The following is a 43,331-nucleotide window of genomic DNA, read 5'->3' as shown; positions in this document are numbered from 1 at the left end:
CTGGCACAAGGTCTTTTACCCTTTCCCATTGCTCGTTTGTCAACTCCATGAGAAACCAACATATTAACTCAAGCTGGGATTCCCATTTTTGAGATAGCCTCTAAATAAATAATTATGTTTTTTCTTTACATCGTTTAGTAACACACCTACACTTTCAAATAAAACCTTTAAATTCAGCCTGTACTTTTAGCCTTCCTGTCTCATGAAAAAGCTCTTCCTCCTGCCTATCCTTTTTTTCCTTTTGTTAACTTCTTGTAAAGAGGATGATGAACCAGTGCCGCTCAGTGAGCAGATAATAGGAACATGGAAGGAAACCATGACAGTAAGCCACTTCTACAATGAACAAAACAAGGAGCTTCACAAAGAATCACATGCTATATCAACAGAATACGGTTTCAGAACTGAGTCCTTTTACATGGATCTTAGCCCGGGGGTATCAAAAGAATATACCATCATAGAGGATGGAGGCAAGCATTATTTAGTTGTAAAGAATGGTCCGGTTGATCGCTATGAACTAAGCATATCTGGTGATAAAATGGCCTGGTCCTGGAAGAACCGCCCATCTTCTTATTATTACTACCCAACTGATGAGATGAGGCCCGCACATCGTCAGACTATCAAAATTGAGTTCAAAAAAGTAAAATAATACGTATGTCCGAAGAGCAGTTTATTAGCTACCCTTCACCAGAGAGGCTACTCGTGTTGAGTAGCCTCTCTGGTGAAGGGTAGCTTGCTTATACGCTGCCTTAAGATCTGCAATTAATAGTACCTCCCTACCTTTTCCACTATTTTTTTCTTCATTTCAGCAGGTACAATGGTGCCTTGTTTACGGTAAAGCACCTTTCCTCCCGGCTCAATCAGGAGGGTGTAAGGCAGCGCGCCCTGCCATTCCGGGTCAATGGCCTCTATCAGGGCATACTTGTCTTCTGAGTTGAAGAGGTAATTTGTGTTGGAAGCCTCCAGCTTTTTCAGAACAGCCAGGGCTTTGTCCTTTTTATCCGGTTTATCGGCGCTGATGGTAATGAACTCAAAGTCGCGGTTGCGGTACATGCGGTTGATGTCTACAAAATCAGGCAGCTCCTGCACGCAGGGGCCGCACCAGGTGGCCCACACGTTTACCAGGCGCACTTTGTCGGTGTCATTCTTCAACAGGGCTTTCAGCGCCGGCTCGTCAATAAGATTCAGCGACACTTCTTCCTTTGCCCACTGTGCCCTTGCCCGCTCCGCCATTTCTTTCTTGTCGGCCCATTTAATGGAGCAGCCGAACGTCTTTGTTTTGGCAACTGGCACCGGTTTCCCTGCCAGCAGGGCATCTATGGCAGCACGTGTATCCTCGGCGTTAGCAGAACCGGGCTTTTCAGAAGAATCAAGCCTGCCATTGTACTGCAGCTTACGCTGCTTGTCAAACACGAAGACATGCGGCGTAGCAGCAGGTCCGTATGCCATCGACATTTTCTGGTTTTCGCCGTCGTAGAGGTACGGGAAGTTGTAGCCTTTTTCCTTTGCCCGTGTTTTCATCTCTTCAAAGGTATCGCCCATGTCGCTGTAGCCTAACTCGTCCAGGCTTACGGCCTCCGGATCGTTAGGCGAAACAACTACCACAGCCACTCCTTTGTTTTTGTAGTCGGCCGCTAAAGCCTTCATACGGTCTTCGTAGGCCTGTGCTGTGGGGCAATGGTTACAGGAGAAAATAACCGCCAGTACTTTTGCGTCCGCAAAGCTTTTCAAAGTATAGGTCTTGCCATCGGTGCCTGGCAGGCTGAAGTCCGGAGCCGGTGCACCTATTTCCAGGGGTTTGGGATCGGCCGCAAAACTGTGGGTGGCCAGCAACAGCAGGCAAAACAGCAGGAGGCCCTTTTGCAGAATGAATTGTGTCATGATTTTTCCTGTTTAGCAGTCTTTGTAATGCAGGCAAATCTTTCATTGCCAACTGAATATATCAAAATTCTACCCTGTCACCAAAACTTTGCAGGTTTAAATCTTCTGCTCCAGAGTCTTGCCGGAACTGGAAGCACCTGCTTCATAAGCAAAACGCCCGTGCCAAATGATGGCGCGGGCGTTTTGCTTATGATAAGTTTGCTGTATTATGCCGCAGGCTTCAATGTAAAGGTGCGGGTTACGCTGTTAAACGGACCCGGAACCACATTTCCGTTATTGTCTACCAGTTCCAGTTTAATCGTGTTCTCTCCCATTGGCAGGCCTTCCATGATGTAAGGCAACCATCTGTCCAGCATGAACTCTGTTCCGTTGATGGTAGCACGAACCTTGTTGCCTGTGGCGGAGAGGTTGGTATTAACCAGATAGAAGTCCAGCATCACCTGCTCTGTATCCTTGCCTACATACTCTCCTTTCGGACGGCTATAGAACATGTGCGGGGCATTGGTATCAAAGTTCATTCGCTCTGCAGGCCGGCCTGCTGTCACCACGCGCAAATCGTAGGCCCCTTTGTGCTTCAGGCTCTCGTGGTAAGAGCGCGACAGGAACGACAGGATAACGTGGTCGCCTTCTTCCAGTTCTTTTGTGAACTCTGTTTCGTAGTGCGCTGTATAAGGCTCGTTGTCCACGATATTATGAATATGCTGCCCCTGCTGCGAGTTAGCCAAATGCTCGGCATTGGAGTGCGGCGTCATGCGGGTTAGCTGATAGTTCGAAAGGTCGTAATCAAACTGCACAGGCCCTGGCTCAACCACCCCTCCTGCCGGCGGCACGTTCAGGCGCAGCATTGATTCCGGGTAATTCTGAGAGTTGTCGAAAGCAAACACGCGCAAGCCGCCTTTGCTCATCACAGCCCCTACAGGCACCGGGCCTGCTCCTCTGCGTGGTGTTGTAGTAGCCTGCGTATCAGTGTCCTGTGTCTGGCGAGCAGTATCACAGGCTGTAAAGCCTATCATAAGGGCTGAAGCCAGCAGTAAGTACGTTTTTTTCATCGAATTGTGGTTTGGTTTAGCAATAGAGCTAATTTAGCGATTTTATTTTTTCGTATATTGCGCTCTACGTAGAAATCACAAAAAAGTATACAGTTTTTACTATATGAGCGAAATTTTGTTTGACGAGGTTCCCTCGCTGGATTTGGCAGATTTTACATCAGGCGATGCAGAAAGAAGGGCCAGGTTTGTAAACCAGCTAAGCGATGCGTACCAGAATATCGGCTTCATTGCGCTGCGCAACCACGGCCTGAGCGATGAGCTGACCCAAAGGCTGTATGCTGCCACGAGGGCATTTTTTGCCCTTCCTGACGAGGTAAAGCAGAAGTATGAGGTACCTGAGCTTGCTGGCCAGCGCGGCTATGTAGGCAAAGGAAAAGAGCATGCCAAAGGCCGCAACACCGGTGACCTGAAAGAGTTCTACCATGTTGGCCAGGAGGTAACAGACAACGACCCTATCAAAGAAGAGTATCCGGATAACATTTTCCCGGAAGAGGTACCGGAATTCAGAGAAGTAACGCTGGAGGCTTACCAAAAGCTGGAAGCAGCCGGCAAGCAGGTGCTGAAAGCCATCGCCATTAACCTGGGCCTTGAAGAGAACTACTTTGACAACAAGGTGCACAATGGCAACAGCATTCTGCGCCCTATCCACTACTTCCCGATCGAAGACCCGGACAGCGTACCGGCTGATGCCGTTCGCGCTGCCGAGCACGGCGACATTAACCTGATTACGCTCCTGATGGGCGCCAGCGCCGACGGCCTGCAGGTGCTGCGCCGCGATGGCAAATGGATCCCGATAACCGCCCTGCCGGAGCAGGTGGTGGTAAACGTGGGCGACATGCTGGCCCGCCTGACAAACAACAAGCTGAAGTCTACCATTCACCGTGTAGTGAACCCGCCGCGCGAACTGATGAACACTTCCCGCTATTCCATTCCGTTTTTCATGCACCCGCGCTCTGAGATGGACCTGACCTGCCTGGAGAGCTGCATTGACGAACAGAACCCGAAGGCATACCCTGATGCTACCGCTGGGGAATATCTGAACGAGCGCCTCATTGAGCTTGGCCTGAAGAAAGCATAGGCGCCTTTTTTAAGAGTAAAAAGCAACATTAAAAAGAGAGATAGTTAAAACCTGTCTCTCTTTTTTTACTTTTATGGCCACATGAGTTTGCGCTACTACATCTTTCTCAGAGACGTTCTGATTTTGGCCCTCACTGCTTTTGGAGGTCCGCAGGCGCATATTGCCATGATGTTTAAGCTGCTGGTAGACAAGCACCGTTATTTAACGGAGAAGGAACTGATAGAACTTAATGCGCTTTGCCAGATTCTGCCTGGCCCCACCTCCACCCAAACCATCACTGCCATCGGGTTCAGGATTGGCGGGCCCAAACTGGCCTACCTCACCCTGCTTGTCTGGATAGCACCTGCCGCTACTATTATGGCAATGGCAGCACTGGGCATCTCTTATCTGCAGGAACAGGGCGTCTCGCTCGATTTCCTTAGGATTATTTTACCCATGGCTGTGGGCTTTGTGGCCTATGCTGCTTACATGATAAGCACAAAAGTGGTGAACACAAAAACCGCTATTGTGCTGCTGGTAGTATCCGCCATACTCGTTTACTTTTTTTCCTCACCCTGGGTGTTTCCTGCTTTGCTGCTTGCGGGGGGTGCTGTTACCGCGCTACGGTTTAAACAACAGCCCATGGAAGAAAACAAGCACCTGCACATAGAGTGGGCTAACTTCTTCCTGTTTTTGGGTGTGCTGATAGCGGCGGCCGTGTTAGGCGCAACTACCTCTTCTTTACCCATCCGGCTTTTTGAAAACTTTTACCGGAACGGCACCCTCGTATTCGGGGGCGGGCAGGTGCTTATCCCCCTGCTTTACACGGAGTTTGTTGACTTTAAAGGCTACCTGACCGGCGAAGAATTCCTGTCCGGCTACGCGATTGTGCAGGCACTGCCTGGCCCCACATTCTCTTTTTGCTCCTTTGTGGGCAGCCTGGCCATGCGGCAGTATGGCGTGTATGGCCAGTTGCTGGGTTCATTTGTGGCTACTACCGGCATTTTTCTACCGGGCACTTTCCTCATCTTCTTTGTTATCCGGTTCTGGGACGAGCTGAAGAAGTACAGGGTAGTCCGGGCTTCGTTGGAGGGCATCAGCGCCGTCAGCTCCGGCATGGTGGTTGCTGCAGCCATACAACTGTATCACCCTATCGAAACCCCCCCCCTGAATTTCGGCATTGTGGTGGCCACTTTCTGCCTGCTCCTGTTCACAAAGATCCCTGCCCCCGTGCTTATCCTGACGGGCCTGCTGCTGGGGCTGGTTATTTATTAAACAAACGCGTCCGGCCAGGTTTCCCCAGCCGGACGCGTTTGTTACTTTTTATCTTTTCTTATCTACTTCAGGATATCCAGCAGGTACTCGCCGTAGCCGCTCTTTCGCAGCGGTTCCGCTACGCGCTGCAACTGCTCGGCATTGATAAAACCCATGCGGTAAGCCACCTCCTCAATGCTGCCTATCTTCAGCCCCTGGCGCTCCTCTATTACCTGCACAAAAGTAGCAGCCTGCATCAAAGAAACGATGGTACCTGTATCGAGCCAGGCAGTACCTCTGTCTAAGATGCCCACCTTTAGCTTGCCCTGGCGCAGATACTCCTTGTTCACGTCTGTGATTTCGTACTCGCCGCGGGCACTTGGCTGCAGGTTCTTTGCAATTTCCACTACATTGTTGTCATAGAAGTATAGGCCCGGCACGGCATAGTGTGACTTTGGCTGCTTCGGCTTCTCTTCAATAGAGATAGCAGTATTGTTCTCATCGAATTCTACCACACCGTAGCGCTCTGGGTCGTGCACGTGGTAAGCATACACCACACCACCGTCCGGGTCGTTGTTGGACTGCAGCAGCTTGCTCATACCGGAACCGTAGAAGATGTTATCGCCCAGTATCAATGCCGCCTTGTCGCCGCCAATAAACTCCTCCCCGATAACGAAAGCCTGCGCCAGCCCGTTTGGCACTTCCTGCACGGCATAGCTGAAGCTGCAGCCTATCTGGCTGCCGTCGCCCAGGAGGCGCTCGAACAGTGGCAGGTCGTGTGGTGTGGAGATGATGAGAATGTCCCGGATACCTGACAGCATCAGGGTAGACAGCGGATAGTAGATCATCGGCTTATCGTATACCGGCATCAGCTGCTTACTCACGGCAATGGTTAATGGGTGTAAACGTGTTCCGGAGCCCCCGGCAAGTATAATTCCTTTCATTGATTCGTTGGTCGTTATATCTTATGCGTTGTTCGCGCCCTTACCCCTTTTTTCCTCCAGGCGAACAGCTCATAATTCATCATTCTTCATTGCCGCTTTTTAGCGGCTCTCGTACTGCTGCTCGTAATAGCTTTGGTAGTTACCGGAGGTTACGTTCTCCAGCCACTCCGTATTTTGCAGGTACCAGTCCACTGTTTTGCTGAGGCCTTCCTCGAACGTAACAGACGGCTTCCAGCCCAGCTCGCTCATCAGTTTTGAAGAGTCGATGGCATAGCGCAGATCGTGGCCGGCACGGTCTTTCACGTACGTAATAAGCTTGCGCGAATGTCCCTGTTCCCGGCCCAGCTTTTCATCCATCTGGTCGCAGAGCAATTCTATCAGGTCAATGTTCTTCCATTCGTTTACGCCGCCGATGTTATAGGTCTCTCCCACCTTTCCTTTATGGAAAATCACATCGATGGCACGGGCGTGATCGATAACGTACAGCCAGTCACGCACATTCTCGCCTTTGCCGTACACCGGCACAGGTTTCTCGTTTCGGATGTTATTAATAGCCAGCGGAATCAACTTCTCCGGGAAATGGTTCGGACCGTAGTTGTTCGAGCAGTTCGATATTTTTACGGGTAAGCCATAGGTGTGGTAATAAGCACGCACGAAATGGTCAGAACTCGCTTTGGAGGCTGAATAAGGTGAACGTGGATCGTAAGCTGTCTCTTCTGTAAAAAGACCTTCTTCGCCTAATGAGCCATATACCTCATCAGTGGAGATATGATAGAACACATGGTCCTGCAGGTTGTCCGCCCACTGCTTACGCGCTGTGTTCAGCAGGTTAACAGTACCTATCACGTTGGTATACACAAAAGCCAGCGGATCGGTAATAGACCTGTCCACATGCGACTCCGCCGCCAGGTGAACGACTGCATCAAACCGGTACTCGCTGAAAATGTCCTCCACGTAGGCGGCATCCACGATATCACCCTTCAGGAAGGTATAGTTTTCCTTGTCCTCTATATCCGTCAGGTTTGCCAGGTTACCGGCATACGTCAGCTTATCGAGGTTAAAAATCTGGTAGTTTGGATACTTGTTAACAAACAAACGCACCACATGCGAGCCGATAAAACCGGCACCGCCCGTAATCAATATCTTCATGCTATTTTTCTGATTTATCTTGAAGGGAAAGCTGCCAGTCCCAGGCGCTCTTCATTGCTTCATCGAGGGTGCTGGTAGTTTTAAAGCCCAGCTCCTCGGTAGCCTTGGTTACATCGGCATATATCTTTGGCACATCACCGGCGCGGCGTGGGCCAATTTTATAGTTCAGCTTTTCACCGGTAGCGCGCTCAAAAGCTTTTATAGCCTCCAACACGGTGTTTCCACGGCCAGTACCCACATTAAAGAACTCTATAGACGCTACTTTGCCTGCTATCATTCTTTCTACTGCCACCACATGCGCCTTGGCCAAATCCACCACATGCACATAATCGCGAATGTTGGTACCATCCGGTGTGTCGTAATCGTTGCCAAACACAGTTAGCTGCTCCCGGATACCAGCGGCTGTCTGGGTAATAAATGGCACGAGGTTGCTCGGCACGCCCAGCGGCAACTCTCCTATTTTTGCAGACGGGTGTGCACCTATAGGATTGAAGTAACGCAGCGCAATGCTCTTAACGCTGCTGCCACTGTTGGCCAGGTCTGTCAGAATCTCTTCACAGATTTTCTTGGTGTTGCCGTAAGGTGAATTTGCTTTCTGTACCGGCGTCTGCTCTGTTACCGGCAGGCTTTCAGGTATGCCATATACAGTACAGGAGGAAGAGAAAACAAGGTTGTTGACGTTGAACTCGCCCATTACCTGCAGCAGCGCGATGAGGGAGCCTACGTTGTTGTGGTAATACTTCAGCGGCTGCTCCACCGACTCCCCTACCGCTTTGTAAGCTGCAAAGTGAATAACACCCGCAACATTCTGCTCCTGCTCAAACACGCCTCGCAGTGCGGAAACATCCGTGCAATCGATGCGGTGGCACGGTATACTACGGCCCACAATTGCCGCAATGCCTTCCAGTGCGCTTTCCTCTGAATTGGAGAAATTGTCAACTATCACAGGCTCGTAACCTGCCTCTACCAATTCTACCACCGTATGCGATCCAATATAACCCGCACCTCCGGTGACTAGTATTTTTTCTTTTGCCAAAGTACTATTCTTTAAATTAAAGCTTGATTCACTATTATCGCTATTGTTAATAAAGGCTCTTTTACCTTACAGACGGGCTAACTACGTAGGTTGTTCCTGCAAAGGTACATATTTGCACATTTTATGCAAATGGCTGCAATTCAAGGGGATTAAGCCCCCTATTATTTCACAGCCCGTACTATCCTGTCTTTGCCGAAAAGGTCCTGCACTACGGTTGCCGCTGCAAAACCAGCCTCCAGCAGCAGTTCCTGTACCTGCCTCCCGTAGCGTTCGTTTATTTCAAAGTACAATTTACCTTCTTCCTTTAGAAGTTCCTTTGCCACCGCTGTTATTCTTCTGTAATATTTCAGTGCATCTGTATCCGGCACGAACAGCGCGAGGTGCGGCTCATACTGTAGCACGTTGGGGCGCATTAACTGCTTTTCTTCTTCCAGCACATAAGGCGGGTTGCTTGTGATAATGTCTAAAGACCCGACGGCCATGCTTTGCACCGGCGCAAAAATATCCTGCTGCAACCACTCTACCGGCAGCTCATATTTTCCGGAATTGGCCTTTGCTACTTCCAGCGCTCCAGCCGAGACCTCAAGCCCATACGCTTTTGCCGCTGTGAGGTTCGCTGCCAGTGCCAGGGGAATACAACCGCTCCCGGTGCAGATATCCAGCACCTGCAGCCCCTGCTGCCCTTTGTGTTCTTTTAGCACCAGGTCTACCAGTTCCTCCGTTTCCGGCCTCGGAATCAGCACTCTTTCATCTACCTGCAGCTCCAATCCATAAAAGTGCGCCACGCCCAGCACATACTGCACCGGTTCCTGCTGTTGCAAGCGCTCAATCGCCTCCCGTACCTGTACCTCCTGCTGCTCGCTTACCGGTTCCTGCTGCTGCAGACGCAGCTGCACACGCGATTTCTGAAGCACATGCTCCAGCACCAGCTGCGCAATGGCTCCAGCCTCCGGTTCCGGGTAGGCATCACGTATCTTTTGGCAAATAAGTTGCTGAACTTCCTGGACAGTGGCCACAGCTGTGCTTTCTTTAGATTTTGATATCTTTGCAAAAGTAAGGTTTTTGAGTTAGAGAGCCATTTTTGAGGTAGAAAGTCTCTTAAGTTAGAGAGTTAGAGGGTTAAAAAGTTAGAAAGCTGTATTGAATTTTGGAGTTAATGAGGTAGCACTGAATGGTTCAGTCTAACATTTTGCTTTCTTGGGTATCTTGAATTAAAAATCTGAAGCAGCAAATCTTTCAACTTTTTAACTTTCTAACTCAGAAGTAAATTTTTAACTTAAACCATGTCCGACGAAAGATACATGCGCCGTGCACTGGAGCTGGCCCGATTGGGGAGTGGCTTCACGAGCCCTAACCCGATGGTTGGTTGTGTGGTGGTACACGAAGGGCAGATTATAGGCGAAGGCTGGCATAAGCAATATGGCGGGCCCCATGCGGAGGTTAATGCCATCGCTGCTGTGGAGGACAAAAGCCTGCTGCCAAAAAGCCGGGTATACGTGACGCTGGAGCCCTGCTCCCACTTCGGCAAAACGCCTCCCTGTGCCGACCTGCTCATCAGCAGCGGTGTGAAAGATGTGGTGATTTGCAATACCGATCCCAACCCACTGGTGGCTGGCCGCGGCATCAAGAAACTTTTTGAGGCGGGGGCACAGGTAAAAGTAGGTGTGCTGGAGGAAGAGGGCCTGGAGGTAAACAAGCGCTTCTTCACCTTTCTTGGCCAAAAACGGCCGTTCATCCTCCTGAAGTGGGCAGAGACCGCGGACGGTTTCATTGCCGCCGCCGATTATAAGCAGGAGCAGATAAGCGGCAGACTGGCGCAGCGGCTGGTGCACAAATGGCGCTCTGAGGAGAAGGCCATCATGATCGGCAGCCGGACAGCACTATATGACAACCCGCGCCTGAACACGCGCCTCTGGACCGGCAAAAATCCGCTTCGGATTGTTATTGATAAAAACCTGCTACTCCCAAAGCACCTGCACCTGTTTGATAAAAGCCAGCCCACAGTTGTATACAACCACCAAAAGCAGGAGGAGCAGGAGAATTTATATTTTGTAAAACTGCAGGAACAGGAGCTCATGCTCCCCCAGATCATGCAGGACCTGCACCACCGCAACGTACTGTCGGTGATGGTGGAGGGCGGCACGTTCTTACATGAAAGCCTGCTGCAGGCCAATCTCTGGGATGAGGCTATCATACTCAAGAGCACAAACAAGACCCTGCGCAGCGGCATCAAAGCACCAGCCATGGTATTTGGACAACTGCGAAGCGCGCAAACTTTAGGCCCTGACCAGTTGTTGCACTACAGAAACAATTCATTTATCATTTAACATGTATCAGAAGGTGTAATCACTCCACATTTCTGATTATTCTTCATTCAAAATTCAGTTATTCAAAATTCACTTATGGCAGAATCACTTTTAGTTGATGCAAACCTCAGCAAAGAGGAAAAATATAAAGCCCTTGTACCTCAAATCGAAGCACTGGTATCAGGCGAGACAGACCTGATTGCAAATATCTCCAACCTGGTGGCAGCCCTGCGGCAGGGCATGGGCTTCTTCTGGGTAGGCGTGTATTTCAACAAAGAGGGGGAACTGGTGCTGGGGCCGTTTCAGGGGCCGGTGGCCTGTACCCGCATTCCGTACAACAAGGGCGTTTGCGGGGCCTGCTACACCCGCCAGGAAACCATTCTGGTGCCTGATGTAGAAGTTTTCCCGGGCCACATTGCCTGCAGCAGCGACTCTAAATCGGAGATTGTGATTCCGGTTATCAAAGACGGTGAGGTGAAGCTGGTGCTGGACGTAGACAGCGACAAGCTGAACGACTTTGACGAAGTTGACCAGAAGTACCTGGAGCAACTGATGAAACTGGTGGAAAGCTGGTATTAGTCCCTGTGTATCACGTAGTACGACACACATAGCTCGATAATCATTGGGATGAGCAGGTTTAGCCTGTTTTTTTAGGATATATACAACAGAGAGGCCGCTGTAGTTTACCTACAGCGGCCTCTCTGTTGTATGCTATTCCTTTTGTCGTGACACGAGCACCGTGCTACGTGATACGCTACGGCTGCTTACCCAAACAAGGTTGGCGGTGCCGTTTTCAGCTGGGCTATAACCGTTTGGCCACCCTTGGTTTTCTGGCCAAGCTCCACTTTTATCTCAGTATCTAAAGGCACAAAAACGTCTACGCGCGAGCCGAATTTGATAAAGCCGAACTCTTCGCCCTGGCTTACCTCATCTCCCTCGTTTACGTACCACACAATACGGCGCGCCATGGCGCCGGCAATCTGACGGAAAAGCACCTCCGGACCGGCAGTAGACTCTACCACCACCGTAGTCCGCTCGTTCTGTGTGCTCGATTTCGGGTGCCAGGCTACAAAGTAGTTACCTGGATGGTATTTAAAATACTTCACGATGCCTGAAACCGGGTTGCGCGTAATGTGCACGTTAATCGGCGACATGAAAATGGAAATCTGCTTGCGCTTTCCTTTAAAATACTCCGGCTCTTCTACCTCCTCTATCACCACCACTTTTCCATCAGCAGGGGCCGTAATGAGGTCTTCGTGCAGCAGCAGGTTACGGTAAGGGCTTCTGAAAAACTGAAGAATCAACAGAAACAGTACGGCAGAAACACCTGAGAAAATCCTGTTAAAGGTAGCATTGGCAGCGTTGAAGTTGTAGAGCAACAGGTTCAGCACCAGCAGCACCAACAGTGTAAAAAATAAAATTCTCCGTCCTTCTTTATGAATCTTCATCTGTATTAGGGTTATCCACAGGTACTATCTATTTAACAATAGCCCATCCATTTTGGTGGATGGGCTATTATCCTGCTTCAAAAATAATAAACTTACGTTTATGGTTATAAAAATTTAATATTTAGAATCCTCCACGGTACTTATACGTCATCGCAACTTTATCGATAGCTACGATATAGGCCGCGATACGCATCGGTACGTTATATTTTTGTGAAGCCGCGTACACACGCTCGAAAGCCTCGTTCATGATACGCTCCGCACGCTCATTTACGCGCTGCAGTGTCCATTTAAAGCCCATGCGGTTTTGCACCCACTCAAAGTAAGAAACAGTTACACCGCCGGAGTTTGCCAGGATGTCCGGCACCACCATGATGCCTTTCTCGTTGATAATGCTGTCGGCTTTGTAGGAAGTAGGGCCGTTGGCACCTTCTACAATCAGGCGGGCCTGTATCTTATCCACATTATGGATGGTGATAACATCTTCCACGGCAGCGGGCACCAGCACATCTACCTTGGCTGTTAACAGTTCATCACTGTTGATTAGTTCTGCGCCTTTGTAACCTTCCAGGCGGCCATTATGCTCGTTCTTATACTCAATGGCCGCTTCAATATCAATTCCATTGTCATTCCAGTAAGCTCCGCTCACGTCGCTGATACCAAGAATCTTCACCCCGCGTTCCGCCATCAGTTTGGCAGCCCAGGCACCTACGTTACCGAAGCCCTGCACAACAGCTGTCGACTTATTCGGATCCATACCGAGCTTATCCATGGCAGCCATGGCAGACACCATTACCCCACGGCCTGTCGCCTCTACACGTCCCAGTGAGCCACCCAGCACGAGCGGTTTTCCTGTAACCACCGCATGCTCTGTAGAGCCTCTTGTTTTAGAGTATTCGTCCATCAGCCAGGCCATTTCGCGTGGGCCTGTCCCCATGTCCGGCGCAGGGATATCACGGTCCGGGCCGAAAATGTCTATCAGTGAATTGGTGTAGGCTCTTGTCAAACGCTCAATCTCACCGGCAGACATAGAATAAGGATCGCAGATAATACCGCCTTTGGCACCACCATAAGGGATGTCAACCACGGCACACTTCCACGTCATCCAGGCAGCAAGGGCTTTCACCTCGTCCAAGAACACATCCGGGGCATAGCGGATACCACCTTTAGAAGGCCCCAGGATGTTGGAATGCATGACACGGAAACCTTCGAACACACGCACTTTCCCATCATCCATCGTGACAGGAATGTTAACGATAACCTGGCGGGTAGGCGACTTAAGGACGTTATACACCTCCTCATCCAGCCCGAGTACCTCAGCTGCAACGTTAAAACGCGACATCATCGATTCAAATGGATTTTCTCTATCCTTGATCGGCGCAGGCTCTTTATATAGCATCATCTACTATTTTAGGTTTATAGTGAGTAGTCAATTATTCGGCAAAGTTGATAATATTACTTGCAACCTCCTAAAGGCCGCTGGCAATTTTTTCAGAAGATTTTGAGGAAAGCAACGATGAAAGGAATAGCCATCAGAAGGCTGTCGAAACGGTCCAGCAAGCCACCGTGCCCCGGCAGCAGAGTACCCGAATCTTTTACACCCAGGCTGCGCTTTAACATAGATTCCGTCAGGTCGCCCAGCACCCCGAACACAGAAACGATCACTGCCACCCCTATCCACTGGTACACCTGCAGGTCCGGCAGAAAAAGCGACAGCACATAACCTACCGCGATGGAAAACAGCGTGCCTCCAATCCATCCCTCCCAGGTTTTGCCTGGCGAGATGCGCTCAAACAATTTATGCTTCCCGAAGTTCTTCCCGGCAATATAAGCGCCTGTATCAGAAGCCCAAATCAGCAGCATCAGGCCCAGAACAGGCTGCCAGGTATATACCCCCTCCAGGTAAGCCAGCAGGTGCAGCAAGCCGAACGGGCCCGCCACATACACCACTCCTATAATAGTGAAGGCAATGTTTGTGAATGGCTGCGGCCGCTTACGGTAAAGCTCATAGATAAAAATAAGAAAGAGCACCGGCAACGACAGGTACAGTAACTCACCGGGCATTATCTCGGCCTGTACCAATAGCATCGACACAAAGAACAAGCCGCCCAGCAGAAATCCAATTCCCCGGTTTGGGTGAATGCCCTGCTCGTGCACCATGCGGTAAAATTCAGCTATACCCAGGAGCGTAAGCCCCAGGAAAAGCAGGAAATAAGTCCATTCGCTAAAGCAGATGCTCCCAATAAAAACCGCGGCACCCAGCACCCCGACAATGATACGTTGACTTAAATTACTGAGTGTGGATACTTTTTTTCTCATGAATTGGTTTTGCTTCGGCAGTGCGACAGCCCGCGTGTTGGTTTAGGAGTTAAAGTAACTGGTTTTCCTCCGTGACTTCCGCTGCACTTTCCGGGCGCACCGGCAGGGCGGAAAAGCGCTGGTAAAGGAAGTAAATTACAGCCGCGCTCAAAATTACAGAAATGGCTGTAGCGTACAAAGGCATGGCCTCTGTACTTTCTATATCAGTTTCGATGGTGCGGGTCTGGTGCAGGTACAGCATTAGCACCGTAAAGCCGTTGTTTACAAAGTGCGCCAGCATCGGTATAATAATACGGCCCGACCAAAAGTATAAATACCCGAATAAGGCACCAAGCAGGACCCTCGGGAAGAAGCCGAAGAACTGCACATGAATAGCACCAAAAATGACAGCCGCCAGCCAAATGGCAACATGCTGATTCCCCAGCCAACGGAAGAACTGCCGCTGCAAAATCCCCCGGAACACCAGTTCCTCCCCAACAGCGGGTATAAGGGCAAATATCACCAGGCCTATCAGCAGGTCTCCCACTGTTTCGAACTGTGTGATCAGCCGCATGATTTCGGCCAGGCTATCTTCCTGCTCCCGCGCCCAGCGTTCAAACCCCTCCATAAAGTCGGGGAAGTCGAGGTTTGCGTTCCAGTTGATGATGGCTGAGTTGGCAGGCATAATGACAATAATCAGCAGGCCGCTCAGCAACACGAGCAGAAAGGAAGACGGCACCTTCCAGTTTAGGTAATTGTCAATATGATAGCCCAGGGCCCTCAGCAGTATAAGCGGACCAATAATAAAGGAAACGAACTGCAGCACTGCCTGCAGCAGCAGCATCACGTTCGGGCCCTGCGGATGCGAAGCCGGGTTAGAAGCCACATCCATCAGTTCAAAAACACCTACTCCAAAAAACCAGTCAGCCAGCAAGGTAACGATGAACGTAGCCACAAAGTAGCCCCCCATCATAAATGCCAGCAGCAACAATATTACCCAAAATGGGTGCAGACCTTTGGAGATGAAACCTTTCATACAGAAGATTAGGTTTAATTGACGTAAATTTACGCGAAAAAATAGATTTAGCTGTGGTAAAGATAGCGAACATAGAGTTGGGAGAGTTTCCGCTGCTGCTTGCACCGATGGAAGACGTAAGCGATCCGCCGTTCCGAAAAGTGTGTAAAGCGAATGGCGCAGACCTGATGTATACAGAGTTTATCTCTTCGGAGGGATTGATACGTGACGCGGCGAAAAGCATCCAGAAGCTCGACATATTTGATTACGAACGCCCCATCGGCATCCAGATTTTTGGCTCTGACATTGAGTCCATGCGCGAGGCGGCTATTGTGTCTTCGCAGGCCGGACCTGATTTGATTGATATTAATTATGGCTGCCCTGTAAAGAACGTGGCCTGCAAAGGAGCCGGTGCCGCCCTGCTCCGCGATATACCCAAGATGGTGAAGATGACCGAGGAGATCGTGAAGGCAACACACCTGCCGGTAACGGTTAAAACCCGCCTGGGCTGGGACGAGAACACCAAGTATATTGTAGAAACCGCCGAGCGGCTGCAGGATATTGGCATCCAGGCCCTCAGCATCCACGGCCGCACCCGTGTGCAGATGTACAAAGGCGAGGCAGACTGGAGTTTGATTGCCGAGGTGAAGAACAACCCGCGCATGAAGATTCCTATCTTCGGAAACGGCGATATTGACACACCACAGAAGGCAGTGGAATACCGCAACCGGTATGGTGTAGACGGCATTATGATTGGCCGCGCCAGCATCGGCTACCCGTGGGTCTTCAACGAGATCAAGCATTTTATGAATACCGGCGAGGTATTGCCTGGCCCGACGCTGGAGGAGCGCGTGGAGGTTTGCCGCCAGCACTTTACGCACTCACTGGAGTGGAAAGGCGAAAAGCTGGGCATTTTTGAAATGCGCCGCCACTATACCAACTACTTCCGCGGGCTACCGCACTTTAAGCCCCTGCGCATGCGCCTCGTGCAGTCCGAAGACATCAACGAAATCTACGACACGCTGGACGAGATTGCGCAGACCATGAGCTACGCTTAAAGTTAGAAACTCAGAAAGTTAGAGGGTTAAAAGTTGAAAAATGGGGAGTTGGAGTTTTTGATGTTTATTTTCAAAGCTCCAACTCCCCATTTTTCAACTTTCTGACTCGCTCTAACTTTATACCTCAAGTAACTTTTTAATTTTATAACCTTCTAACTTTTTAACTATTAAGACCGAAGCCGCTCCCGTGCAGGAGAAAACTGTAACACCGCTACTTACCTGGCTGTTGATCGTGGTACTCACGTTTATCTGGGGTACTTCTTTTATTCTTATTAAGAAGGGGCTTGTTGTCTTCAGTTCTGATGAGTTGGGTGCACTGCGTATTGTAATCGCCTGCCTTTCACTTTTGCCTTTTGCCATCGCCCACCTCCGGAAGGTGGAGCCGCGCCGATGGAAATTCTTACTGGCCAGCGGCCTGCTTGGCAACCTGTTCCCGGCATTTCTGTTTGCCTACGCCGAAACGCGCCTGGCAAGCGGGCTGGCAGGTGTGCTCAATTCACTCACGGCTTTATTTACCCTGTTGATTGGCGCCATCTTCTTTCAGCAGTCCATCACCTGGATGCGCATGTTGGGTATACTGGTAGGCATAGCAGGCACGGCCATGCTGATTTTTACGGGCAACGGCCGAGCCGACCTTGACAATGCGTTTTACGGCCTGTTCATTGTGCTGGCAACTATCTGCTATGGAGGCAGCGCCAACATCATCAAGTACCGCTTGCAAGGCATTAAGCCCATTGTGATGTCGAGCCTGGCACTGCTCACAGTGGGGCCTTTAGCCGCAGCTTACCTGTCTACTACAGATGCCATTCAGAAGCTGCAGTATGTGCCGGGGGCGTGGGAGGCGCTGCTGTATATCGCGTTGCTGGCGGTGTTCAGCACGGCCGTAGGCCTTATCCTGCTCAACAAGCTTATTCATATTTCCACCCCTCTTTTTGCCAGTACAATTAATTACCTTATCCCTATTGTAGCGCTGATGTGGGGTGTGCTGGATGGAGAAACGATACACCTGTGGCACTACCTGGGCATGGTCGTGATTCTGGCGGGCGTGTTCATCGTGAACAGGGCAAAGTAGAGCGTCAGCCAAGCCGCACTGGCATGCACAGCAAGAGAGAAGGCTGTAACTACCGAACCCTTTTTTTATACCTTCTGGTTTCCTGTCCTATACCCCGTTATCACCTAAGACTTGACAGGCTTCCTCCTAAGCTCCTGAGACTTTCTGATAAAGTGCAGGGGTATAAACCTGGCATGCTGGAACCACAGCGTATTACCTCTCTCTTTTATAACTTAATCTACACAGTCTCTTCCAGACCGTGGTGTAGATCGATAAGTATCCATCCTTTTATATACTATATATTTTCCATAATTTAGCGCGGGCTATAGCACCGATGCAGCCTTCTTTTTATCCACATTCATCACCTCCAATACTTCCACGAGAAAGAAGACATCGAACGAGTTCATAATTTTAACTTTTCCAATATCTCAACCTTCTATCCTATATGAGTAGAATTTTACTCCTCTGCCTGTTGCTACCGCTATCTTGGTTTGCAATGGGGCAAAACACCCGATGGCAGACTGCAAAGCCTGTAGGAGCAGCCACTTCCCAAAAAACTAACCTACAGCAAGCGGAGCCGCAAAGCAGAAGCAGCAACAGCCCTGCAGCACAGTTCCGCAAAGCTGCGCCTAAACCCTTAACCACTGCCAACACACCCGTATACTGGCCTGACCGGGTTTTTGTGAAACTCAAAGAACAGGCAAGCTCACAGATACAGCCGTTTGACTCAAAAGCATCACGCCCGAAGACGATCAACAGCAAAATCAGTGGTGCGTTGCAGCGTTTCGACGCGAGTAGCGTGGCAAAGCTTCCGGTTAACTCAAAACTTTCTTCTACAAGAAACCTTTACGAAGTGGTAGTGGAGAAGCCGGAGAACCTTCAAAGCCTTTTGGTGGAGCTAAACAATATGCCAGAGGTAGCTTACGCCGAGCGGGTGCCCTATTATGTCACAACCCAGGCTCCTAACGACCCCTATTATACAGGTAACAACCAATACGCGATAAACCTGACCAAAGCAGCTGATGCATTTCGCATACAAACGGGCACGAATAAAACATTACTTGCCATTATAGATGATGCTGTTATGATTTCGCACCCTGACCTGGCGGCTAACATAGATGTTGCTAAAAGCTATGATGTAGCTGACAAGGATGACGACCCAAATCCACCTACCACAGGCGCAAATGCGGCAGCACCGGGAGTATTTTCGCACGGTACGCACTGCGCTGGAATTGCCGGGGCAGTAACAAACAATAACATGGGTGTTGCTGCTGTAAGTAACAACAACATCTCCATTATGGGCGTGAAATGCACCAGCGATGCAGCCTCCAGTACAAGAGCAATTGAGCGTGCCTACGAAGGTGTGATTTATGCCATCAACCAGGGGGCACGTGTGCTCAGCCTGTCCTGGGGAGGCTCAGGCAGTAGCGTAACCCTCCATAACCTGTTCAATGAAGCTGCGGCTAATGGTATTGTAGTGGTGGCTGCAGCCGGCAACAGTGCGAACGAAGCCATGGTTTACCCTGCCGCTTTCAATAACGTGATTGCCGTCGCCAGTTCAGACAACAATGACTTAGCCAGCTCCTTCACGAGCTACGGCACCTGGGTAGATGTTACGGCTCCCGGCTCTGCCATTATGAGCACTGTGGCTGGTGGCACAACGGGTTCATATGCCTTGGGCTGGGGTACTTCTATGGCAGCTCCAATGGTAGCGGGCATGGTGGCGCACATGCTATCCGAAAACCCCACCCTGACGCCACAGGCTGTTCTGCATATCCTGAAAAGTTCTGCCGACCCGATTGATAACGCACCAGGGCAGGACCCTAAGTATGCAGGCAAGCTCGGCGCTGGCCGTATCAATCTGTATCAGGCAACAAGAATAATCCAGGGCATCACAAACACAGTTGCTCCTTCTGCCATTACTGATTTAAAAACAAGTAACACAACAGAGACAACTGTCCGCCTCTCCTGGACATCACCGGGCGTGAACGGGACAGAGGCTGCAACACTTTACGACGTGCGTTACGCCACGGCTCCCATTACGACCGCTAATTTTTCTTCTGCAACCAGAACCACAGCCAGCGTAGTGCCTGCTCAACCAGGAACAGCCCAGGAGCTTGTAGTAAAGAACCTTACCCCAGGCACTTTCTACTATTTTGCTATTATGGCCAGATCTTTTTACGGCGATGGCACACTGTCGAACATAGTGAGCTCAAGAACACTGGATGCACCGAAAGTTGATTTAGATCGCTCTACTTTAACATTCAACATAGACAGGGACGCAAGCGCTACAGCCACCCAGAACTTTAACCTGAACAACATAGGCAATGGGCCATTACGCTACACGGCAACCGTTATACCTACATCAGGCAAAAATGTGCTTTCTTACGACAACGGAGAACCTGACGCAGAAAACAGCCTCGGGTTGTCTGGGGGAGGCTTTTATGCAGCGGTAAAGTTTATAGCAGGCCCGAGAGGTTTTTACCTGACGCACGTACAGAACCATATCAACGGCAATATCGCTGCTACCGCCAACGTCCCTATCGGTATACGCATATTCAAAGGAGGCACAAGCCCAGGCAATGCGACGCTCGTTACTTCTCAGACCACCCTTAGTTCCGTTGAAGCCGAGGGCAGCCTGCTTACCTTTCAATTACATGAGCCTCAACACTTCCTTCCTGGTGATGTATTCTGGGTTGACTTCAGCTTGCCAGAAGAGCTCCGTGCTCCACAGGCATTCGATAATACCGGCCCCAGATCGGGAACCTTCTTTGTTAGTAGTGATGGCACTCATTATGATGATGTGCAGTCTCTGGCCGCTTTCCTGGACATCGCAGCCTTCAGGATCAGGGCTACCTGCTCAGATGGCTTAACCATCAGCCCCGCATCTGGGACTGTTGCCCCGGCACAGTCCCAGCTATTTGCTTTAAGTGTAGATGCTGAAAAGCTGGTAAACGAAACATTCAAGGCAAACGTGCAAATCAAAAGCAACGATCCTTTAGAGCCTGTAGCCAACAAGCCGCTCATCATTACCATCACAGGAGGGCAGCCAACAATGGTCGTAGACAATACAACAGTGGACTTCGGCACGCTGTATGCTCACTCCAGCGTTACGAAGAGTGTACTAATAAAGAACACAGGTGTCGCGAACCTGGACATAAATACCGCCAGCTTCGATGGAGGTGCGTTTCCCGCATCAGACTTTGTGCTTTCACCCGCTGCCCCTATCCTTATAAAGCCAGGAGAGCAGCAAGTAGTCAGTATTACGTTCAAGCCTTCCAGAGTTGACGCTTTAGCAGGTACCCTGACACTCTCTTCAAATGCCCCTGATGCTCCCGCTGTAACACTCCACCTGATGGCAACGGCCATAGCGCCTCCAGTGGCTGTTACGCCGGTTACGCTGCATGTAACCATAGATAAAGAAGAAGCGACAACAGCTACCGAAGTGGTGAAAATAAAGAATGATGGAAACAGTACCCTCAACTATACATTACAGATACAGCCAGAAACGCCACAAACCCTAAAGTATGATCCGGATCGTGTGGCGGACGACTTTATTGGACGGAACAGCACTACTGCCGTATTCTGGACCGCTATGAAGTTTACTGTAACAACGCCCTCTTTTACGCTGCTACAGGTACAAAACTACTATCGTACGCAGTTTGCGACAGATCCCAACATAGTCATGAGAGTGTACAAGGGAGGAACTTCCCCAACCAACGGCACTTTATTGTCGCAGCAAAATTTGGCTCCGGATGCCAACACCCGTGACGGCGCTTTTGCATCCATTCCGCTGCAGCAACCGCATAGCTTTGTTTTGAACGATGTTTTCTGGGTTGTCTTTATATACAATGGCGTACCCTATGCGCAGGGTTATAACAGTGGATCTCCCGGAACCAATGTAAACTTGTACAGCATCAATGGCACCTCCTGGACCTCCTATAACACTAATACTTTTAAAATCAGGGCACTTGGCATTCCTGCCTGGATCGCCACAGCACCTGCATCAGGTGCCCTGGCCGCAGGAGAAGAAGCCGAATTTACTGTTCAGCTTGATGCAGCTTACCTGAATGTAGGGAGCCATAAAGCAAAGGTGCTGGTTAAAACAGATAAAGCCGGATACCCTGAATACGCAGTAGACGTTAACCTGCGCGTGCGCGATTTGCCTGTAGCTGATTTTACAACGGCTTATACCAATGTAGTAACAGGAAGGTCCATAAAGTTTATAAACACCTCCACTAACGCCGACGCATACGAATGGGAGTTTGAGGGAGCGAAGACAGTAACATCAACAGAAGAATCGCCAACTGCCCAATACACTACCCCTGGGGTTTATAAAGTTATCCTCACAGCAAAAAAGTCTAATGGTACGGCTACTGCGCCCCTTGTCAGGGAGGGATATGTAGTGGTTGCTGACAACCACTGTGAAGAACTGAACGCTCCTTTTGCCGGCACGCCTACCACATATAAATCAGGTGATGGCTTTGTTACAGGCAATAACACTTACGGCGACCTGGCTAAGGCCAACATGTTTACTTACGACCGGGAAGGCAACTCCTACTTAACCGGGGTTAAGATCAGGTTTGGATATGCTGATACAACGGCCAGCGACACTGCTACGGTAAAAATAGCTGTTTGGCGTGTCGCAGATGGCGTGCCGGGCGAAATCATTGCTTCCCGGAGCATCAAAATAAGCGATATAGCTGCTGACGTAGCCGCTCAGCGAGCAACCGAAGTGATATTTGGTGCTGCTGTACCTGTTGCCGGTGACTTTATGGCGGGTGTTGTGCTGAACTATGAAGCTAACAGCCAGGTAGCTATTGCCACACACACTGTTACTGAAAAGCCTGCTGCTGGTGTGCAAGGCTGGGAGCAATTGCAGGATGGTTCCTGGGATACAGTCCTTGCCGGATGGGGAGCCGACCTGGCTATGTTCATCCAGCCTGCCATCTCCCGAAAACTTGAGCCGTTAGTGGCCGCATTCCATTTTGCTGACCCGGTAGTCAATTTTAGCGCAGCAACCTGCGCAGGAACAGAGATGCTGCTGGACGCATCCCAAACCAAAGGTGCCACACGTGTGGAATGGGTTTATGAAGGAGCGGATGTAGCCCGGGCAGACGGTCAGAACACTTACCTGGCTTATAACGAACCGGGCACCTACACGATCACACTGAATGCTTACGACGACTGTAACGGCGTCGTGTCGGTCAGCAAAACTGTTACCGTATTTGCGCTTCCTGTGGCCACGATTACAGCCAGCGGCACCACCACTTTTTGTGAAGGCGGCAGCGTGATCTTGTCAGCATCGGAAGGAGCTGGCTACCTATGGAGCAACGGCGAAACAACCCGTACAGTAACAGTAACAGAAGCTGGCAACTATACCGTTACTGTTACGAGCGAGAGCGGTTGCGAAGCCACTTCTGCAGCCACAACTGTTCTTGTTCATGAACTACCAACTGCTGCCATCATGACATCCGGGGACACCACGTTCTGCGAAGGTGGCAACGTCATGCTAACCGCTTCGGAAGGCACCTCCTACCGCTGGTCAAACGGGGAGACAACACAAGCGATCAATATAACTGCTTCCGGCAACTATACTGTAACCGTTAGAAACGCTGCAGGATGCGAGGCTACCTCTGAAGCTGTGACTGTAACAGCTAACCCGCTTCCTGGCAGCACCTTAACTGCTTCTGGTGATACTACCTTCTGCCAGGGGGGTAGCGTGACACTTACAGCTGAGGAGGGGGCTAGTTACCTGTGGAGCAACGGGGCTACTACCCGCTCAGTTTCTGTGACCAGCGGAGGCAACTATTCTGTGCAAATAACTACGGCAGCTGGCTGCTCCATAACCTCGGACGCCATTACTATTACTGTAAATCCTTTGCCAACAGCTACCATTACAGCCACTGGAGCCACTACTTTTTGCGCTGGCGGCAGTGTCGTGCTTACCGCTTCGGAAGGTAGCAGCTACCTGTGGAGTAATGGCGAGACAACACGTTCTGTTACTGTAGCAAATAGTGGCAACTACACTGTAGCCATCACCAACACAAGTGGGTGCCAGAGCATTTCAGCAGCCACACCTGTAACTGTAATAGAGATTCCGGCCAAGCCTGTTATCACGCAACATGTAAGGTTACTTACTTCCAGCGCGGCAGAGGGCAACCAGTGGTTCCTCAATGGAACGGCCATAAAAGACGCTACAACTCAGACGTACACCGTCAGGCGAAACGGCACATACACGTTACAGGTAACCAGTAACGGTTGCACTTCGCCTGTTTCTGATGAGTTGATAGTTACTGCCGAAACCACAGCAGGCATCAAAGCCATGGAAGTTTACCCGAATCCTGCTTCCGAAGCTTTCACACTGTCCTTCAGTATGGCGAAAGAAGAGAGCGTTGGAATCAGGGTTATCAGCTCTACAGGCCAGTTGGTAATGGAAGAAGTAGTCCCTGCTTTTAAAGGTACTTATGAAAAGCAGATAAGCCTTCCGGGTGCCGCGTCCGGCACTTACATCCTGCAGATACTCTATTCAGATAAAGTGGCGACACGTAAAGTAGTACTAAACCGCTAGTCCTGCTCCGCTATGTTTCACAGGCTCTGTACCACATTGTGCAGGGCCTGTTTTATTTTATACCCCGCAGTAGCCCTTCATTCCAGGCTATCCTGTGCCTCCGTTATTTCAACATCTACAAGCAGAAAGCTGCTTTGATAACACTACACAAATCGATTCAGCTTACATTTAGAGTGGCCGGTTTGCGGAGGAAGAAAAAGAAAACTTCAGCAGACGCAGGCAAACAGGTGTGACCAAAGCGACAATTCAACACCCTTAAAACCAGCACTTAGACCTCCGCCACCAACAGTACCCGCGCCAAAGACGTTTAAAATTCCTTATTTTTTTGTTACTTAAGGGGTTGAAATGAACTGATTCCCCTATTTAATGAAGCTATATAAGTCCCTGCTGAGCCTGTTATTGCTCCTGCTGTTGTGTTTCCGGACACAGGCACAGGAAGCCATTGACAAGGCCGCAATTGAAGAGCTCTCCCTGCAAGCCGTTAATGACACAGCCTTCTCTCTCCGCACCACGAACGAGGCAGGTAATCTGGTTAAGTACACCGGCATACTGCCGCTTCGGGTGAACGGAGAACTACAGGAAGCAGACTTCAAGGATGGAGAAACCCGGCTTGTACTACCTCAGTCAGCTGCACTGGTGCAGCTGAGCGCCAACTTAGGCACCCATACCCTGGCGCGCCTCTACCGAATGGATGAAGAAGCAGCGGGGGGAATGCGTGAATTCCCGATGTGGCTGTCTATTCTTCCTCCGCTCATTGCCATTGTGCTGGCACTTATCTTCAAGGAGGTGTTACTGGCATTGTTTGCAGGCATATGGGTAGGCGGCTTTGTAGTTTATGGCTTTTCTTTCAAGTCCTTTTTTACAGGCCTGCTGGCTGTTGGCGATACTTACCTTATGTCCGCACTCACAGACTCCGACCATGTTTCAGTTATCCTTTTTTCAATGCTGATTGGCGGTATGGTAGCCATCATCTCTAAAAATGGCGGTATGGCTGGCATCGTGAACCTGCTTTCCAGCTATGCAAGGTCGGCCAAAAGCTCACAGATAGTGACATGGGCATTAGGGATAGCTATTTTCTTTGACGATTACGCCAACACGCTTATCGTAGGTAATACCATGCGCCCTGTAACGGACGGGCACCGGATTTCACGTGAAAAACTGGCCTACCTCGTAGACAGCACCGCTGCCCCGGTAGCATCTATCGCTTTTGTTACCACATGGGTAGGCGCAGAGCTGGGTTACATCAAAGATGCAGCCACCTCTTTGGGTATAGAAGAAGGAGCTTACTCTCTGTTCTTCCACTCGCTGGAATATGCGTATTACCCTGTACTGACGCTGGTGTTTATGCTGATGCTCATTCTTATGAACCGCGACTTTGGAGGCATGCACCGCGCAGAAGTGCGTGCCCGCACCACCGGTGCCGTTACCTCTGCCAGCATGGACCCTAAAGGCGAAGCGAGGCAACAGCAGGAAATGGCTGAGTTCGAACCGGTGGATGCCACACGCACACGTGCCGTCAATGCGCTGCTACCAGTACTGGTGGTTATTTTCGGCACTTTGGCAGGCTTGCTCTACACGGGCTACAACCCAGATACATGGGCCGATCCGGGCCTTAGTTTTGTTCGCAAACTCTCCATCACCATCGGCGACTCTAACTCCTACGTCTCTCTAATCTGGGCTTCACTTTCCGGGGTGATAGTGGCGGTTATACTGACGGTGAGCCAGCGCATCATGAGTCTGACGGAAACGATGGAGTCTTTGGTAGTAGGCTTCAAAACAATGTTACCGGCCATACTCATCCTGGTGCTGGCCTGGTCGCTGGCAACCGTAACACAGCAGCTATATACTGCAGAGTACCTGACCTCTCTCTTTTCTGGCAACATCTCACCGCACTTTCTGCCTGAAATTACTTTTTTCCTGGCAGCTATCATTGCCTTTTCTACAGGCTCCAGCTGGGGAACCATGGCCATCCTGTACCCGCTGATGCTGCCTGCCGCCTGGTACGTGTGCCAGATGCAGGGCTTTACGCTGGAAGAAACAATGCCCATCATCTACAATGTTATCTCCGTTGTGCTGGCCGGTTCTGTGTTCGGCGACCACTGCTCTCCTATTTCTGACACCACCATCCTGAGTTCGCTGGCATCCGGCTGCAACCACATCGACCATGTGAAAACGCAGCTGCCTTATGCTGTGACGGTAGCGTTGGTGGCAAACATAGTCTGCACAAACTTATCGACACTAGGGGTGCACTGGCTGCTGGTCTACTTAATCGGGGCAGGCATACTCTGGGGAGTTATCCGGCTGCTTGGCAAGAAGAATGAGGTGGAGGCGGTACCTGCCGCAGAAGCGGTTTGATCAGATTACCACTAAAAGAAAGGCTGCTCTTACCCGGAGCAGCCTTTCTTTTAGTGCCTGACGTTAAAACAGCAACTCATAAAAATCGTGCACGATTGTGCGGGCTCCGTAGCTTTCTTTGTTTCGAACCAGCCCCTCGTTCAGATACTGCCCCTGCTCTTCTGTGGAGACGCCAAAGTCGAAGTACCTTTTGTGTGGGTACACCTCTGTTATCAGATAGTCTGCCAACACATTCATTGCGCCTAGCGCTCTGCCTTCTGCCGTAGTGCTCATATACTGGCAGTGTGCCACAGTAGCTGTCTCATACATCACAACACCTGCCACCATTGCATTACCTGCATGCCCGCCATACAGCTTGATATTCTTTGGAAAGCGGGAGGCAAGTAGTAGCATTTCTTCAGCGGTATGCACTGGCTGCTTCTTGTACTTCTCCTCCAGCAGGGCTTGCTCGATCTGCATAAACCGGCTGTAGTCCTGCGACTCCTGCACCTGCAGTTCTTCCCCCTTTGCCTTCTTCACCTCCCATCGCCTCTTCCTGTTATAGCTGACAGGCTGGGCCAGATCTATGACCGAACTCACGTCACGCCTGTACAACTTGGCACCGTAACGGAACAGCGCGTACAGGTCTTCCTCTGCCGGCACCTGGTGGTAAATGTGCGGTATTGTTTTGTAGAGCATGCTTCGAAAGCCTGCCTCCTTGTAGTACACCTTCATCGCTTCAACCACCTCCAGCATCACCGGTGCTTTCATGCGGCTGTCGCTGATGATGCCGCCATAGGTCAAACCACCGTGGCTGTGCACCTCCTGCCCCACCTCGTTGGCTGGCAACAAAGCTACTAATCTGTTTTTCCGGTAAAAGAGCAGCGAATGGTCCTTAAACCTGTCAGCATGGTATTCCATATAGTCGCGGTGCAGCAGAAAGGTGCCGTTTCGGGAACCTGCCACAAAGGCGTCCCAGGCAGCTTTATACTCCTCGCTATATTTTATTACTTCTACCATTTATTTGACAAAGGACTACTAGATGAAGTACTTGCGGACAAAGGAAACAGCACAGGAAAGAACCCTCCCCAATCACCCCTTTTAACTTTCTAATTTTTTAACTTTCTACCAACCCTCTACCTCCCTACCCCTTTAACTCTAAAACTCCCCAACTCTCTTCTATCGGTTCAGCACAATCCGGAACGTGGTGCCCTTGCCTACCTCCGACCACTTCACATACAGCCTGCCTTCATGGTAGTTGTCGATGATGCGCTTTGCCAGTGCCAAGCCCAGCCCCCAGCCCCGCTTTTTAGTGGTGTAACCCGGCAGAAACACAGAATCGATTTTGCTTTTAGGAATGCCTTTGCCTGAGTCGGTAATGTCTACGGCCACGCTGCTCTTGCCAAATAACGACAGCTGTATGTCGATACTCCCCCTGCCCTCCATGGCATCCACAGCATTCTTGCAGATATTCTCAATTACCCAGTCATAAAGCGACACGTTCACTTTAGCCGTAACATCGGGGGGGAAGGCAGAAGTGACGGAAAAGGCAACCTTGCGCGAAATACGGTTTTGCAGGTAATTGATGGCGTTTTCCGTTACCTGCAGGATATTCTCGTCGCGCAGGGTTGGCACTGAGCCAATGTTGGAAAAGCGCTCTGTTATTATCTCCAGCCGCCGCACGTCTTTGCCCAGTTCATCAATAATCGGTTCCTTTTCAAACTTCGGGCTCGACTTGATGTACTCGTACCACGCCATCAGCGAGGAGAGCGGTGTACCTAACTGGTGCGCCGTCTCCTTCGCCAAACCTACCCACACCCTGTTCTGCTCGGCACGGCGGGAGTAGCTGAAGGCAAAATAAGCCATGGAGACAAAGCAGGCAATCACGATAAGCTGCACGTATGGATAATACCGGAGTTGCGAGAGCAGCGCTGAATCTTTGTAAAATACATAATTGACAGATCCTTCGGCCCAGGGCACCACAATGGGCGCATGCTGTGTTTTCATCTTATCAATCTCGCGCTGCAGCAGCTGATTGATTTTATCTGTGTCTCCCGAAATGTTTTCGGGAATATTTATGTTCTTTGAATCAAGGATGTTCTCATTTTCGTCTGTAAGGATAACAGGCACCGTATGGTTGGAGGAAAGGATTTCTTCTTCAATAAACACAATATTATCGTCGCTTGGCGCATTGATCATGTAGCGAAGGCCCTTTGCGTAGAGTTGGACAAGTTCCTGCTCCCGCTCAGACAGCCTGCTAACTAAGATGTTTGTATACGTGATAGTGGCAGCTCCAATGATAAGGGCGATGATAACAAAAACAAGCTTTATCCTGTTCTTTTGGGAGTAAATGGGAATCATGCAGTTTACACGAAATTTATTTGAAATTAGTATAAATTAAACAATGAGCGCAAGGAAGTTTTATTTTAATGAATTGAACTGTAACTTTGCACTCCAGTAGACACACGTTATTATGCTTCAGAATTTCAAAGCAATCAGCCTGTCTTATAAGAAAGCGCCGCTGGATATCAGGGAACTGATTGCCTTAGATGAAACTTCCTGCAGGCTATTCCTACAGACGCTCAAGAGCTTTATTCAGGCTTCTGACATACTGGTGCTTTCTACCTGCAACCGCACCGAAGTTTATTACAATGCCGATATCGACCACAGCGCAGAAATTGTAAAGCTGCTGGGCATCACCAAAGGCATTGAAAATATCTCCCAATACCTGGATTACTTCACCATCCTGAACGAACACGACGATGCCGTGCAGCATCTGTTTGATGTATCGATGGGACTGGAGTCGCAGGTGGTGGGCGATATGCAGATTTCTAACCAGGTGAAGCAAGCCTACCAGTGGGCTGCCGACAACGAGACCGCCGGCCCGTTCCTGCACCGCCTGATGCACACGATCTTTTTTACGAACAAGCGCGTAGTGCAGGAAACTGCCTTCCGTGATGGTGCTGCCTCTACCTCTTATGCTGCTATCGAGCTGATCGAGGATTTAACAGCTGAGCTAATTGAGCCGAGTATATTGGTAGTAGGCTTAGGTGAGATTGGCGCTGATGTGTGCCGTAACCTGAAAGACAGTGGCTTTAAGAATGTAAAAATCACGAACCGTACGCAAGCCAAAGCGAAGGCACTGGCAGATGAATGCGGCATGGAGGTGATACCGTTTGAGAACATTGTGCAGGGCATGAAGGAGGCAGATGTTATCATCTCGTCTGTAGCCCGTGAAACACCTTTCTTCACCAAAGAGATGGTGAAGCGCCTGAACGTACTGTCGTTTAAATTCTTTATTGATTTATCGGTACCGCGCAGTGTAGAAGCGGAAGTAGAAACAGTGCCCGGCGTGTTGGTTTACAACATCGACACCATCCAGAACAAAGCTTCTGAGGCGCTGCAAACCCGCATCAACGCTGTCCCCAAAGTAAAGGAAATCATATCAGAGTCCATCGACCAGTTTAATGATTGGTCCAAGGAAATGATGGTGTCTCCTACTATTAACCGCCTGAAGAGTGCTTTGGAAACAATCCGCCAGGAAGAAATGGCGCGGTACATGAAAAAGCTAGGCCCTAAGGAGACGCAGCTGGTAGACAACATCACTAAGTCTATGATGCAGAAAATAATCAAGCTTCCGGTGTTGCAACTGAAGGCTGCCTGCAAGCGAGGTGAAGCCGAAACCCTTATCGACCTGTTGAATGACCTGTTTAACCTGGAAAACCAACCCGAAGAAGCCAATCATTAAAATTGGGTGAACAGCCCTTTTTTCTTAGTAAAAACAAAAGCCTAAGGCCTCCGCAGACTTCATCTAAAGTGAAATGCGGAGGCCTTAGGCTTTTATCATACACACCATGGCTGCAACCAGTTAGCGTGAACTACTACTAAATATCGACGCAGCATTCTTCCAGGCAGTCAATCACATCGATCAACTTAGGGATCGCCAGTGAATAATAAATCTTTGTTCCCACTTTAAACGAGGACAAAACGCCCTTGTCTTTCAGTGTGATGAGGTGTTGCGATGCGATGGCCTGAGGCAGATCTAACTGTTTATATATCTCAGTAACAGTCATTTTATCTTCCTTTCCAAGCAAATCTACTATCGCCAGTCTCTTTGGGTGGGCCAATACCTTCAGCATAGCCGCAGCCTTATCTATCTTCTTAGATTCTACTCTTGACAACAAACTTTTCATAATTAATAATTATACCTTACAGTTTCTATAAATCAATTAACGTTCTTATTCTTATTCATATTCAGATATATACGAAGCCTGCACTATTTGGCTGACATACAGTGCTTAGTATTTACTAATTTTGATTATGGACACTTCATATCATGTTATAGGGCTTATGTCGGGCACCTCCTTAGACGGCCTCGACCTGGCGTATTGTAGGCTTACGTATACAAGAGAAAATTGGATATATAAGATACTACATACTAATACATTAACATATTCAGATATTCTAATTGAATCTCTTCGTGACGCCGAGACTGCCAACGCACTGGAACTCATCCGGCTACACCATTCCTTCGGCACCTATTTAGGACAACAAGTTCATACTTTCGTACAACAACACGATATCCGACCTGATTTTGTTGCCTCCCACGGGCACACTATTTTTCACCAGCCGGATAAACACATATCTTTTCAGCTGGGTGATGGCGCCTACATTGCTGCCCATGCCCGGCTGCCTGTAGTCTGCGACTTTCGGACACTGGACATCGCTTTAGGTGGCCAGGGCGCACCACTCGTTCCTATCGGTGATGAATTACTCTTTCCGGAATACGACTACTGTATTAACCTTGGAGGCATTGCCAATGTTTCCTTCTCACAAAACGAGAGGAGGGTGGCGTTTGATATATGCGCCTGTAACATGCTGCTAAACATGTTGGCTAACAGCGTTGGGAACGCCTATGATAATAACGGTGAGATGGCCAGGTCTGGTTCCCTGCAGCCGGATTTGCTACAGCAACTGAATGCCCCGGCCTATTTTACTGCACCAGCTCCAAAATCTTTGGGCAAGGAGTGGGTACTGGAGAACAGCCTTAAAGCCATCACCGCGCATAAGGCCACTGTACAGGACAAACTGCACACTGCCTGCCACCACATAGCCGTTCAGGTAAAGCAGGCACTGCCAAAGCTACATGAAGGGCAACACCGGGTGTTATTAACCGGCGGCGGCGCCTTTAACCTGTTCCTTGTTGGGTTGCTACAGGAGTACCTCGGGGAACAGTATAAGGTAGAGGTCCCGGATCCGGAGGTGGTGTCTTTCAAGGAAGCGTTGATTTTTGCCTTCCTGGGAACCTTGCGCTGGCGCGGAGAACACAACTGCCTCCGTAGTGTAACAGGCGCTTCGCAGGACAACACCGGGGGGGCTATATACCTCTGCTAAGCTATTTTGCATGCTCGTACACTCCTGTCTTATTTAGTACCTTTGCAAAACATGGTTTAGCACAGACGAACAAAACAGATGAAAGACTTACTTGAAAAGTTCGAGAACAAGCGGCCTGAGATTGTTTTTGAATGGAAAGACTCAGAAACAGAAGCTGAAGGCTGGGTGGTGATTAACTCGTTGCGGGGTGGAGCCGCAGGTGGAGGTACCCGCATGCGCAGAGGCCTGGACAAGCGAGAGGTAGAGTCGCTGGCCAAAACCATGGAGGTAAAGTTTACGGTATCCGGCCCTGCTATCGGAGGAGCCAAGTCAGGCATCAACTTCGACCCTGCCGACCCACGCAAGCGCGGTGTGCTGGAGCGCTGGTATAAAGTGGTAATTCCCCTGCTGAAGAACTACTATGGCACCGGCGGCGACATGAACGTGGACGAGATTCACGAGGTAATTCCTATCACGGAAGACTATGGTCTCTGGCATCCGCAGGAAGGCATCGTGAACGGACACTTCAACGCTACCGAGCCACAGAAAATAAACAAGATAGGGCAGCTGCGCCAAGGAGTGGTAAAGGTAATCGAGGACCCGCATTACTCCCCTTCCTCCACCCGTAAGTATACTATAGCCGATATGATCACGGGTTATGGTGTGGCAGAGTCCGTGCGCCATTTCTACGCTATCTGGGGCGGCCAATTCGAGGGCAAAAGAGCGATTATTCAGGGGTGGGGGAACGTAGGAGCTTCGGCTGCCTATTACCTGGCCTCCAAAGGCGTCAGCATTGTCGGCATCATCGACAGGGCTGGTGGCCTGATAAAAGAAGATGGTTTCTCCTTTGAGGAAATCACAGGATTCTTCCTGAACCGCCAGGGCAACGCCCTTCACCCGGTGGGGCTGCTGCCTTTTGAGGAGGTAAACGAGCGCATCTGGTCGCTGCCGGCTGAGATATTTGTACCTGCTGCTGCCTCCCGCCTTGTATCCCGTGCACAGGTAGAACAGATGATCAGCAGCGGCATGGAAGTGATTTCTTCCGGTGCCAACGTTCCTTTTCAGGACCCCGAGATTTTCTTCGGGCCTACCGCCGAATTTGCTGACAGCAAACTAGCCGTAATCCCGGACTTTATCGCCAACTGCGGTATGGCCCGGGTGTTTGCTTACCTCATGGAGAGCGAAGTGGAGATTACGGACGAGGCTATCTTCACTGACATTTCTGCCACCATCCGCACTGCGCTGGAGAAGGCGCATGAAAAGCGCGCGCAGAAAACAGATATCGCAAAAACAAGCTTTGAAATAGCACTGAGCCAGCTGCTATAATTGAATGATATGAACTGGAGAGAGAACTGGAGAGATATTCTTGCCTATGAGTTTTTAGGGAACACCGTAGCAGAGTTCCTGATGTTTTTAGGCATCCTGCTGATTGGTCTCATCTTTAGAACAGTACTGTCCCGGCTGCTGTCTAAAATCCTCTACAAGCTCGTAGACCGCTTTACGGAGGGTGACGACCAGGATGCCTTCAAGCGCCTGCTGATACAGCCGCTGGAGGTACTGCTCCTGCTTATTTTCCTGTACTTTGCTTTCCTGGTGCTGGACTATCCCCTCGACCCTACTGAAATACGCGAGGGAGACCACTTCCTGAAAACTTTTGCCTTCCGCACCTACCAGGTGTTTGTGATTGTGGCCCTGACGTGGGTTATCCTGCGTTTTGTTGATTTTATAGGAATGGTGTTTAAGCTCCGCACCGAAAGAACCTCCTCCAAGCTGGATGACCAGCTGGTGCCCTTCTTCAAGGACTTTGCAAAAGTGCTTATTGTCATTTTTTCATTCCTGACCATGCTGGGCGCTGTGTTCGGGGTAAACGTAGCTGGCCTGGTGGCCGGCCTGGGAGTGGGCGGTTTGGCCATTGCCTTTGCCGCAAAGGAAAGCCTTGAGAACCTGCTGGCTTCATTCACTATTTTCCTGGACCAGCCTTTTGTAGTAGGCGACCTGGTGCAGGTAGGCGAACTGATAGGCGTGGTAGAGAAAATAGGCTTCCGGAGCACCCGTATCCGGACACTGGAGAAAAGTTTTGTGACGCTGCCCAACAAGCACATGATTGATAAGCCGCTGGACAACCTGACACTACGCACCTTCCGCCGGGCTAAGTTCGACATTAACCTGACGTATGAGACAACCTCTGAGCAGATACGTGCTATTACGCGTGACATACAGGAGTTTATTGATCAGCACCCCCGCACGAACCAGGACGGGCGTATCCGCTTCCTGAGCCTTGGGCCGCACTCTAAAGACGTGATGGTGCTGTACTTTGTAGACACCATGGACTGGAACGAGTTTATTGATATAAAGGAGGAAATCAACTATAAGATTGTGGATATTGTGGAAAGGCATGGGGCTGATTTTGCGTTCCCGACCCAAACGCTGCACCTGCATCGGGCAGACTCCAATAAACCAAGAACTGCCGCGTCAGAAAACTACCAGTACCTTAAGGAGTCAGACCTAGAATAAAGGGCAATAAAAAAGCCGGAGAAGCTCCGGCTTTTTTTCACCCTTATGTTTTTAGATTCGATAAACCGTACTTCTCAACTATATAGTATTAGTACAAATTTACAGGAATCTCTACTTCTTTAAACCTTAATCCCTTATAACTGCATCTCCTGTTTCTTGCAGTTTTGATTTCTTTAACGACCTTATGGTGGTGCAGTTACAGTAAGATGCCAACTTTCCTTGCCAGGGCATTAATTTTGATGTGAACGGCTAATAACAGTAAGTGTAGGTTAAATACAAAATTAACGATATAGCAGGCCCTCTTCCGGATAGGACATAAAAGCAGGAGAAACTGCTTCAGGGAGTCAGCCTTTCCTTACTTCGCCAAAGATTAGTTGAAGTCGAAATACTCTCCTTCCTGCAGTTCTACCTTCTTTTCCTCTTTCGACTTTGGTTTCTTACCCCGCAGCAAGTCTTTCAGTTCCTGTCCCTCCTCTTTCAGGTCCGCTTTTACCTTCTGGCGCACGCGCTCATTATCATAGGCAATCTTGAAGTCATCCTCATTGCCTTTCAGTGTTAGAAAGAGGCTGCTGTTACCAGCGTCAGGGTCTTCTGCCACCACACCAAACACGGCGTCCTTATCCGGTCGGCGGCTCCCGAAAAGCGGCAGCTTTATCTTATAATCCATCAGCTGGTCGAAGGTGTGGGTACCGGATATGGAGACCACCGGCGCGGCCGAAACGTTAGAGCGGATATCCATCTCCGGGATGTAAATGGTACGCTGCTGTATCCAGAAGCTGTTGTGCAGCTCCGCAAAGCGCATATTGGCCAGCTCAGAGCGTTTTACGAACGCAGACATCTTTTGCATAGGGGCAAAGTTAATCAACTGCCCATTGCGCACGGTGGCGTCTATTTCGGCCTGCAGCAGGTTCGTCTTCGGGTTAAGCTGGCTGTCGAAGAACACATCTGACACAATATTAGCGGTAAGCTGGCCCCGCAGGTGGCGTTCTTCTATAAAATTCTGGTGGAAGTTCTCAAAGACGTAGAAGAGGCTGTCTACGCTCATGTTATTAAGCTTTGTGGCTGTGCTGACCTTAATATGATCGCGGGTGCGGGCATCGAGGGTGCCACGCACAGCAAAGTCACCGCCAACGGCCCTGAAAGAGATGTTAGGCGTTGTTAGCACCTGGTTCAGGAGCTTTACCTCTCCCTGCACGTTTTTGCCCTTAAAGCGCCTGAAACGCAGCTGATCAATAGAAGCACTCAGGTCGAAGGCGATGTTCGGCGATATTGCAAATTTATAGCTGTCGCTACTGCCTTTGCGTTCCGCCTCCGCCGTGTTCAGTTCCTCGCTCAGCAGTTGGTTAAAGTTAAGGTAGTTGCTTTTGAAGTCTGCCTCTACCAACAGGCGCTGCCGCTCCAGGAGCAGCCAGGCCATCACATTCTTAAACATGCCGTTCACCACAAAATCGGACTCGCCCAGCTTACCTTTGAAATCAGACACGGCCACATCGTTGCGCTTAAACATAAAGTTACCGCTCAGGTTGCTGAGTGGCATTGGCAGGTCCTGCATGGTCAGCGACACATTGTGCAGTGTAACATCTCCGGTAGTGTTGAGGGTGCTATTGCCCGGGCGGGCTTTGAACTCATTTAAGTTACCGGAAAAGGCGATACGCACATCTGCCAATCCGCTGCCACTACGTACCTGCTCCATTTTTGCCAGCCCCAGCACATACCCCACATCCAGCATCCCCTGTACATCAAACGCAATATTGGGGTTGTTGAAATTCCGGTAGGTGAGGTTACCCTTAAAAGGCCGGCCGTTCAGCACACCACTCAGGCTTTTCAGCTCCAGCGCTGATGTGGTGGCATTTTTTTTCTCGCCGTTCGTAAAGCTGCCTGTCAGGTTTATTTTCTCTACCCGCTGCTTTACATCGGGGTGGTAGAAAGAAGCATCGCGGGCACCAAAGCTAAAGGTTATCAGCGGCGTTTCTTTTGATGATACGTTGCCTTTCACCGTGCCATGAAAATAGATGTCACCCTCGCTGCGGTATTGCCGGAACTCCTGTGTAATGTCTTGCGGCAACAACGACAACAGCGACTGCACATTCGTGTTCTTGCCGTCCAGCTTCAGGTCTAAGGTCGTGGTGCCGGCATAGCCAACGGTGCCCCCCACTTCGTACGCTGCACCTTCTATCAGCACCGCAGATGGCTGCAGCAAAATAGTTTCTGCGGCACGATTAATACTTAGCACTGTGGCTACATCAACTTTTTTGCCCTTAAAGTATTCTCCTGTACCTACCTTGATGGTGTGGATGGTGGTACTGCCTTCTGCTTCAATGGCTATTGTCTCCGGGGAGATAGCCAGGGCTGCCGCCAGTTCATGAGCATCCACAGCATAGGTCTGCTGCAGTTGCTGGTCAATGTAATGCACGGCAACTTCCGAAAGGCTTATCTTCTCCAGGTCAAAGGAGAAGTCCTCTTCATCTGAGGAAGTCGTGTCTGTATGGATGACCTGGTAATTTACACTTCCGTCTGGCAGCACCTTCACGTACACCTCACCCTTTTCCATGTAAAACTGCTTTACGCTGTACTTGCCCCGCAGCACATCCAACAGGCTGAAGGTGAAATACAGCTTGTCGGCCCGCGCCAGCGACTCCTGGCTTTCCGGAAGGCCCTCGTGCACGTTTACCTGATTCAGGCTAACGGCTACCTGCGGAAACTTATCGAACAGGGAGAGCGATATCTGCCCTACCTCTACTTTGGTTTTGATGTGCTTATTAGCCTCGGCCACAAAAAGCTCGATAATTTTGTCCTGGTACGTGTACACCAACGCCAATGCCATTCCCATTACGGCCACCACTACAGCAACCGAATAAAATAGCACTTTTTTTACAACTCCTTTTCTCACCAAGCGAAAGTTCAGATTTATAGCACCTTATAAAAAGATAAAGGTACAGCAGTTATAATACGGGAACAATAGGCGCTACACGCAGAAAAAAAATTTAAGATTTTTTTTGCGAATGTTTTGCAGTTAAAAAAATATGCCCCATATTTGCATCATCAAACGGGGACAAAAGGTCAACGAAAACAAAAAAAGGGGTGTTAGCTCAGCTGGTTCAGAGCACCTGCCTTACAAGCAGGGGGTCACTGGTTCGAATCCAGTACGCCCCACAAAAGGACAACTGCAAAGTTGTCCTTTTTTTATGTCCGTACTTTTCTGCATACTCCTCTTTTTCCCTTTCACTTTCATTCTTCCTGCCGTAGCCCTATGAAGGCAACGCCAGAAAACGGGCAATAGTATCCTGCTTCGCTAATACCTTAGCGGACGCCAAAAGCATCACCTGAAAGATTTATTTTGTAGTTGCTGATGTGCTTAGCTGCTCATGCAGTTTCAGCACCTGTGGGATGATCAGTTGCTGATCATCGTTGTAGATAATATGTTCTGCACGCGACATCCGCTCCTCCTCGCTCAGTTGCTTGCCAATGATGTTGCGGATGTCCTCCTCTGTCCGGTGGGTATCGCGCGCGAGTAACCGTTTGATGCGTACATCCATGGGAGCAAAGACTGTGATGATCTGATCCATCTGCTTCCAGGCCTCTGACTCGTACATCAGGGCAGCTTCTTTGAGCACATAAGGCTTGTCAGCATGCTGGGCGGCCCATTTCGTGAAATCGTTGCGCACATGCGGATGCACGAGGCCATTTAACTGTTCCAGCCGATCGGGGTTGTTGAAAACGACAGAGGCCAGGTAAGTGCGGTTTAATTCCCCTGCCTCAGTAAAGGCCTCAGCTCCATATGCTGCTATAAGTTCCTGCCGAAGCACCGTATCATGCCGCATCACCCACTTGGCGCGGGCATCAGAATCATAGACAGGCACGCCCAAAAGGGCGAAGACACGGCTTACCACTGTCTTGCCTACTCCTATTCCTCCGGTTATACCTATCTTCAGCATGTTTTACTATTTACCTTTCTACCTCCACTACTTTAAAGCGATCCGGCCATAGCGTTGCGCGCCGGGTACCCGTCGGCTTTTGCACCAGCTCTGGTGCTATGGTAGAGTCCTGCGGGTTAAACTTGCTGTAGTCTAAAATCACCCTGAAAAGATTCCGGTTCAGCAGCGGTACGGAGTCCTGCAGTACCTGGTACCGTACCATAGCAAGTGGTGGCCGTACAGAAAGCCGCATGCCATCCGGCACATTTATCAGTTCAGGAGTCACCTGCCGTTCCTGCTGCACAAGGTTTCGCACTGTTACGGCTACTTCTGCCTCTTCTACACTCGACTTTATCAGCGACTCATAGTTATAGTCAATGGGCACAGAAATGCGGGAAGATTCCGACAGAGCCCTGTTTTCTGACAGGCTCAACGGAAAAGGATTTGGCAGGCTGTCGATAAGTGATGAAGGCCCTGTGAATGTGACAGAATCGGGGGTAATACGCACCGGACCAACAACAACATGATTTTCATCTGTCAGGGTCTGGTTTGGCTCCAGGCGCAACGGAATACGCTCACTTACCTTGGCATCAAAGTTAAAGAAGATGGTATCCGTTACCACAAAGTTCAGTTGCAACCCGTTAAGGGCGTTCACCAAAGCGGGGCGTAGGGCAGAGCCTGGCAGGTAGTTATTACGGGGCACACTGCGGATATAGATTTCTGCGGGCTGCAGTTCCAGCCGCAGCACCTTGCGCAGCAGTTTCCAGCCTGTGCCGGTCACGTTGATAGCAACCTCTTCCGGCAGTGGCTGTATAGGAATGAGTCTGTTCTGGTCATACACAAACCGGATGGGATAAGTGGTTTGTGTGGAGTAGCTTTTATTCAGCGCGTTGAGCAGCCAAAAGGTAGAAGCCGCCACAAAACAAAGCAATACAATTCGCCAGTATTGCTTTGTCCGTGGCTGAAATGGCCTCATAAACCATTCAACTATATTTTTTGCTTTCTCAACCGGCAATGTCTTTAGGTTTTTGCATCTTCATAGTAGCTTCCATCGAAACAGAAGCTTTATCAAACAACAGGCGCACACCTCTGTCCACCTCTATTGTCACTGTCTCGCCCTCTATTGCTACCAGTTTACCATGGAGGCCTCCAATGGTTACAACATACATGCCCTTGGTAAGCTCTTCACGAAACTTCTTCTGCTCACTTGCTTTTTTCTGCTGTGGCCTGATCATGAAGAAATAGAACACGAGAATAATTGCCCCGAACATGAGCAATTGTGGCAGCATACCCGCATCGGGTGTCTGCAATAATATATTTTTCATACAAAAGTGGTGTGTGCGTTTAAATGGTGTCTGGATTCCGCTTGCAAGCGGAATCCAGACACCATTTAAACAACAGTGCAAATTTTAGTTGCGGCGTACAGGCCCGTCGGCACCGGCAGTTGGAATGCTGCTGGATTCTACATTACCCTTCATGGATACTTTTACAATATCCGGCTGCGTGTTGGCACGCACGGTAACAGTTGGGTTTTGCTGGCCCATTTTGCCTGAGGTGTTAAACTGAACAGCAATTTGTCCTTTCTCGCCTGGCGCTACTGGTTCACGTGTCCAGTCAGGCACGGTGCAACCACATGTTGCTGAAGCGTTCTCGATTACAAGCGGTGTACTTCCGGTATTTGTAAATTCAAACGTATGGTTTACCACCTCGCCCTGCTTTACAGTGCCAAAGTCATACTCCGTTTGCTCGAAGCTCATAACAGGCGCATTGGCTGATGGCGCGGCCTCCCCCTCTGTTGCAACATTAGGGTTCTCTATTGGCTGAGACTGTGCTGCCGGTTGTGTTGCCGTTGCCTCATTGTTTGTTACTGTGTCGTTTCCTGCGTTGTTATCGCAGCTTGTTGTGAAAACAGCTACAGCAAAGCTTGCTGCTAAAATCAGGCTCTTTTTCATATGATTAAATGTAAAGGGTTCTGCAATTATAATTTCGAGATGATATTCTGCGCAAATTGCATGGTGTTGGCTTTACCTCCCAGGTCACCGGTGCACTCTTCTTTGATAGCCAAAGTAGCCTCCAGCGCTGCTTCAATGCGATTGGCCTCGTCTTTCAACTCCAGGTGGTGCAGCATCATAATGGCAGAGCGCAACAACGCTGTAGGGTTAGCAATTCCTTTGCCAGCAATATCCGGAGCGGATCCGTGCACCGCCTCGAAAATGGCCATTTCATCACCTATGTTGGCACCGGCCACTACGCCAAGGCCACCCACAAGTCCGGCACAAAGGTCTGACAGAATATCACCGAAAAGGTTTGTTGTTACAATCACATCGAACTGCTCCGGCTTTACCACCAGCTGCATGCACATGTTATCGATGATAATATCGTCGGCCTGCAGGTTTGGATAGTCCTTGGCAATTTCTCTGAACACGTTCAGGAACAAAGCGCCGGCATGCTTCAGGATGTTGGCTTTATGCACAGCTGTCACTCTCTTGCATCCGTGCTTGGTGGCATACTCAAATGCGGCACGCACAATTTTCTCGCAGCCCTCGCGGGTAACGCGGGAAATAGAGTCTGCTATCTGCAGGCGCTCATCAAACACTTCCAGGCCGGAATACAGGCCTTCGGTATTCTCACGGAACAGCACAGAGTTTACGTTTTCAAAGCGCGTGTTTACGCCCGGCGTGGTTTTGGCAGGCCTTACGTTTGAGTACAGGTCAAACATCTGGCGCAGCTGCACATTCACGCTTTTAAAGCCTTTGCCCACTGGCGTGGTAATCGGGCCTTTTAAGGCAACTTTGTTATTCTTGAGAGAAGCAATCAGCGTTGAGGGTATCAATTCACCGATGGCATCAAAGGTAGTCTGCCCAGCGTTTTCTTCGTCCCAGGTTACAGGCACGTTGGCAGCATTGAAGATAGCTTTAACAGCTTCTGTGATTTCAGGGCCTATCCCGTCTCCGGGTATTAGGGTTACTTGTTTCATGCGTTATAGTTCTTTCCGGCTGTTAATTTCGTTTATGAGAGAGTCTACATCTCCCAGCAATTTTTCTGCTTTGTCTTTCGCATCCTGGATTACCCGCTGGCCTTCCGACTTAGCGTTGGTTGGCATGTTCTCGCTTCTAGCCATCAGCTGCTGCGTCAGGTCTGCCAAGGTGTCGCGGTATTTCTCTAAACGGTAGCTTAGCCAGTAACGGGTTTCTCTTCCTTTCTCAGGCGCAAAAAGGATGCCAGCTACGGCACCTACGGCCGCACCCGATGTGAAAGCCAATAGAACGGTTGTCTTTTTACTCATAGTTTGTATATGCTTATTTACGTCAGAGACGAATTCTCATTTACTTACGGCAATTACGGCATTGAGGTCACTCCTGCCGGGTAGCGCTATTTATTATCAATCAAGCCACGGCCCGACTTCCGGATCTCGCCTCTTGAGGTCAGTTCCTGTGCCATTTTATCCAGTACGCCATTGATAAACTGCTTGCTCTTTGGTGTGCTGTACAGCTTCGAAATCTCGATGTACTCGTTGATGGTTACTTTAACCGGTATGCTGCGGAAGATGTGCATTTCGCAAAGTGCCATCTTCAGAATGATTTTATCCAGCATTGCCACGCGCTCCACATCCCAGTTCTTCACGCTCTCAGAGATCATGGCTTCATACTTATCTTCCTCCTGCACGGTCTGGAAATACAGCTCCTCAAAAAAGGCTTTGTCGTCTTCCCAGTTGGCAGACAGGTCCAGCAATTGCACCTCTCCTTCTGCCTCTTCGCCGAAAATCTTGATGGTTTTGTTGACAAGGCTCTTGACAATTGCCTTGTTTTCAACCCAGTTCAGATCCTGCTCTTCAAACAAAGATTGTAAGTTTTTTTCTTTAAAGATAATGTTTTTAAAAATATGTTTCACTATCTCCAGGTCGTCTTCAAGGCTTGGATTCGGCAACGACAGGTAGTTCAGAAAGGCCTCGTCCTGCTTCAGAATGTTCTTGTAAACTGCCCGTATTTCGCTGATATCGGAACCCCAGCTGATGTTGCGCCGGATGATGTGCTGCTGGTATGACTTGCTCTGAAGCAGGCGTTGCACCACGTGGTTCTGCAGAAACCGCTTTACATCAGGGCCGCTTGCAGCCGTAAAGCGCTTCTCTTTCTTTTCTTCCTCCTCTTCTATCAGGCCCACAATTACCTCCAGTATCTGCAGGGTGCCCAGGTAATGGTCGTAAATACGCTCCACCGCACTCAGCATCTGGTTACCGTAATAGGTGTAATCCTTTTTAGTGAGGTTCTGGTAATACGCAATGGCTCTGTTTACCGCATCGATTGTCTCCTTGTCCGACTCCTCTGTCTCGAACTGCTGGGTCTCGTACCACTCTTTAAAGAGCAGCGTGGCAATCTGCTTTCTGCCTTCCAGCAGCTTTCTGTCCTGTACCTCCATGGAGTTCAGGTCTGGAGCAAAGTCCTCGCCTATCTGGTCTAAGGCCAGTAGATAATCGGAACCTACGGCTTGTTTATAGGCGTAAATAGCCTGCATCGCCTTTATTCGTAGTGTTCTGCGGTTAAGCATATTTGAAAGAACGTATGTTGGGTAAATAAATTTCAGTTGTAACAGGCCATCGCGGCCTGCTGTTTTAAAACGGCTCCCTTCTAAAGAGAAGAAAGCCCGCTATAGTTCCGCAGATACCGGCACTAGTATAAAAGCCTGCTGCAGCATGCGGCAGCGCCTATAGTGCCTGCTTCTTGCTTGCTGCGGTGCACCTTGCATTTAGAAAGTAGCACGGACCTTGCCAATGCTCTCGATGCGCTTTTCGGCCAGCCTCATGGCTGCCTGCTGCGTATGGATGCCTTCTTTCTCGGCAAGCACAAAAATATCCAGGGTATAGCCGTAAATGCGCTCTGTCTGCGCGTAAGCGCTGTCGCGGTTATAACCGGCCAGCTCAGAATACACGTTAATCAGGCCGCCTGCATTAATCAGGAAATCGGGCGCGTATACGATGCCTTTCTCTGCCAGCGCCGGCCCATGCACATGCTCATCGCGCAGCTGGTTGTTGGCGCAGCCGGCAATTACCCTGCACTTCAGGCGATCGATGGTCGTGTTGTTGATGGT

Annotated in this window: 35 protein-coding genes and 1 tRNA gene (1 of these 36 only partly in view); 14 read left to right on the top strand and 22 right to left on the bottom strand. The window is 49.8% G+C overall.

Going from position 1 to position 43,331, the window contains the following annotated elements; all coding sequences use genetic code 11:
* The first annotated feature begins 202 nt into the window (after positions 1-202).
* Entirely contained in the window at positions 203-646 is a 444-nt protein-coding gene (locus ACYVB1_RS22550; protein ID WP_460926074.1) for a hypothetical protein, read from the top strand.
* A 113-nt stretch (positions 647-759) separates the two neighbouring features.
* Here ACYVB1_RS22550 and ACYVB1_RS22545 read toward each other — a convergent pair whose 3' ends face one another.
* Positions 760-1,878, bottom strand: a complete 1,119-nt coding sequence (locus ACYVB1_RS22545) for a redoxin family protein (RefSeq protein WP_460926073.1) — start codon at positions 1,876-1,878, stop codon at positions 760-762.
* A 206-nt stretch (positions 1,879-2,084) separates the two neighbouring features.
* The gene (locus ACYVB1_RS22540; RefSeq protein ID WP_460926072.1) at positions 2,085-2,927 is read right to left on the bottom strand and encodes a hypothetical protein; all 843 of its coding nucleotides are present in this window, start codon (positions 2,925-2,927) and stop codon (positions 2,085-2,087) included.
* Positions 2,928-3,030: 103 nt separating this feature from the next.
* Between ACYVB1_RS22540 and ACYVB1_RS22535 the strand changes: the two genes are divergently transcribed.
* Positions 3,031-4,005 carry an isopenicillin N synthase family dioxygenase gene (locus ACYVB1_RS22535; protein ID WP_460926071.1) on the top strand — a complete coding sequence of 325 codons (975 nt, stop codon included), beginning with the start codon at positions 3,031-3,033 and terminating at the stop codon, positions 4,003-4,005.
* Between the two features lie 81 nt (positions 4,006-4,086).
* A complete protein-coding gene (gene chrA / locus ACYVB1_RS22530) occupies positions 4,087-5,259 on the top strand; it encodes a chromate efflux transporter (RefSeq protein WP_460926070.1) in 1,173 nt (390 codons plus the stop codon).
* A gap of 62 nt (positions 5,260-5,321) precedes the next feature.
* Here chrA and rfbA read toward each other — a convergent pair whose 3' ends face one another.
* The 4 genes from rfbA to prmC form a co-directional block, all read right to left on the bottom strand.
* On the bottom strand, positions 5,322-6,182 hold the full coding sequence (gene rfbA / locus ACYVB1_RS22525) for a glucose-1-phosphate thymidylyltransferase RfbA (protein WP_460926069.1): 861 nt from the start codon (positions 6,180-6,182) through the stop codon (positions 5,322-5,324).
* Positions 6,183-6,281: 99 nt separating this feature from the next.
* A complete protein-coding gene (gene rfbB / locus ACYVB1_RS22520; protein ID WP_460926068.1) occupies positions 6,282-7,331 on the bottom strand; it encodes a dTDP-glucose 4,6-dehydratase in 1,050 nt (349 codons plus the stop codon).
* Between the two features lies 1 nt (position 7,332).
* On the bottom strand, positions 7,333-8,367 hold the full coding sequence (galE, locus tag ACYVB1_RS22515) for a UDP-glucose 4-epimerase GalE (protein ID WP_460926067.1): 1,035 nt from the start codon (positions 8,365-8,367) through the stop codon (positions 7,333-7,335).
* 161 nt (positions 8,368-8,528) lie between these two features.
* On the bottom strand, positions 8,529-9,383 hold the full coding sequence (prmC, locus tag ACYVB1_RS22510) for a peptide chain release factor N(5)-glutamine methyltransferase (protein ID WP_460926066.1): 855 nt from the start codon (positions 9,381-9,383) through the stop codon (positions 8,529-8,531).
* Between the two features lie 267 nt (positions 9,384-9,650).
* Between prmC and ribD the strand changes: the two genes are divergently transcribed.
* Together ribD and ACYVB1_RS22500 are read left to right on the top strand one after the other, a co-directional pair.
* Positions 9,651-10,694 carry a bifunctional diaminohydroxyphosphoribosylaminopyrimidine deaminase/5-amino-6-(5-phosphoribosylamino)uracil reductase RibD gene (ribD, locus tag ACYVB1_RS22505; protein ID WP_460926065.1) on the top strand — a complete coding sequence of 348 codons (1,044 nt, stop codon included), beginning with the start codon at positions 9,651-9,653 and terminating at the stop codon, positions 10,692-10,694.
* A 75-nt stretch (positions 10,695-10,769) separates the two neighbouring features.
* Positions 10,770-11,252, top strand: coding sequence for a GAF domain-containing protein (locus ACYVB1_RS22500; RefSeq protein ID WP_460926064.1), 483 nt, complete (start codon positions 10,770-10,772; stop codon positions 11,250-11,252).
* A 185-nt stretch (positions 11,253-11,437) separates the two neighbouring features.
* Here the strand turns inward: ACYVB1_RS22500 and ACYVB1_RS22495 are convergent, their stop codons facing one another.
* The 4 genes from ACYVB1_RS22495 to ACYVB1_RS22480 form a co-directional block, all read right to left on the bottom strand.
* Positions 11,438-12,121, bottom strand: a complete 684-nt coding sequence (locus ACYVB1_RS22495; protein ID WP_460926063.1) for a phosphatidylserine decarboxylase family protein — start codon at positions 12,119-12,121, stop codon at positions 11,438-11,440.
* A gap of 121 nt (positions 12,122-12,242) precedes the next feature.
* Positions 12,243-13,517, bottom strand: coding sequence for a Glu/Leu/Phe/Val family dehydrogenase (locus ACYVB1_RS22490; protein WP_460926083.1), 1,275 nt, complete (start codon positions 13,515-13,517; stop codon positions 12,243-12,245).
* A gap of 92 nt (positions 13,518-13,609) precedes the next feature.
* Positions 13,610-14,437 carry a phosphatidate cytidylyltransferase gene (locus ACYVB1_RS22485; RefSeq protein ID WP_460926062.1) on the bottom strand — a complete coding sequence of 276 codons (828 nt, stop codon included), beginning with the start codon at positions 14,435-14,437 and terminating at the stop codon, positions 13,610-13,612.
* 49 nt (positions 14,438-14,486) lie between these two features.
* Positions 14,487-15,452: a lysostaphin resistance A-like protein gene (locus ACYVB1_RS22480; RefSeq protein ID WP_460926061.1), complete on the bottom strand. Its 966-nt coding sequence runs from the start codon at positions 15,450-15,452 to the stop codon at positions 14,487-14,489.
* A gap of 53 nt (positions 15,453-15,505) precedes the next feature.
* On the opposite strand from ACYVB1_RS22480, the gene dusB reads away from it, so the two are divergent.
* From dusB to ACYVB1_RS22460, 4 genes are all read left to right on the top strand, one after another.
* A complete protein-coding gene (dusB, locus tag ACYVB1_RS22475) occupies positions 15,506-16,489 on the top strand; it encodes a tRNA dihydrouridine synthase DusB (RefSeq protein ID WP_460926060.1) in 984 nt (327 codons plus the stop codon).
* 187 nt (positions 16,490-16,676) lie between these two features.
* On the top strand, positions 16,677-17,561 hold the full coding sequence (locus ACYVB1_RS22470; RefSeq protein ID WP_460926059.1) for a DMT family transporter: 885 nt from the start codon (positions 16,677-16,679) through the stop codon (positions 17,559-17,561).
* Positions 17,562-17,985: 424 nt separating this feature from the next.
* Positions 17,986-24,111, top strand: a complete 6,126-nt coding sequence (locus ACYVB1_RS22465) for a S8 family serine peptidase (RefSeq protein ID WP_460926058.1) — start codon at positions 17,986-17,988, stop codon at positions 24,109-24,111.
* A 366-nt stretch (positions 24,112-24,477) separates the two neighbouring features.
* Positions 24,478-26,466, top strand: a complete 1,989-nt coding sequence (locus ACYVB1_RS22460) for a Na+/H+ antiporter NhaC family protein (RefSeq protein ID WP_460926057.1) — start codon at positions 24,478-24,480, stop codon at positions 26,464-26,466.
* A 63-nt stretch (positions 26,467-26,529) separates the two neighbouring features.
* On the opposite strand, the gene ACYVB1_RS22455 is transcribed toward ACYVB1_RS22460, so the two are convergent.
* Both ACYVB1_RS22455 and ACYVB1_RS22450 read right to left on the bottom strand, forming a co-directional pair.
* Positions 26,530-27,465: a GNAT family N-acetyltransferase gene (locus ACYVB1_RS22455; protein WP_460926056.1), complete on the bottom strand. Its 936-nt coding sequence runs from the start codon at positions 27,463-27,465 to the stop codon at positions 26,530-26,532.
* A 159-nt stretch (positions 27,466-27,624) separates the two neighbouring features.
* Positions 27,625-28,806: an ATP-binding protein gene (locus ACYVB1_RS22450; protein WP_460926055.1), complete on the bottom strand. Its 1,182-nt coding sequence runs from the start codon at positions 28,804-28,806 to the stop codon at positions 27,625-27,627.
* Positions 28,807-28,918: 112 nt separating this feature from the next.
* On the opposite strand from ACYVB1_RS22450, the gene hemA reads away from it, so the two are divergent.
* Positions 28,919-30,193 carry a glutamyl-tRNA reductase gene (hemA, locus tag ACYVB1_RS22445; protein ID WP_460926054.1) on the top strand — a complete coding sequence of 425 codons (1,275 nt, stop codon included), beginning with the start codon at positions 28,919-28,921 and terminating at the stop codon, positions 30,191-30,193.
* A gap of 136 nt (positions 30,194-30,329) precedes the next feature.
* On the opposite strand, the gene ACYVB1_RS22440 is transcribed toward hemA, so the two are convergent.
* A complete protein-coding gene (locus tag ACYVB1_RS22440) occupies positions 30,330-30,626 on the bottom strand; it encodes an ArsR/SmtB family transcription factor (RefSeq protein ID WP_460926053.1) in 297 nt (98 codons plus the stop codon).
* 139 nt (positions 30,627-30,765) lie between these two features.
* On the opposite strand from ACYVB1_RS22440, the gene ACYVB1_RS22435 reads away from it, so the two are divergent.
* The 3 genes from ACYVB1_RS22435 (at position 30,766) to ACYVB1_RS22425 (ending at position 34,332) form a co-directional block, all read left to right on the top strand.
* Positions 30,766-31,839, top strand: a complete 1,074-nt coding sequence (locus tag ACYVB1_RS22435; RefSeq protein WP_460926052.1) for an anhydro-N-acetylmuramic acid kinase — start codon at positions 30,766-30,768, stop codon at positions 31,837-31,839.
* A gap of 78 nt (positions 31,840-31,917) precedes the next feature.
* Entirely contained in the window at positions 31,918-33,144 is a 1,227-nt protein-coding gene (locus tag ACYVB1_RS22430; RefSeq protein ID WP_460926051.1) for a Glu/Leu/Phe/Val dehydrogenase dimerization domain-containing protein, read from the top strand.
* A gap of 9 nt (positions 33,145-33,153) precedes the next feature.
* The gene (locus ACYVB1_RS22425) at positions 33,154-34,332 is read left to right on the top strand and encodes a mechanosensitive ion channel family protein (protein WP_460926050.1); all 1,179 of its coding nucleotides are present in this window, start codon (positions 33,154-33,156) and stop codon (positions 34,330-34,332) included.
* Positions 34,333-34,702: 370 nt separating this feature from the next.
* Here ACYVB1_RS22425 and ACYVB1_RS22420 read toward each other — a convergent pair whose 3' ends face one another.
* Positions 34,703-37,198: an AsmA-like C-terminal region-containing protein gene (locus ACYVB1_RS22420; RefSeq protein WP_460926049.1), complete on the bottom strand. Its 2,496-nt coding sequence runs from the start codon at positions 37,196-37,198 to the stop codon at positions 34,703-34,705.
* A 212-nt stretch (positions 37,199-37,410) separates the two neighbouring features.
* Here ACYVB1_RS22420 and ACYVB1_RS22415 point away from each other — a divergent pair.
* Positions 37,411-37,485, top strand: a tRNA-Val gene (locus ACYVB1_RS22415).
* Between the two features lie 179 nt (positions 37,486-37,664).
* Here the strand turns inward: ACYVB1_RS22415 and coaE are convergent.
* From coaE to ACYVB1_RS22375, 8 genes are all read right to left on the bottom strand, one after another.
* Positions 37,665-38,267: a dephospho-CoA kinase gene (gene coaE / locus ACYVB1_RS22410; protein ID WP_460926048.1), complete on the bottom strand. Its 603-nt coding sequence runs from the start codon at positions 38,265-38,267 to the stop codon at positions 37,665-37,667.
* Positions 38,268-38,277: 10 nt separating this feature from the next.
* Entirely contained in the window at positions 38,278-39,222 is a 945-nt protein-coding gene (locus tag ACYVB1_RS22405) for a YbbR-like domain-containing protein (RefSeq protein ID WP_460926047.1), read from the bottom strand.
* Between the two features lie 28 nt (positions 39,223-39,250).
* On the bottom strand, positions 39,251-39,571 hold the full coding sequence (yajC, locus tag ACYVB1_RS22400) for a preprotein translocase subunit YajC (RefSeq protein ID WP_460926046.1): 321 nt from the start codon (positions 39,569-39,571) through the stop codon (positions 39,251-39,253).
* Between the two features lie 84 nt (positions 39,572-39,655).
* The gene (locus ACYVB1_RS22395; protein WP_460926045.1) at positions 39,656-40,198 is read right to left on the bottom strand and encodes a DUF1573 domain-containing protein; all 543 of its coding nucleotides are present in this window, start codon (positions 40,196-40,198) and stop codon (positions 39,656-39,658) included.
* Positions 40,199-40,224: 26 nt separating this feature from the next.
* Entirely contained in the window at positions 40,225-41,223 is a 999-nt protein-coding gene (locus ACYVB1_RS22390; protein ID WP_460926044.1) for an isocitrate/isopropylmalate dehydrogenase family protein, read from the bottom strand.
* A gap of 3 nt (positions 41,224-41,226) precedes the next feature.
* Positions 41,227-41,532, bottom strand: coding sequence for a YtxH domain-containing protein (locus ACYVB1_RS22385; protein ID WP_460926043.1), 306 nt, complete (start codon positions 41,530-41,532; stop codon positions 41,227-41,229).
* An 86-nt stretch (positions 41,533-41,618) separates the two neighbouring features.
* Complete coding sequence (gene nusB / locus ACYVB1_RS22380; RefSeq protein ID WP_460926042.1) at positions 41,619-42,791, bottom strand: transcription antitermination factor NusB; 1,173 nt, start codon at positions 42,789-42,791, stop codon at positions 41,619-41,621.
* A gap of 198 nt (positions 42,792-42,989) precedes the next feature.
* Positions 42,990-43,331, bottom strand: partial view of a Glu/Leu/Phe/Val family dehydrogenase gene (locus tag ACYVB1_RS22375; protein ID WP_460926041.1) — the 3' portion only. The gene runs 759 nt beyond the window's last position; the window shows 342 of its 1,101 coding nt (coding positions 760-1,101); the start codon falls outside the window, past its right edge; it ends in the stop codon at positions 42,990-42,992.

The organism is Pontibacter brevis (genome assembly GCF_054779655.1).
This window is presented reverse-complemented; position numbering and strand designations above follow the sequence as displayed.

Excerpts from the sequence above, each read along its gene's own strand:
- ACYVB1_RS22550 (WP_460926074.1), top strand. The coding sequence starts at position 203 with ATGAAAAAGCTCTTCCTCCTGCCTATCCTTTTTTTCCTTTTGTTAACT.
- ACYVB1_RS22545 (WP_460926073.1), bottom strand. The coding sequence starts at position 1,878 with ATGACACAATTCATTCTGCAAAAGGGCCTCCTGCTGTTTTGCCTGCTG.
- ACYVB1_RS22540 (WP_460926072.1), bottom strand. The coding sequence starts at position 2,927 with ATGAAAAAAACGTACTTACTGCTGGCTTCAGCCCTTATGATAGGCTTT.
- ACYVB1_RS22535 (WP_460926071.1), top strand. The coding sequence starts at position 3,031 with ATGAGCGAAATTTTGTTTGACGAGGTTCCCTCGCTGGATTTGGCAGAT.
- chrA (WP_460926070.1), top strand. The coding sequence starts at position 4,087 with ATGAGTTTGCGCTACTACATCTTTCTCAGAGACGTTCTGATTTTGGCC.
- rfbA (WP_460926069.1), bottom strand. The coding sequence starts at position 6,182 with ATGAAAGGAATTATACTTGCCGGGGGCTCCGGAACACGTTTACACCCA.
- rfbB (WP_460926068.1), bottom strand. The coding sequence starts at position 7,331 with ATGAAGATATTGATTACGGGCGGTGCCGGTTTTATCGGCTCGCATGTG.
- ribD (WP_460926065.1), top strand. The coding sequence starts at position 9,651 with ATGTCCGACGAAAGATACATGCGCCGTGCACTGGAGCTGGCCCGATTG.
- ACYVB1_RS22500 (WP_460926064.1), top strand. The coding sequence starts at position 10,770 with ATGGCAGAATCACTTTTAGTTGATGCAAACCTCAGCAAAGAGGAAAAA.
- ACYVB1_RS22495 (WP_460926063.1), bottom strand. The coding sequence starts at position 12,121 with ATGAAGATTCATAAAGAAGGACGGAGAATTTTATTTTTTACACTGTTG.
- ACYVB1_RS22490 (WP_460926083.1), bottom strand. The coding sequence starts at position 13,517 with ATGCTATATAAAGAGCCTGCGCCGATCAAGGATAGAGAAAATCCATTT.
- ACYVB1_RS22485 (WP_460926062.1), bottom strand. The coding sequence starts at position 14,437 with ATGAGAAAAAAAGTATCCACACTCAGTAATTTAAGTCAACGTATCATT.
- ACYVB1_RS22480 (WP_460926061.1), bottom strand. The coding sequence starts at position 15,452 with ATGAAAGGTTTCATCTCCAAAGGTCTGCACCCATTTTGGGTAATATTG.
- ACYVB1_RS22465 (WP_460926058.1), top strand. The coding sequence starts at position 17,986 with ATGAGTAGAATTTTACTCCTCTGCCTGTTGCTACCGCTATCTTGGTTT.
- ACYVB1_RS22460 (WP_460926057.1), top strand. The coding sequence starts at position 24,478 with ATGAAGCTATATAAGTCCCTGCTGAGCCTGTTATTGCTCCTGCTGTTG.
- ACYVB1_RS22455 (WP_460926056.1), bottom strand. The coding sequence starts at position 27,465 with ATGGTAGAAGTAATAAAATATAGCGAGGAGTATAAAGCTGCCTGGGAC.
- ACYVB1_RS22450 (WP_460926055.1), bottom strand. The coding sequence starts at position 28,806 with ATGATTCCCATTTACTCCCAAAAGAACAGGATAAAGCTTGTTTTTGTT.
- hemA (WP_460926054.1), top strand. The coding sequence starts at position 28,919 with ATGCTTCAGAATTTCAAAGCAATCAGCCTGTCTTATAAGAAAGCGCCG.
- ACYVB1_RS22435 (WP_460926052.1), top strand. The coding sequence starts at position 30,766 with ATGGACACTTCATATCATGTTATAGGGCTTATGTCGGGCACCTCCTTA.
- ACYVB1_RS22430 (WP_460926051.1), top strand. The coding sequence starts at position 31,918 with ATGAAAGACTTACTTGAAAAGTTCGAGAACAAGCGGCCTGAGATTGTT.
- ACYVB1_RS22425 (WP_460926050.1), top strand. The coding sequence starts at position 33,154 with ATGAACTGGAGAGAGAACTGGAGAGATATTCTTGCCTATGAGTTTTTA.
- coaE (WP_460926048.1), bottom strand. The coding sequence starts at position 38,267 with ATGCTGAAGATAGGTATAACCGGAGGAATAGGAGTAGGCAAGACAGTG.
- ACYVB1_RS22405 (WP_460926047.1), bottom strand. The coding sequence starts at position 39,222 with ATGAGGCCATTTCAGCCACGGACAAAGCAATACTGGCGAATTGTATTG.
- yajC (WP_460926046.1), bottom strand. The coding sequence starts at position 39,571 with ATGAAAAATATATTATTGCAGACACCCGATGCGGGTATGCTGCCACAA.
- ACYVB1_RS22395 (WP_460926045.1), bottom strand. The coding sequence starts at position 40,198 with ATGAAAAAGAGCCTGATTTTAGCAGCAAGCTTTGCTGTAGCTGTTTTC.
- ACYVB1_RS22390 (WP_460926044.1), bottom strand. The coding sequence starts at position 41,223 with ATGAAACAAGTAACCCTAATACCCGGAGACGGGATAGGCCCTGAAATC.
- ACYVB1_RS22385 (WP_460926043.1), bottom strand. The coding sequence starts at position 41,532 with ATGAGTAAAAAGACAACCGTTCTATTGGCTTTCACATCGGGTGCGGCC.
- nusB (WP_460926042.1), bottom strand. The coding sequence starts at position 42,791 with ATGCTTAACCGCAGAACACTACGAATAAAGGCGATGCAGGCTATTTAC.